Annotated in this window: 32 protein-coding genes, 2 tRNA genes and 1 pseudogene; 9 read left to right on the top strand and 26 right to left on the bottom strand. The window is 69.4% G+C overall.

The window, feature by feature from the left end; all coding sequences use genetic code 11:
- From ACFYXV_RS14130 to ACFYXV_RS14070, 13 genes and pseudogenes are all read right to left on the bottom strand, one after another.
- Positions 1-647 (bottom strand): annotated as a pseudogene (locus ACFYXV_RS14130) (ribonuclease E/G); the annotation flags it as partial.
- A 232-nt stretch (positions 648-879) separates the two neighbouring features.
- Positions 880-1659, bottom strand: coding sequence for a TIGR03936 family radical SAM-associated protein (locus ACFYXV_RS14125; RefSeq protein ID WP_048479428.1), 780 nt, complete (start codon positions 1657-1659; stop codon positions 880-882).
- A gap of 115 nt (positions 1660-1774) precedes the next feature.
- On the bottom strand, positions 1775-2749 hold the full coding sequence (locus ACFYXV_RS14120; RefSeq protein WP_389382996.1) for a hypothetical protein: 975 nt from the start codon (positions 2747-2749) through the stop codon (positions 1775-1777).
- A gap of 121 nt (positions 2750-2870) precedes the next feature.
- Positions 2871-4796 (bottom strand): TIGR03960 family B12-binding radical SAM protein, encoded by a 1926-nt coding sequence (locus ACFYXV_RS14115; protein WP_385476233.1) that lies wholly within the window; start codon positions 4794-4796, stop codon positions 2871-2873.
- 80 nt (positions 4797-4876) lie between these two features.
- Positions 4877-6400 (bottom strand): CHAD domain-containing protein, encoded by a 1524-nt coding sequence (locus ACFYXV_RS14110; RefSeq protein WP_385476231.1) that lies wholly within the window; start codon positions 6398-6400, stop codon positions 4877-4879.
- A gap of 82 nt (positions 6401-6482) precedes the next feature.
- A complete protein-coding gene (gene rodA, locus ACFYXV_RS14105) occupies positions 6483-7682 on the bottom strand; it encodes a rod shape-determining protein RodA (protein WP_385476229.1) in 1200 nt (399 codons plus the stop codon).
- 7 nt (positions 7683-7689) lie between these two features.
- Positions 7690-9864, bottom strand: coding sequence for a penicillin-binding protein 2 (mrdA, locus tag ACFYXV_RS14100; protein ID WP_383344592.1), 2175 nt, complete (start codon positions 9862-9864; stop codon positions 7690-7692).
- Between the two features lie 13 nt (positions 9865-9877).
- Positions 9878-10582, bottom strand: coding sequence for a rod shape-determining protein MreD (gene mreD, locus ACFYXV_RS14095; RefSeq protein WP_366101451.1), 705 nt, complete (start codon positions 10580-10582; stop codon positions 9878-9880).
- A gap of 12 nt (positions 10583-10594) precedes the next feature.
- Positions 10595-11539 (bottom strand): rod shape-determining protein MreC, encoded by a 945-nt coding sequence (gene mreC, locus ACFYXV_RS14090; protein ID WP_383344596.1) that lies wholly within the window; start codon positions 11537-11539, stop codon positions 10595-10597.
- Positions 11540-11664: 125 nt separating this feature from the next.
- The gene (locus ACFYXV_RS14085; RefSeq protein WP_008738981.1) at positions 11665-12684 is read right to left on the bottom strand and encodes a rod shape-determining protein; all 1020 of its coding nucleotides are present in this window, start codon (positions 12682-12684) and stop codon (positions 11665-11667) included.
- A gap of 295 nt (positions 12685-12979) precedes the next feature.
- On the bottom strand, positions 12980-13390 hold the full coding sequence (gene ndk / locus ACFYXV_RS14080) for a nucleoside-diphosphate kinase (RefSeq protein WP_123514492.1): 411 nt from the start codon (positions 13388-13390) through the stop codon (positions 12980-12982).
- A 144-nt stretch (positions 13391-13534) separates the two neighbouring features.
- Positions 13535-13882: a DUF4233 domain-containing protein gene (locus tag ACFYXV_RS14075; protein WP_366101453.1), complete on the bottom strand. Its 348-nt coding sequence runs from the start codon at positions 13880-13882 to the stop codon at positions 13535-13537.
- Between the two features lie 3 nt (positions 13883-13885).
- The gene (locus ACFYXV_RS14070; protein WP_383496647.1) at positions 13886-15415 is read right to left on the bottom strand and encodes a bifunctional folylpolyglutamate synthase/dihydrofolate synthase; all 1530 of its coding nucleotides are present in this window, start codon (positions 15413-15415) and stop codon (positions 13886-13888) included.
- 117 nt (positions 15416-15532) lie between these two features.
- Here ACFYXV_RS14070 and ACFYXV_RS14065 point away from each other — a divergent pair, with 117 nt between their 5' ends.
- On the top strand, positions 15533-16582 hold the full coding sequence (locus ACFYXV_RS14065; protein WP_389382995.1) for a rod shape-determining protein: 1050 nt from the start codon (positions 15533-15535) through the stop codon (positions 16580-16582).
- Between the two features lie 23 nt (positions 16583-16605).
- On the opposite strand, the gene ACFYXV_RS14060 is transcribed toward ACFYXV_RS14065, so the two are convergent.
- The 6 genes from ACFYXV_RS14060 to ACFYXV_RS14035 all read right to left on the bottom strand — a co-directional run bounded on the left by ACFYXV_RS14060 (position 16606) and on the right by ACFYXV_RS14035 (position 25622).
- Positions 16606-17754 carry a sensor histidine kinase gene (locus tag ACFYXV_RS14060; protein WP_385476223.1) on the bottom strand — a complete coding sequence of 383 codons (1149 nt, stop codon included), beginning with the start codon at positions 17752-17754 and terminating at the stop codon, positions 16606-16608.
- 124 nt (positions 17755-17878) lie between these two features.
- Positions 17879-19165 (bottom strand): glycoside hydrolase family 113, encoded by a 1287-nt coding sequence (locus ACFYXV_RS14055; RefSeq protein ID WP_389382994.1) that lies wholly within the window; start codon positions 19163-19165, stop codon positions 17879-17881.
- On the bottom strand, positions 19162-20610 hold the full coding sequence (locus ACFYXV_RS14050) for a glycosyltransferase family 2 protein (RefSeq protein WP_389382993.1): 1449 nt from the start codon (positions 20608-20610) through the stop codon (positions 19162-19164). Before ACFYXV_RS14050 ends, ACFYXV_RS14055 begins: the two co-directional genes overlap by 4 nt.
- 21 nt (positions 20611-20631) lie before the next feature.
- Positions 20632-21426 carry a hypothetical protein gene (locus ACFYXV_RS14045; RefSeq protein WP_389382992.1) on the bottom strand — a complete coding sequence of 265 codons (795 nt, stop codon included), beginning with the start codon at positions 21424-21426 and terminating at the stop codon, positions 20632-20634.
- A gap of 2 nt (positions 21427-21428) precedes the next feature.
- Positions 21429-22814: a glycoside hydrolase family 26 protein gene (locus ACFYXV_RS14040; protein ID WP_389382991.1), complete on the bottom strand. Its 1386-nt coding sequence runs from the start codon at positions 22812-22814 to the stop codon at positions 21429-21431.
- Positions 22815-23000: 186 nt separating this feature from the next.
- The gene (locus ACFYXV_RS14035) at positions 23001-25622 is read right to left on the bottom strand and encodes a valine--tRNA ligase (RefSeq protein ID WP_389382990.1); all 2622 of its coding nucleotides are present in this window, start codon (positions 25620-25622) and stop codon (positions 23001-23003) included.
- A 128-nt stretch (positions 25623-25750) separates the two neighbouring features.
- Between ACFYXV_RS14035 and ACFYXV_RS14030 the strand changes: the two genes are divergently transcribed.
- Positions 25751-26680: a hypothetical protein gene (locus ACFYXV_RS14030; RefSeq protein ID WP_389382989.1), complete on the top strand. Its 930-nt coding sequence runs from the start codon at positions 25751-25753 to the stop codon at positions 26678-26680.
- Positions 26681-26746: 66 nt separating this feature from the next.
- On the opposite strand, the gene clpX is transcribed toward ACFYXV_RS14030, so the two are convergent.
- The 5 genes from clpX to ACFYXV_RS14005 all read right to left on the bottom strand — a co-directional run bounded on the left by clpX (position 26747) and on the right by ACFYXV_RS14005 (position 31475).
- On the bottom strand, positions 26747-28033 hold the full coding sequence (clpX, locus tag ACFYXV_RS14025; RefSeq protein ID WP_385474247.1) for an ATP-dependent Clp protease ATP-binding subunit ClpX: 1287 nt from the start codon (positions 28031-28033) through the stop codon (positions 26747-26749).
- 153 nt (positions 28034-28186) lie between these two features.
- Complete coding sequence (locus ACFYXV_RS14020; RefSeq protein WP_389382988.1) at positions 28187-28858, bottom strand: ATP-dependent Clp protease proteolytic subunit; 672 nt, start codon at positions 28856-28858, stop codon at positions 28187-28189.
- Positions 28859-28944: 86 nt separating this feature from the next.
- Entirely contained in the window at positions 28945-29562 is a 618-nt protein-coding gene (locus ACFYXV_RS14015; RefSeq protein WP_362628393.1) for an ATP-dependent Clp protease proteolytic subunit, read from the bottom strand.
- A gap of 284 nt (positions 29563-29846) precedes the next feature.
- Entirely contained in the window at positions 29847-31235 is a 1389-nt protein-coding gene (gene tig / locus ACFYXV_RS14010) for a trigger factor (protein WP_385474251.1), read from the bottom strand.
- Between the two features lie 163 nt (positions 31236-31398).
- Positions 31399-31475, bottom strand: a tRNA-Pro gene (locus ACFYXV_RS14005).
- Between the two features lie 168 nt (positions 31476-31643).
- Between ACFYXV_RS14005 and ACFYXV_RS14000 the strand changes: the two genes are divergently transcribed.
- Positions 31644-31714 (top strand) — tRNA-Gly (locus ACFYXV_RS14000).
- Between the two features lie 51 nt (positions 31715-31765).
- Here ACFYXV_RS14000 and ACFYXV_RS13995 read toward each other — a convergent pair.
- On the bottom strand, positions 31766-32107 hold the full coding sequence (locus ACFYXV_RS13995) for a hypothetical protein (protein WP_389382987.1): 342 nt from the start codon (positions 32105-32107) through the stop codon (positions 31766-31768).
- A 529-nt stretch (positions 32108-32636) separates the two neighbouring features.
- Between ACFYXV_RS13995 and ACFYXV_RS13990 the strand changes: the two genes are divergently transcribed.
- The 3 genes from ACFYXV_RS13990 to ACFYXV_RS13980 are packed head-to-tail and all read left to right on the top strand — an operon-like array spanning position 32637 to position 39396.
- Positions 32637-36320 carry a DEAD/DEAH box helicase family protein gene (locus ACFYXV_RS13990; RefSeq protein WP_389382986.1) on the top strand — a complete coding sequence of 1228 codons (3684 nt, stop codon included), beginning with the start codon at positions 32637-32639 and terminating at the stop codon, positions 36318-36320.
- Positions 36317-37777 carry a restriction endonuclease subunit S gene (locus tag ACFYXV_RS13985; protein ID WP_389382985.1) on the top strand — a complete coding sequence of 487 codons (1461 nt, stop codon included), beginning with the start codon at positions 36317-36319 and terminating at the stop codon, positions 37775-37777. Before ACFYXV_RS13990 ends, ACFYXV_RS13985 begins: the two co-directional genes overlap by 4 nt.
- A gap of 8 nt (positions 37778-37785) precedes the next feature.
- The gene (locus ACFYXV_RS13980; protein ID WP_389382984.1) at positions 37786-39396 is read left to right on the top strand and encodes an N-6 DNA methylase; all 1611 of its coding nucleotides are present in this window, start codon (positions 37786-37788) and stop codon (positions 39394-39396) included.
- Positions 39397-39796: 400 nt separating this feature from the next.
- On the opposite strand, the gene ACFYXV_RS13975 is transcribed toward ACFYXV_RS13980, so the two are convergent.
- Positions 39797-40279 carry a hypothetical protein gene (locus ACFYXV_RS13975; protein ID WP_389382983.1) on the bottom strand — a complete coding sequence of 161 codons (483 nt, stop codon included), beginning with the start codon at positions 40277-40279 and terminating at the stop codon, positions 39797-39799.
- A gap of 480 nt (positions 40280-40759) precedes the next feature.
- On the opposite strand from ACFYXV_RS13975, the gene ACFYXV_RS13970 reads away from it, so the two are divergent.
- The 3 genes from ACFYXV_RS13970 to ACFYXV_RS13960 all read left to right on the top strand — a co-directional run bounded on the left by ACFYXV_RS13970 (position 40760) and on the right by ACFYXV_RS13960 (position 44768).
- Entirely contained in the window at positions 40760-42268 is a 1509-nt protein-coding gene (locus tag ACFYXV_RS13970; protein ID WP_389382982.1) for an N-6 DNA methylase, read from the top strand.
- A 63-nt stretch (positions 42269-42331) separates the two neighbouring features.
- Positions 42332-44485 (top strand): AIPR family protein, encoded by a 2154-nt coding sequence (locus ACFYXV_RS13965; RefSeq protein WP_389382981.1) that lies wholly within the window; start codon positions 42332-42334, stop codon positions 44483-44485.
- A gap of 154 nt (positions 44486-44639) precedes the next feature.
- A complete protein-coding gene (locus ACFYXV_RS13960; protein WP_385474261.1) occupies positions 44640-44768 on the top strand; it encodes a hypothetical protein in 129 nt (42 codons plus the stop codon).
- Positions 44769-44772: the final 4 nt, after the last annotated feature.

Raw genomic sequence — 44772 nt, 5'->3', positions numbered from 1 at the left:
ACGACGACCTCGGCGGCAGCCGGAACCTCGGGAGCGGCAACCGCACGCGTCGCACGGCGACGGGCACGCGGCGCCGGAGCGGCGGGCTCCTCGACGACCGGCACGGCCGGAGCGGCGGCGACCGGAGCGGCTTCCACGACGACCTCGGCGGCAGCCGGAACCTCGGGAGCGGCAACCGCACGCGTCGCACGGCGACGGGCACGCGGCGCCGGAGCGGCGGGCTCCTCGACAGCCGGAGCGGCGGCCTCGACGGCGGCGGCCGGAGCCTCCGGAGCGGCGACGGCACGGGTGGCACGGCGGCGGGCACGCGGCGCGGGAGCGGCGGGCTCCTCGACGGCGGGAGCGGCCGGGGCGGCGGGAGCGGCGGCCGGGGCGACGGCCTCGGCGGCGGCCGGAGCCTCGGGGGCGGCCACGGCGCGGGTCGCGCGGCGGCGGGTACGGGCCGGAGCGGCGGCCGGAGCGGCCTCTGCGGCGGGGGCGGCCGGAGCCGCCTCGGCCTCGGTCACCGCGGCGGCCGGGGCGGCGGTCCCACCGGGCGGTCCCGCGGGTCGCGACGCGGCGCGGCGACGCCTGCGCGGGGGCAGGTTGTCGCTCGGGCTGCCGCTGTCGGCGCCACCGGTGGTGTTGTTGGTTTCGTTGTTGAGCATGCGGGCGGTTCTCCCGTCACGCTCCCGGGCGCCGCGGCTGACTTCCGGTCCGGCGCGGGTCCGCGCGATCAGCGCGGACCCGGCCTCCGGGGCGCGTTCGCCACACGGGAGCTGTAGTCCATGGCCGCCGGTTCCGTACGTCTTGTCGTACGGCCTGGCGGAAGTCTTCAGGTCTGTGCGCGGCCCGCCCAGGTGGCTCCCGAGTGCCAGGGCTGCGCGACGACGACGATCCCTACGCGGCGGGACCTTCCGGCGCCTTCGCGTCGGCTGCTACGGCGGCCGTGGGTGGGGCGGCCGTGACAGCCTCGCGGTCGGGCGCGAGCGGGTCGGTCACCGTGCCGGACTCCTCGTCGAAGAGCCCCTGCGCCAGCCTGGTCACCGCTGCGGGGACCGGCGGCGCCAGGTCGGCCACAGCTTGGAGACCGGACAGGACGTCGTCGGGTCGAACGGCAGGTGTCAGATGCCGAACAACCAGCCGCAGTATCGCACAGGCACTGTCCGGCGTCCTATCAGCCGGGGCGGGAACCGTCTCAAGGCTCACGACGGCCCCCCGGGTGTCGAAGGTGCGCATGCCGTTCTTGGTGCGGCGCTGCACCTCCACCGCCTCGGCGGCGAGGAAGGCCTCGACCGCGCGCTGGGCGTCGGCACCCTCCACACCCTCCAGCCGCAGCTCCCACACGGAGGCGGTCAGGCGGTCGGCGAGCCCGGAGGTACGGGCCTCGACGGCCTCGGTGATGTCGAGCCCGACCGGCATCGACTCGTCGAGCAGCTCGCGCAGCTTCTCGGGGTCGCGGGGCTCCGCGAGGGCGATCTCCAGGTACTCCGCCTCGCTGCCGGTGCCGGTCGGCGCGGCGTTCGCGTACGACACGCGGGGGTGCGGGGTGAAGCCGGCCGAGTACGCCATGGGCACCTCGGCGCGGCGCAGGGCCCGCTCGAACGCGCGCTGGAAGTCTCGGTGGCTGGTGAACCGGAGGCGGCCGCGCTTGGTGTAGCGCAGTCGGATGCGCTGCACCACCGGTGCGGGGGGCGGGCCTTCGGGCTGTCGCTTGCCCAGTGGTTCTTCTCCTTGTGCGGGGCTCCGCGGCTCGCGCGTCGCCCTGAGGTCTGGTGAGCCGGCGCTCTCCGGCTCACCCTCGCTTGCGCCAGGAGATCTCGGGAGCGGCGGGCGTCTCGCCCACGGCTGTCGTACTACCCAGAGTACGCGCCCGTGACCTCGCCGGTTCCCGGCCGGGGCCCCCGAACAGGGCCCTTCGCACCTCGGCCCGGACTTCGCGGACGGTGTTGCGGACGGTGCGCCACACATCCCGTACGACATGTCCGACCGGAGTCAGCACGTGCCGGTACACCTGCGCCGCGGGCCACCCGACGAGCACCCACCCGACCAGCCGGACTCCGCGCCACACCGCCCGGACCATCCGCCCGGCGACGTGCCAGGCCCAGACGAGCACCTGCCCGAGCGGCGCGAGCAGGTACCGGTACACCCCGAGCCCGGCCGGCCGCAGCAGGTACCGGTAGAACACGGCGCCGAGCCATGCGAGCGCCTGCCCGGCGGGGGTGAGCACGTACCGGTGGAACACCGCGGCCGCCCAGGCCAGTCCCCGCCCGGCGGGAGCGAGCACGTACCGCCACAGCCCCACCCAGGGCCAGACGAACAAGGTCATGCAGAGCGCCCACACGATCCGGGCCACGCCCTTGGCGAGCGGGGCGAGCAGGTACCGCATCCCGCCGCGCCCGACCCAGGCCAGCGCCCGGCCGAGCGGGCGCAGGAGGTACGCGTACAGCCCCCGGCCGGCGGGAGCGAGCAGATGGGCGTACACCGGCCGGAGCACGTACCGCCACAGCCCGACCCACGGCCACACGAACACCAGCTTGAGCAGCACGGTCAGCACCAGGCCGATTCCGCGCAGCACCGGCTCCAGCACGTACTCGGAGAGCGGGCCCAGCACATGCCGGTGAACGGCCTGCCCGAACGCGACGAGCAGATCCCAAACCACCCGTACGGGCAGTACGACGATCAACGCCACGATCTTGACCGGCACCCGGATGACGCCCACCAGGCACCCTTCGCCCCCGGCCGGTACCTGCCGCTTTTCGATGTCCATACCCGTAAGGACACCCGAAACCCCCCGCCCGTTGCGGCCGGGGCACCCGTCAGTCGAATGAACATGCCCCCCACCGTTCCCGGTGAGGGGCATGTTCGAGGCGCGCTCTAGCCGCGGAGGGTCACTTCACGACCGTCAGCGGAAGAAGCTTCTTGCCCGTGGGGCCGATCTGGATGTGCGTGTCCATCTGCGGGCAGACGCCGCAGTCGAAGCACGGGGTCCAGCGGCAGTCGTCGACCTCGGTCTCGTCGAGGGCGTCCTGCCAGTCCTCCCAGAGCCAGTCCTTGTCGAGGCCGGAGTCCAGGTGGTCCCAGGGCAGGACCTCCTCGTACGTGCGCTCACGCGTGGTGTACCAGGCCACGTCCACGCCGTAGGCCGGCAGCGTCTTCTCCGCGGCCTGCATCCAGCGGTCGTACGAGAAGTGCTCGCGCCAGCCGTCGAAGCGGCCGCCCGACTCGTACACGGCGCGGATGACGTCGCCGATGCGGCGGTCGCCGCGCGAGAGGAGGCCCTCGACGATGCCCGGCTTGCCGTCGTGGTAGCGGAAGCCGATGGAGCGGCCGTACTTCTTGTCGGCGCGGATCTTGTCGCGGAGCTTGCCCAGGCGGGCGTCCGTCTCCTCTGCCGACAGCTGCGGCGCCCACTGGAAGGGGGTGTGCGGCTTCGGCACGAACCCGCCGATCGACACCGTGCAGCGGATGTCGTTCTGGCCGGAGACCTCGCGGCCCTTGGCGATGACGTTGACCGCCATGTCGCCGATCTGGAGCACGTCCTCGTCGGTCTCGGTGGGCAGGCCGCACATGAAGTACAGCTTCACCTGGCGCCAGCCGTTGCCGTACGCGGTGGAGACCGTCCGGATCAGGTCCTCTTCCGAGACCATCTTGTTGATGACCTTGCGCATGCGCTCGGAGCCGCCCTCGGGGGCGAAGGTCAGACCGGAGCGGCGGCCGTTGCGGGTCAGCTCGTTCGCCAGGTCCACGTTGAACGCGTCCACGCGGGTCGAGGGCAGGGACAGGCCCACCTTGTCGTCCGTGTAGCGGTCTGCGAGGCCCTTGGCGATCTCGGCGATCTCGGTGTGGTCCGCGGAGGACAGCGAGAGGAGGCCGACCTCCTCGAAGCCCGTCGCCTTGAGGCCCTTCTCCACCATCTCGCCGATGCCGGTGATGCTTCGCTCCCGCACGGGGCGCGTGATCATGCCGGCCTGGCAGAAACGGCAGCCGCGGGTGCAGCCGCGGAAGATCTCGACGGACATCCGCTCGTGGACGGTCTCGGCGAGCGGGACCAGCGGCTGCTTCGGGTACGGCCACTCGTCGAGGTCCATGACCGTGTGCTTGGACACGCGGTACGGGACGCCCGACTTGTTCGGCGCGACGCGCGCGATGCGGCCGTCGGGCAGGTAGTCGACGTCGTAGAAGCCCGGCACGTAGACCTGGCCGGTCCTGGCGAGGCGGAAGAGGACCTCTTCGCGCCCGCCCGGACGGCCCTCGGCCTTCCACGTGCGGATGATCTCGGTCATGTCGAGGACGGCCTGCTCGCCGTCGCCGATGACCGCGCAGTCGATGAACTCCGCGATCGGCTCGGGGTTGAAGGCCGCGTGGCCGCCCGCGAGGACGATGGGGTGGTCGACCGTACGGTTCCTGGCCTCCAGCGGGATGCCCGCCAGGTCCAGCGCCGTCAGCATGTTCGTGTAGCCCAGCTCCGTGGAGAAGGACAGGCCGAACACGTCGAAGGCGCCCACGGGGCGGTGGCTGTCCACGGTGAACTGCGGCACCTTGTGCTCGCGCATCAGTTCTTCGAGGTCCGGCCACACGCTGTACGTGCGCTCCGCGAGCACGCCCTCGCGCTCGTTCAGCACCTCGTACAGGATCATGACGCCCTGGTTGGGCAGCCCGACCTCGTACGCGTCCGGGTACATGAGCGCCCAGCGGACGTCACACGAATCCCACGGCTTGACGGTGGAGTTGAGTTCACCGCCGACGTACTGGATGGGCTTCTGCACATGCGGGAGCAGAGCTTCGAGCTGTGGGAAGACCGACTCGGACATCACGCGACTTTCGTGAAGCTGGCAGGGGGCGACTCTCAAGCGTAACCCGAGGCGCAGCCGCCTCCTGCCGCCGTGATCGTCGCCTAGGCGCCCGGCTCCGCCCGGAGCGCGGGGTCACTGGCTTGCCCCCATACGTCCGGAAGCTCCCGCTCACCCCGTGCGGCCAGAGCTTCTTCGCGGGCGTAGAGCACGCCCCAGGTAAAAGCGGACTCACCCGCTCCGGTCGCTTGCGCGCCGAGGCCGCGCAGAGCCTCGCGGGCGACGACGCTGTCCTGGTGGTCACCGAGCAGGCTCTGGACCGATTTCATGGCCTTGGCCTGCTGCTTCGCCGGTTTGCCGAGCTCGGGGACGGCCGCCTCCGCCGCGTAGCGGGCGCGTTTGGCGGCCTTGCGGGCCTCGTGGAGGGCCAGGTCGCGCTCCTCGCCGGGGTCGAGGCCGAGGGCGGCGGCGACCCGGGTGGCGAGCCGGCCGTAGTCCTTGACGACCGCCTTCGGCAGGGCCTGGGCGGCCGGCTTGTGCGCGCCCGGGAGCAGGGGCGGCTCGGCCAGCAGCGCGTCGAGGGCGTCGAGCAGGGCCGTGTACCGCTTGGCGTCGAGGGCGGCGAGGGCGCGGCGCCGGGTTCCCGAGCGGCGGGAGTTGTTCCACGTCCGCAGGCGGCCGCGGACCGGGCCGATCACGAGGGCGCGGGGGAGTTCGGCGAGGTGGGCCTGGATGCGGTCGTAGAGGACTTCCTGGTCCCGGTCGAGGCCGAGCTCGGCGGCCAGCCAGCGCAGCTCCTCGCCGAGCGGATCGGTGACGGCGCGGTCCAGGACCTTGCGGTACGTCTTGAAGGCGCTGCGCATCCGGCGGCAGGCGACCCGCATCTGGTGGACGGAGTCGGGCAGGTTGCGGCGGACGGCCGGGTCCTGGGCGACGAGCGCGTCGCGCTGTTCGTGCAGGTACGAGAGGACCAGCGCGCCCGCGGTGCCCGCGGCGGCGGCGGGCTCCGGCCGGGCCGGCGGCTCGGTGCCCGTCTCGGCGAGGGCCCGGGCCAGCTTCGAGGGGGCGTCGGAGACCTTGAGGCCGGCCTTGCGGAACCTCTTCTCGACGGCGTCGAGGAGCGCCGGGTCGGCCCCGTCGGCGAGCTCCACCTCGACCTCGGTCCAGGAGGCGGCGGCCTCGTCCCGTTCGGCGCGGACGGCGTCGGTGGAGAGCTCCGCGAGGAGCATGCCCTCGGCGTCGAGGAGGTGGCTCACGCGGCGCGAGGAGACCAGGCGGACCTGGGGTTCCAGGGCGGCGTCCCGGACCCGGGAGCGGACCAGGGCCGCGAGGGCGCGCGGGACGGTGTCGGCGAGGGGAGCGCCGATCTCGTCACGGACGCCCGGTGAGACGGGCAGTTTGAGGTGCCAGCCGGCGTCGGCGCCGCCGGTGCGCCGCCGCAGGGTCAGGCCGTCGGCGGCGAGCCGCTGGTCGGGGGTGTCGTAGTAGACCGCGTCGAGGTCGACGGTGCCCTGGTCGGCGACGGACGCGACCGCGTCCGTGCCGGTCAGGTCCGGGACTCCGCGGCGCGCGGCCTTGCTCGTCGTGAACTCGAATTTGCGCTCGATCTCGCGTTTCGTGTCCGCCATACGTCGAACCTAGTCCTGAACGGATCACGAAGGCAGGGTGAACGGGGGAATCCACGGCCGAACCGGCCGAAGATCGGCCCCGCTAGGCCGACATCGGCCGTTGCACCCTGATCGACTGGAGCAGCCCGACCGCCACCCACACCGCGAACATGGACGAGCCTCCGTAGGAGACGAACGGCAGCGGCAGCCCGGCCACCGGCATGATCCCCAGGGTCATCCCGATGTTCTCGAAGGCCTGGAAGGCGAACCAGGCGATGATCCCGGCGCACACGATCGTCCCGTACAGCTCGGTGGTCTCGCGGGCGATCATGCAGGCCCGCCAGAGGATGATGCCGAGCAGGACCAGGATCAGCCCGGCGCCGAGGAAGCCGAGCTCCTCCCCCGCCACCGTGAAGACGAAGTCGGTCTGCTGCTCGGGCACGAACTGGCCGGTGGTCTGCGAGCCCTTGAAGAGCCCGGAGCCGGTCAGCCCGCCCGAGCCGATCGCGATGCGGGCCTGGTTGGTGTTGTAGCCGACGCCGGCGGGGTCCAGCTCGGGGTTGGCGAAGGCCGCGAAGCGGTTGATCTGGTACTCGTCGAGCACGCCGAGCTGCCAGATCAGGATGGCCCCGGCCGCGCCGGATCCCATCAGGCCGACCACCCAGCGGTTGGAGGCACCGGAGGCGAGCAGCACGCCGAGCACGATGACGACCATGACCATGACGGAGCCGAGGTCGGGCATCAGCATGACGATGCCCATCGGTGCGGCGGCCAGGCACAGCGCCTTGACCACGGTGCGGTGGTCGGGGTGGACGAGGTCGCCCGCGTCCACCCGGGTGGCCAGCAGCATGGCCATGACCAGGATGATCGTGATCTTCACGAACTCGGAGGGCTGGAGCGAGAAGCCGCCGCCGATCACGATCCACGCGTGGGCGCCGTTGATGGTGGCGCCGAGCGGGGTGAGCACGGCGAGGATCAGCACCAGGGAGAGCCCGTACAGGATCGGTACGGCGCCGCGCAGCGTGCGGTGGCCGAGCCAGACGGTGCCGATCATCAGCACGAGGCCGATGCCGGTGTTCAGGGCGTGCCGGATCAGGAAGTAGTACGGGTCGCCCTGGTTGAGCTGGGTGCGGTTGCGGGTCGCCGACCACACCAGCAGGGCGCCGATGAAGGAGAGGGCGAGCGCCGAGAGGAGTATCGGCCAGTCGAGCCGGCGCAGCACGGAGTCGCGCGAGGTCAGCTTGGCCATCGCGCCGCGCTCGGGCGCGTACCGGGATACGGAGAACTTGTTCGCGGTCTGCATCGGGGTCTCAGTCCTGCCGCGCGGCGGGCGGGGCGGGGGGACCGGCGAGCGCGGGCGCCGGTTCCTCCGGGGACGGGGGCACGTAGGGCTTGATGTCGGGGGCGTCGATGGTTCCGTCGGGCCCGATGGTGGGGAGCTTCGCCTCCGGCTTGAGCAGGAAGGCCTTTTCGGTGTCCTGCTTGCCGGCCATGGTCAGACCGTAGATGGCGTTGTAGATGTTGCGGACGGCGGGTCCGGAAGCGCCCGAACCGGTACCGCCCTGGGAGATCGTCATCACGATCGTGAAGTCCTCGGTGTACGTGGCGAACCACGAGGTGGTCTGCTTGCCGTAGACCTCGGCGGTGCCGGTCTTGGCGTGCATGGGGATCTGCTTCTGCGGCCAGCCGCCGAAGCGCCAGGCGGCGGTGCCGCGGGTGGCGACGCCCTCCAGGGCGGCGTTGATCTTGACGCGGGTGGCCTCGGTCATGGGCAGTTTGCCGTGGGACTGCGGCGGGATCGGCTCGGTGTGCTTGCCGTCGGCGCTGATGACGGCCTTGCCGATGGTCGGGTTCCACAGGGTGCCGCCGTTGGAGATGGCCGCGTAGATGGTGGCCATCTGGATCGGGGTGACCAGGGTGTCGCCCTGTCCGATGGAGTAGTTGATGGCGTCACCGGCGCGCATGAGGTTGCCTTCGAGGCAGTTCTCGTAGGAGAGCAGCTCGACGTAGGTGCCGCCCTTCTTACCGGTCTTGCACCACATGTCCTTGTTGAGTTCCCAGAACTTCTGCTTCCACCGGCGGTCGGGGACCCGGCCCTTCTCCTCGCCCGGCAGGTCCACGTGGGTCTCGGCGCCGAGGCCGAACTGGTGGGCGGTCTTGTAGAAGATCTCGGCCGGGGCCTTCTTCGGGTGGAGCCCGCCGTCCTTGATCCACTGCTGGTGGCCGAGGGCGTAGAACACGGTGTCGCAGGAGACTTCGAGGGCCCGGCCGAGGGTGATGTTGCCGTGGCCCTGGGACTCGAAGTTCTTGAAGACCTGGCCGCCGATCGCGTACGAGCTGGGGCAGGGGTAGTCCCCGTCGAAGTCGTAGCCGGCGTTGACGGCGGCCGCGGTCGGGATGACCTTGAAGATGGAGCCCGGGGCGGCCTGGCCCTGGATCGCCCGGTTCATCAGCGGCACGTTGGCCTCTTTGGCGGTCAGCTTGGCGTAGTCCTTGCCGGAGATCCCGCCGACCCAGACGTTCGGGTCGTACGTGGGCATGGAGGCCATGGCCACGACCCGGCCCGTCTTGGACTCCAGGACGACCACGGCGCCGGCGTCGGCCTTGTAGGGGACGCCGGTGTTGCGGTCGATCTGCTTGCGGGCCTCCAGCATGGCCGCGTTCAGCTCGAACTCGGCGACGCCCTGGACGCGGGCGTCGATGCTGGTCACGAGGTGGGCGCCGGCGACCGTGGGGTCGTTCTTGGCCTGGCCCATGACCCGGCCGAGGTTGTCGACCTCGTAGCGGGTGACGCCGGACTTGCCGCGCAGGGTCCGGTCGTACGTGCGCTCCAGGCCGAAGCGGCCGACCTGGTCGGAGCGCAGCAGCGGCGAGTTGGTGTTCTTGGCCTTCTGGATCTCGTCGTCGGTGACCGGGGAGAGGTAGCCGAGCACCTGGCCGGTGTTGGCGCCGCCGGGCGCGGGGTAGCGGCGTACGGCGGTGGGCTCGGCCGTGATGCCGGGGTACTCCTCGGGGCGTTCGCGGATCTGCAGGGCCTGCTGGGTGGTGGCTTCGGTGGTGACGGGGATCGGCTGGTAGGGCGAACCGTTCCAGCAGGGCTTGGGGGTCTGGGAGTCGCAGACGCGGACCTTGTTCATGACGTCCTGCGGCTTCATGTCCAGCACGCCCGAGAGCCTGGTCAGGACGCCCTTGCCCTTGTCCTTCATCTTCATCAGCGCGGTGCGGCTGGCGGAGACGACCAGGCGGGTCTCGTTGTCGGCGAGCGGGACGCCGCGGGCGTCCAGGATCGAGCCGCGGACGGCCGGCTGGACGACCTGCTGGACGTGGTTGCTCTTGGCCTCGTGGTAGTACTCGGCGCCGTTGCGGACCTGGAGGTACCACAGGCGCCCGCCGAGGGTGCAGAGGAAGGAGAGGACGAGCACCTGCATGATCACGAGCCGGATCCGCACGCGGGAGGTCCGGCCGGTCTCGGGGGCGTTGGTCACGGGAGCTCCTCCCTCACAGCTTCTTGACGCTCTTCACACTCTTGATCGCCTTGACGCCCTTTATCCGGCCGGCCTTGTTGGCGCGGCCGCGTGCGAGTCCGCGCCGCAGGCCGCCGCGCTGGCTGCCGATGCGCAGGCCGGTGCCGCCGGCGAGCCAGCCGGAGGACACGTCGGCGGCCGCGGCCTGGCCGCCGCCCGCCTCGACGGCCATCGGGTCGTTCTCGGCGCGGCGGGCCAGCGCCATGATGAACGGCACGGTGAAGGGGGCGAGCAGCAGGTCGTAGAGGGTCGCGGTGAACAGCAGCCCGGTGAGCCCGACGTGGCGGGCGGCCGTGTCGCCGACGAGGGCGCCCACCCCGGCGTAGAGGAGGGTGGAGCCGATCGCGGCGGCGACGACGGTCAGCATCGGGCCCCAGGCGGAGCGGAAGCGCCCGCTGTCGGGCCGGGCCAGGCCGGCGGCGTACCCGATGACGCACAGCACGAGCGCGTACCGCCCGGCGGCGTGGTCGGCGGGCGGGGCCAGGTCGGCGAGGAGTCCGGCGGCGAAGCCGATGAGTGCGCCGCTGAGGTGCCCGTACACGAGGGCGAGCGCGACGACGGTGAGCAGGACCAGGTCGGGTACCGCGCCGGGCAGTTGCAGCCGGCCCAGGACGGAGACCTGTACGACGAGGGCGACCACGACCAGCGTGGCCGAAAGCAGGATCCGGTTGAAGCGCATGACGGTCAGCTCCTACTCGTCGGCCGGCTTGCCGGGCACGCTGGCGGACGGCGACGGCGTGACGGTGACGGTGACCGTCGGGGTGGGCTTCACCTCGGGCTTGGGCGGCAGTACGGCGTCGCGCGGGTCCTCGCGGGGCGGCATGACGACGACGCCGACGATGTCCAGGCGCGAGAAGCCGACGAAGGGACGCACCCAGATGGTGCGGGTCAGATCGCCGCGCGAGGGGTCGACCTTGACGACCTCTCCGATCGGGACGCCGGGCACGAACGGCTTGTTGCCCCGCGAGCCGAAGGTGACGAGCCGGTCGCCGGGGCTGACCTTGGCCTTGCCGTTGAGCATCTGGACGGACAGGGCGCGGTCGCCCTGTCCGGTGGCGAAGCCGAGCTCGCCGGTCTTCTCCAGGCGGGTGCCGACGGTGAAGTCGGGGTCGTTGGCGAGGACGACGGTGGCGGTGTCGGGGCCCACGGTGGCGACCCGTCCGACGAGTCCGTCCCCGTTGAGTACGGTCATGTCGCGCTCGATGCCGTCCTTGCTGCCGGCGTCGATGGTGACGGTCCAGGAGAAGCCCTGGGCCGCTCCTATGGCGATGACCTCGGCGCCCTTGATGCCGTACTGTCCGGCGCCGGCCCGCTTGAGCATCTCGTCGAGCTCGTGGATGCGGCTGCGGGTCTGGTCGTCGCTGCCGAGCTTGGCCTTCAGGGCGGCGTTCTCGCGCTCCAGCGTGGCGATGCGGTTGTGGCGTTCGCCGGAGTCCCGTACGGCTCCTATGGCGTTGGCGACGGGGTCGACCGCGGTCGCGACCCCCTCCTCCACGGGGCCGAAGACCGCTGCGGCGGCCTGCCGGGCGCCGTCGACCGGAGACTCCTCGCCTGCCCTGATGTCCACCGTGATCAACGCGAACGCGATGGCGATCAGAAGCACCAGGAGCAGCCGGCTTTCTCGTGTGTCCCTCACGTGCGGCGGCCGTGCCTTCCTCGTCGGAAACTTACTGGTCTGTATATCAACGATCCGCCGCACGGGCGCGGCAGCACCCGTACGGCGGATCCTTGTGTTCCGCATGGCCCCCGGACGGGGGTGTGTCAGCGCCGGGGCTGGGCGTCCAGAACCTGCTGGAGTGCCTCGAACTCCTCCACGCACTTGCCGGAGCCGAGGGCGACGGAGTCGAGCGGGTCCTCGGCGATGTGGATCGGCATGCCCGTCTCGCGGCGCAGCCGCTCGTCGAGGCCGCGGAGCAGGGCGCCGCCGCCGGTCAGCACGATGCCGCGGTCCATGATGTCGCCGGAGAGCTCGGGCGGGCACTTGTCGAGGGTCGTCTTGACCGCGTCGACGATGGCGTTGACCGGCTCCTCGATGGCCTTGCGGACCTCGGCGGCGGAGATCACGACCGTCTTCGGGAGGCCGGAGACCAGGTCCCGGCCGCGGATCTCGGTGTGCTCGTCCTTGTCGAGGTCGTAGGCCGACCCGATGGTGATCTTGATCTGCTCGGCGGTGCGCTCACCGAGGAGGAGCGAGTACTCCTTCTTGATGTGCTGGATGATCGCGTTGTCCAGCTCGTCGCCGGCGACGCGGATGGATTGTGCCGTGACGATTCCGCCGAGGGAGATGACTGCCACCTCGGTGGTGCCGCCGCCGATGTCCACGACCATGTTGCCGGTGGCCTCGTGGACGGGCAGGCCCGAGCCGATGGCGGCGGCCATGGGCTCCTCGATGATGTGCACCTGGCGGGCGCCGGCCTGCGTGGACGCCTCGATGACGGCGCGGCGCTCCACTCCGGTGATGCCCGAGGGGACGCAGACCACGACGCGCGGACGGGCCAGGTAGCGGCGCTTGTGGATCTTGAGGATGAAGTACCGGAGCATACGCTCCGTGATCTCGAAGTCGGCGATCACGCCGTCCTTGAGGGGCCGTACGGCGACGATGTTGCCGGGCGTCCGGCCGATCATCTTCTTCGCCTCGGAGCCGACCGCCAGGATGCCGCCGGTGTTCGTGTTGATGGCGACCACGGACGGCTCGTTCAGGACGATCCCCCGGCCCCTCACGTACACCAGCGTGTTGGCGGTCCCGAGGTCGATCGCCATGTCACGGCCGATGAACGACATGTTGTTCCCCTTGTTCCCCATGAGGAGCGTCTGGCCTTCCAGTTGATAGCGGCTGCTGTCAGGTCGGCGAGGTGGGTGTGTGGGTGGAGGCCCCATCGTAATGCCGCAAGTACGAACACCGCGCGACGGGACTCCGGCAATCCCGCCGGAACGGAAACCCGCCCCCTAGTGGTGACGACGTGTCCTGCACATGCGTTCCCGCTCGTGCCCGGTAATACCGAAGGGCGACCGAAATTACTTCGGTCGCCCCAGGTCATGAGCGCTATTCGGCTGATGTTACGTCAGGAAGGACTCATCAGAGCGAGGGGAAGAACAGCTTCAGCTCGCGCTCCGCGGACTCCTCGGAATCCGAGGCGTGGATCAGGTTCTCCCGGGTGATGGTGCCGAAGTCCCCCCGGATGGAGCCGGGCGCCGCGGCGATCGGGTCAGTGGGGCCGGCCAGCTGGCGGACACCCTCGATCGCGCGTTCCCCTTCCACCACCAGGACCACGACCGGACCGCTCGCCATGAAGCCCATGAGGGGCTCGTAGAAGGGCTTGCCCTTGTGCTCGCCGTAGTGGGTCTCCAGGGTCTCCTGGTCCAGCGTGCGCAGCTCCATCGCGGGGACGGTCCAGCCGGCCTTCCGCTCGATGCGGCCGATGATCTCGCCGATCAGGCCCCGACGGACGGCGTCGGGCTTGAGGATGACGAGCGTGCGCTGGGTCATGTTGCGGCTCCTTGCGGCATACGGGTGCGGTCCGACGAGGCTACAGGGAGTCAGCGGGGCCCTTGCGCGGGCCCCGGGCCCCGCGGCCCGGGGCTCCGCGGCCCGGGGCTCCGCTGCCCGGACCCCGCTGCCCGGGACGCGGCCTCAGGCCTGGGCCTCGCCCTGCGCCGCCGCCCACCGGGCCTTGATCGCGTCGATCTTGGCGCCGTAGTGCACCGAGCACCACCACAGGCCCGCGAACGCCGCGCCCAGGATGAACATCATCGGGACGACGAACCCGCTCAGGATCAGCCCGATCTGCAGCGCCCAGCCGATCTGGACCGCGCCGGGACGCGAGAGCATCCCGCACAGCAGCACCGACAGCAGCATGGCGATCCCGCAGACCGTCCACACCGTGGCCTGGGTCAGATCCGGGTTCTTCATGGCCACCAGCCCCGCGAAACCGATCACGAAGAACTCGCCGATCAGCGTCGAAGCACACAGCGTGCGCATCCCTCAGCCCCTCTTCAGCAGCAGGCGGGCCTCGCCCACCGTGATCACGGACCCGGTCACCAGGACCCCGGCCCCTCCGTACTCCGCCTCTTCCTCCGCCAGGGTGATCGCCGCCTCCAGGGCGTCGTCCAGCCTCGGCTCCACCTGCACCCGGTCCGGCCCGAAGACCTCGACCGCCACCGCCGCCAGCTCGTCCGCGGACATCGCCCGGTGGCTGGAGTTCTCCGTGACCACGATCTCCGCGAAGATCGGCTCGAAGGCCTCCAGGACCCCCTTGACGTCCTTGCCCTCGCTCGCGGCCATGACCCCGATCAGCCGGCTGAAGCCGAAGGCCTCGGTCACCGCCTCCGCCGTGACCCGCGCGCCGGCCGGGTTGTGGGCCGCGTCCAGGACCACCGTCGGGCTGCGCCGTACGACCTCCATCCGGCCCGGCGAGGTCACCGAGGCGAAGGCCCGGCGCACGGTCTCCAGGTCCAGCTCCCGCGACTGCTGCGCGCCCACTCCGAAGAAGGCCTCGACCGCCGCCAGCGCCACCGCCGCGTTGTGCGCCATGTGGGCCCCGTACAGCGGCAGGAAGATGCCGTCGTACTCGCCGCCCACTCCGCGCAGCGTCAGCATCTGCCCGCCGACCGCCACCTCGCGCGAGACGACGCCGAACTCCATGCCCTCGCGGGCCACGGTCGCGTCCACCTCGACGGCCTTCTTCAGCAGCACCTGCGCCGCGTCCACCGGCTGCTGCGCCAGGATCACGGTGGCGTCCTGCTTGATGACGCCGCCCTTCTCCCCGGCGATCTCCCCGGGCGTGGAGCCGAGCCGGTCCGTGTGGTCCAGGCTGATCGGGGTGATCACAGCGACCGCGCCGTCGATCACGTTGGTCGCGTCCCAGGTGCCGCCCATGCCGACCTCGACGACGGCCGCGTCGACCGGGGCGTCCGCGAAGGCCGCGTACGCCATGCCGGTGAGCACCTCGAAGAAGGACAGCCGGTACTCCTCGGCGGAGTCGACCATCTCCACGTACGGCTTGATGTCGTAGTACGTCTCGATGAAGCGCTCGGCGGTGATCGGGGCCCCGTCGAGGCTGATGCGCTCGGTGACCGACTGCACGTGCGGGCTGGTGTAGCGGCCGGTGCGCAGCTCGAAGGCGTTCAGCAGGGCCTCGATCATGCGGGCGGTGCTGGTCTTGCCGTTGGTGCCGGTGACGTGGATGGAGGGGTACGCGTGCTGCGGTTCGCCCAGGACGTCCATCAGCGCGGCGATCCGCGTCACGGACGGCTCCAGCTTGGTCTCGCCCCAGCGGGTGGAGAGCTCCTGCTCCACCTCCTGGAGCGCCCGCGCCACCTCGGGGTCGAGGGGCTGCGACGGTACCGGGTCGCCCTGGGGCGGTCCGGCCTGGGCGCGCAGGGTGCGGCTGCCGGCCTCGATCACCGCCAGGTCGGGGTCGCGGTCGGACTCTTCGGCCACGATCCGGTCGAAGACCTCGGTGGTCTCGTCGCGGTCGTCGGGTCCGTTGCTCTCGGGCTGCTGCTCACTCACGGGGCCAGTCTACGGACGGGGGGCCCGGGGACTTTCTACCCGGCCGTTTCAGGACCTTCGGCGGCCGCTGCGACCTGATCGTTATGCAAGCCTTGCGGGCAGGAGATAGGGGAACAAATGCCGCAGGCCAGCACCGACAAGTCCGCTTCCAGCCGCGACATAGGGATCGATCTGGGGACCGCGAACACCCTGGTCTACGCCCGGGGGCACGGCATCGTCCTCAATGAGCCGTCCGTGGTGGCGGTCAAGGCGGGCACGACCACGGCCCTGGCCGTGGGGGCCGAGGCCAAGGAGACCATCGGCCGCACCCCCGGCTCCATCACCGCGATCCGCCCCCTGAAGGACGGGGTGATCTGCGACTACGAGGCCGCCGAGGAGATGATCCGGCACTTCGTCCGCAAGGCCGTGCCCGGGCGGCGGCCGCGCACCCGGATGGTGATCTGCGTGCCCTCCGGGGTCACCCCGGTCGAGCGGCGGGCCATCGTCAACGCCTCGACGCGGGCCGGGGCCAGGGCCGTCCACCTGATCGAGGAGCCGATGGCGGCGGCGATCGGCGCGGGCCTGCCGGTGGCCGAGCCGCGCGGCTCGATGGTCGTCGACATCGGCGGCGGCACCACCGAGGTCGCCGTCATCTCGCTCGGCGGGATCGTCACCGCCCGGTCGCTGCGGGTCGGCGGGGACCGGCTGGACGGCGCGATCATGGACCACGTGCGCAAGGAGCACGGGCTGCTCATCGGGGAGCGCACCGCCGAGGACGTCAAGGTGGGCATCGGATCGGCCTGGCCGGTGCCGGACCGGCCGGAGCTGGAGACGCGGACCTTCACGGTGCGCGGCCGGGAGCGGGTCGGCGGGATGCCGAAGACGCTCTCGCTGGGGGCGGCGGACGTACGGGCCGCGCTCGACGAGCCGGTCGAGGCGATCATCGCGGCGGTGCGCGCCACCCTGGAGGAGTGCCCGCCGGAGCTGTCGGGCGATGTGATGGAGCACGGCATCGTGCTGACCGGCGGCGGAGCGCTGCTGCCCGGCCTGGACCTGCGGATGGCCTCGGCCACGGGCATCCCGGTGTTCGTCGCCGACGCCCCGCTGGACTGCGTGGCGCTGGGCTCGGGCCGGTGCGTGGAGGAACTGGACACGCTGAACAGCCTGCTGGTCCCGGCGAAGGCCTGACGGGGCGGGCGGTGGTGGCGCGGTTACGCCCTGGGGAGGGTGGCCACCACCGTGTACGAGTCCTCCGTGCGCGTCGCCGTCAGGGTTCCGCCCAGGCTGCGCACGCGCTCGGACATGCTCGCCGTGCCCGAGCCCGCCGAAACGGGGGCGCGCGTCGGAGTCCGGACGGGAAGGCCGTTGCTGACCGCGATCCGCAGCTGCGGGCCGTCCGCCTCGATCGACACGTCGATCGTCTCGCCGCAGGCGTGCTTGGCCGCGTTGGTCAGGCATTCCTGCACCACCCGGTAGACCGCCGCCTGACGCAGCGGCGACAGTCCGTGCACCTGCGGGTCCAGGACCAGCCGTACGGGCGAGCCGGCCCGGCCGCTCTCCTGCGCGAGGGACGGCAGCCCGTCGACGCCCGGGGTGGAGGCCCGCTCCCCGCGCTGCACGATGATTTCGTTGAGGACCAGGTGGGCCCGGCGCGCGGTGTCGGCGAGCTCCTCGAAGTCCTTCGCGTACGCCGTCTGGCGGGCCCGCGTGGAGAGCACCTCGGAGCGCACGGTCAGCAGGGTCAGCTCGCGGCCGACGAAGTCGTGGACGTCGCGGGCGACCGCGGTGCGCTCCTGCTCGACGGCCTGGAACACCGCCGATTCGGCGCGCCGGGCGGCCAGCTCCCCCACGAGGTCGTGCCGGTAGGCGGCGATGCCGACGGCCGAGGCGAGCACCCCGATGGGCACGACGAGGCTCAGGAACGCGCTGAGCGTCTGGGCGTGCGGTTCGGGCCAGCCCGGGACGCTGAAGACGATCAGCGCGAAGGCGATGTACCCGAGGGTGGCCAGGACGGCCGGCCGGCGCCCCCGGTAGCGCCCGACCGAGTACAGGGCGAACTGAATCAGCGTCAGCTCGTGCAGCCAGCCGATGAAGAGCAGCGCGGTGAGGTACGAGACCCAGGGCATGCGGCGCCGCACCACCAGGGAGCAGCACCCGGCGGCGAGCACGACGGCGGCCATCGGGCCGCTGAGCGAGTTGTCCGCGGCGGCCAGGCCGGGCAGGTCCAGCGCCATGAGGCCCAGGCAGCCGAGTGCGGTGAGCACGTCAAGCGCCCGGGGGGACCCGGCCCAGCTCGCGGCGAGCCGGCGGCCGGCGGCCGCGGCCCGGTGGAGCGCCGAGGCGACGGGCGGGACGTACATGCCTTCCATCATCCGTGCTCGGCGAGGGGTATCGGATCCGCCAACCCGGCCGAAAACGTGATGTATGACACTTCGGACAACTCGGGACACAACAAGGACCGCCCCGGACCGACCCGGCGCCGGCTCAGGGCGCTGGATCGGCGCCCGGACCCGCGTAGTCCGACCCGAAGCAGGAACGGATCTCCCGCTCGGTGTCCGGACGCCCCGCGAAGTTGAGCCGGGACTCCCCCTCCTTCGGGGCGGCCTTGGGGTCGGAGCCGAAGGACACCGACCACCAGTAGACGCCGACCATCTTCCGCTCCCGGACGACCTGGCAGACCGCCTTGTACCAGGTGGCCTGCACCGCGGGATTCAGCTTGCGCTTCGTATAGAAGTCACCGGGCGCGTGGAAGGCGCCGTCCATCGCGCTGATGCCCGCCTCGGCGAGCACGATCCGCGGCAGCGGCCCCTTGGCCTTCTTGTCCAGCCAGGTGTTCCAGCCGTCGACGAGCTGCTCGACGGGTGCGTCGTCGTCGACCTTGACGGGGAAGTACGCGTCGACGCCGAGCCGACTGACGGGCACGTCGATGTGCCCTCCCACGTAGTTGTCCCAGTTGGCGTCGTAGGACACCTCGCCCTTGAACCGCTTCTCGGCCGCCGCGATCAGAGCCTTCCAGCCCGGGTTGCCCTCCATGGAGTTCAGCTCCGTACCGATGACGAACGTCGCCGCCCGCTGCCGCTGGGCCGCGTCGAGGTACGGGCCGAGCAGCGCCTCGTACGAGGCGAACCAGGCGCCCTTGTCGACGGGCTTGATGTTGCCGCGCCAGCCCTCGGGCGGCACGAGCGCCACCTCGTCCAAGGTCGGGCGTACGGTGGTGCGCAGCCCCGCTTCGCGGAAGACGCGCAGCACCTTTTCGAGGTGTTCCGGCGTCGGAGTGCCCTTGCCGGCCGCGAGCTTCGTCGAGGTGCGGCCCTCCGTGTAGAACGGGAAGGAGACCGAGACCGCGTTGGCCTTCAGCCCGACCAGGTAGGCGGCCTGCACCTGCGCCTGCCGTTCGACGTACGCGTCGCTGCGGTCCTTCTCGTCGTCCCAGAAGATCTGGACGCCCCACTCGGGCATGCCGGGCTTCCAGGGCTTGTCCACCGTGGGCACGGGCCCGACGGGCCGGACCTCCTCCGCCGCGTCCGCCCCCTTGTCGGCGGGGGCCGCGGGAGCGTCCCGACCCTTGTCGGGGGCCGTGTCGTGCAGGACCAGGACCGGCTTGACGGAGCCCGGCCTCCAGCGCAGGGGGTGGTCTCCGACCACGAACGGCAGGCCGATGACCAGGGAGATCACGGTCACCGGCAGGATCGCGAGCAGGGGGACCCTGGACCGCACGGCCTGCTTCTCGTTCTTCTCGTCGTTCTCCACGCGGGGCTCTCGGTCGCTCATGCCGGCTTGGCGATCACGACGAACTTGTTCTCTTCGCGCTTGATGAACTTGAACAGCCCGCGCAGGCCGCCGAGCCCTTCCAGCACGGAGAACAGCGGGATGAGGGCGACCACGACGACCGGCTCCCACCAGCGCCGCCTGCCGTTCGCCGAGACCAGGGCGTTGAGCCTCAGCCCCTCCCAGTACGTCCAGATGACGTAGGCGAAGTTGAGCGCCCACATGATCACGACGGTCTGCGCCACGGGCGAGGTGTTGAAGTCACCGATCAGCCAGGCCACGAAGAGCACGGTCGCGACGTGCTGGAGCGGGCCGAAGACCCAGGTGGCCACGCAGAGCAGGAGGAACCAGCGGTACCGGAAGGGCACCGTGCGGTTGAAGCAGAGCGCCACCAGTCCCCAGGCCCAGCGCTCGCGCTGCTTGACGAAGTCCCGGGTGGTGGCCGGCGAAGCTCCGTAGCAGCGGCCGTTGAACCAGTCGCTGCGGCCCGGATACATGCGGCAGAAGCTCAGCGCGAGCTGTGCGTCCTCGACGATGGCCTTCGGTCCGAAGTCCCAGCCGATCGTCGCCTCGATGGAAGCGCGGAGCAGCAGCAGTTCCCCGTGCACGCCGGCGACCGGGGTTCCGAGACCGGTGAGGGCCCGGAAGCGGGCTATGTCGTCGGCCGGACGGACCGCGTCGGCCAGCCACGTGAAGCGGTTCACGGCGTTCTCGCGCGGGTAGGCGAGGATGCCCTGCGCCATGTGCTTGCCCCCGTCGCCGGCCCGCCGCTGGCGGTTGACGAACTGGGCCACGGACGCGGCGGTGTCGGGGCCGACCCCGGTGTCGTCGTCCATGTGCAGCACCCACACGTCGTCGAGGGCCTCTCCCTCGTCGATGCGCAGCTCGTGTGCGTAGTGGTTGGCGCGGGCCTTGAACCGCGTCCCGTTCTCCGTCTCGTACGCCTTGGGCACCGTGACCACGCGGATCAGCGGGTGCATGGCGGCCAGGCCGTCGATCTGCCCGGCCGCCTCGCAGCCCTCCTCCGTGAGGACGTCGACCCGCAGGTGCGGGAAGTACGCGGGCAGGTGGTCCACGTAGCTGAGCACCGAGCGCTCCAGCGCCGGGTAGGTGTCGTGACGGCCGATGGTCGGCACGAGCACGATGAGGAAGTCCTCCTCCACCGGCGCCGGAGGGATCATCTCGTGCGCCTTGCGCAGCCGGCGGCGTATGAGCACGGCGCCCTGGAGTCCGACCAGGACGCCTACACCGGGCAGCGACCAGACGACGGACAGCGTCCATCCCAGCGGGCTCGGATTCGGCTCGAACGCCCACAGGCCGAAGCAGGCGAGGAGCAGGAAGGGCAGCAGGAAGGCCGCGACGCCGGGCTTCCAGTCGGCATGGCGCTGGACCAGTTTCGCATCGCGCCGGGAGCCGGGCGCGATCTCTTGTACGGGGGCGAGGGTCATGGGACAGGTCCTTCGAAGTTCCTACTGCTGTTGCGGCGGAGACTGCTGGGGCTGCTGCGGCTGCTGAGGCTGGGGCGGCTGGGGCCAGCCGGGCTGGGCACCGTACGGACCGGGCCCGTAACCGGGCCGGGGCTGCGGCGGCTGGGGCTGGGGCTGGGCATAGCCGGTCTGCGGCTGCTGGGGCTGGGGCTGGGCGTAGCCCGTCTGCGGTATCCGGGGCCCCGGCTGCGCCGGCGCCGGGTAGGACTGCGCGGGCCCGAAACCGTGCGCCGGCTGCGGCGGTTGTTGCTGCTGCTGCTGCTGCTGGAACTGTGCCTGGCCGGCCTGTTCCCGGGCCTGCGCGGTCCAGGGGTTCACCGGCGGCTGCCACGCTTCGTACACGGCGAAGTCCCTCAGCAGCAGCACGATGAGGCTGCTCGTCACCAGGGCGCCGACGGCGAAGGTCGCCAGCTTCAACCCGCCCTGGGCGGTCGAGTGGAAGTACTCGGCCTGCTTCGGGTCGAACAGCGCGCCGGTCAGGCTGCGCACCCGGTTGTAGCCCTCGATGGCGGCGCCGCCGATGATGACGCCCCGGCCGAGGGTGTTCCCGCGCAGGACCAGCAGGGCGCCCGCCACGTAGACGACGCCCCAGTTGAGGTTGAACGTCTCCGCGGTGCCGGAGCCGTCGCCCGTCCCGTAGTAGACGATGCCCTGGAGGAAGTCGGCTGCGCCGACCTGCCAGAAGCAGTTGTACAGGGCCCACAGGAGCAGGACCCCGGCCCATCCCATGGCCACGAAGGCGGCCACGCGGTGGGGGCGTGGCGTTGACGCGCTCAACTTCACTCCTCTTCGAATGTTCCGTCGTGCAGGGCGGGCCATTGCACGCCCGCCGGCCCCGGTTCCCGGCCGCCGGTGATCGTCTTGGGGTCGTCGTACGTCCTCCGCACGTCGGCGTCGGAATTCTTCGCGGTCAGCCCGTCCCCCCACACGGTCCACAGCACCCAGGGCGCCTGGTCGAGGGTCTGTGGCTGCGCGGCCCCGAGCGGGACGTGGAATGACTCCGCGAGGATCCGCGGTTTGCCGTAGTCCTCCAGGCCGCGGTGCCACGTCGACGTCCAGGCAGCGGCGTCGAAGGGCCGGTCCGGCGTCCCGCTGTAGTCGTCGACCCCGACGACGTCCACGTACTCCTCGCCGGGATAGAAGTCCCACGGATCGCTGCCGTGGACGCCGTCCCAGGCGGTGGGGGCCCAGACGAAGATCAGGTTGTGCAGCCCCCGGGAGCCCACCAGGTAGTGGTAGAGCAACTCCCACAGCGCCGTGTACTGCGGGGGCTTCAGCCCCGCCCACCAGAAGCTCTGTTCCCCGCCGAGCGAGTTCATCTCGTGGTACGGGCGCAGCAGCACGGGCACGCCGTACGCGGCCAGGTAGCCGAGGTGGTCCGCGAGGAAGGACAGGTCGAGCAGGAGGGCGGCGTGCTCGGGTGTACCGGGCGTGAGCACCCGGTCGATCCAGCCGGGGTCCTTCGCCGAAGGGGCGCTGCGCCGCAGCGTCTGTTCGTAGCTCTTGACGGGACTGCCGGGCCAGGGCTGGTGGAACGACATTCCGACCAGGCCGGCGGGTGCTCCCCCGTTGGCCGGCAGCACGGTCTCGGTGCCGTTCCAGAGCCGTTCGGTGCCGGTCGGGTTGTAGGAGCCGTCGTCCTTGCGGGGCAGTCCGTGCCAGACCCCCATGGCGAGGTCCACGACGTCGTTCGTGTAGGTCCAGAACTCGCGGCGGGCGGGCCAGGCGGCGCGCGAGTAGTCCCGTGGCTCTCCCACGCCCCAGCTGTCCTGCTGGTAGCCGGGGCCGAGGTCCAGTTCGAGGAAGGCCGGCAGCTTGCCGGTGATGTCCCGGGGTTTGCGGTAGTAGTAGCCGGGCGGTTTGGGACCTCCGTGGTCCCCGTACGCCGGGTTGTACCGCTCGTTGTGGACCTCGGCGTGCTGGCCCAAGAGGGTGCCGCGGCGGCGGCCGGCCCGCGCGTCCGCCTCCAGCCCGGCCAGCAGCCGGTACACGGACCGGGCGGCCCCGGAGGCTTTCGGGTCCCGCGACACCAGGTCCTTCTGGAGGCCCGCGGCGGGTGCGCGCGAGGTGCTGAAGGCGGCCATTCCAGCGAGGGCGCCGCCCGTGGCAGCGGTCGCGGCCGCGCCCAGGAGGAGATTGCGGCGCTTCAGGCCGCGGCCTAACACCGCACGACCCGGCACGTCACGACCCGACACTCCGAGACCCCCCTCGGTCGACAGCTGGCCGACAGCCTCCCCGGCCGGCCGCACGCAACCGTTGGGGCGGGTGTCACCCTACGCGTCGGCCCCCGAGCTGTGTGCTCGGGGGCCGATGGTTCACCGTTTGTACGTGTCGTTCACCGTTTGTACGTCTTACACGGCGGGCAGGGTGTCCAGTTGGGCCTGGATCCGGGTGATGTCCGCCTCTGCCTTGGCGAGCCGGCCCTTGATCTTGTCAACGACGTTGTCGGGGGCCTTGGCCAGGAAGGCCTCGTTCCCCAGCTTCGCCTCGGCCTGCTGCTTCTCCTTCTGCGCGGCCGCGAGGTCCTTGGAGAGGCGCCCGCGCTCGGCGGCCACGTCGATCGTGCCCGACAGGTCGAGCGCGACCGTGGCGCCGGCGACCGGGAGGGTCGCGGTGGCGCTGAAGGAGTCACCCTCGGGCTGGAGGCGCAGCAGCTGCCGGATGGCCGCCTCGTGCGCGCCCAGCGCGGTGGCGCCCAGCTCCAGACGGGCCGGGACCTTCTGGCCGTCCTGCAGACCCTGCTCCTTGCGGAACCGGCGGACCTCGGTGACCAGGGACTGGACGGTCGCGATCTCCGACTCGGCGGCCTCGTCGCGGAAGCCGCTGTCCTTGGGCCAGTCGGCGATGACGAGGGACTCGCCCCCGGTCAGCGTCGTCCACAGCGTCTCGGTGACGAACGGGACCACCGGGTGCAGCAGGCGCAGCATGACGTCGATGACCTCGCCCAGGACCCGGCCGGAGACCTTGGCCTGCTCGCCGCCCGCGAAGAACGTCGTCTTCGACAGCTCGACGTACCAGTCGAAGACCTCGTCCCACGCGAAGTGGTAGAGCGCCTCGCTGAGCTTCGAGAACTGGAAGTCCTCGTAGTACGCGTCGACCTGAGCGACCGTCTTGTTCAGACGGGACAGGATCCAGCGGTCGGTCGCCGAGAGCTGCTCGACCGCGGGCAGGTCGCCCTCGATCGTGGCACCGTTCATCAGCGCGAAGCGCGTGGCGTTCCAGATCTTGTTGGCGAACTTGCTGGAGGCCTGGACCCAGTCCTCGCCGATCGGGACGTCGGTGCCGGGGTTGGCGCCCTTGGCCAGGGTGAAGCGGACGGCGTCGGAGCCGTACTTGTCCATCCAGTCCAGCGGGTCGACGACGTTGCCGAAGGACTTCGACATCTTCTTGCCGCGCTCGTCGCGGACCAGGCCGGTCAGCGCGATCGTCTTGAACGGCACCTCGCCGTCCATGGCGTACAGGCCGAACATCATCATCCGGGCGACCCAGAAGAAGATGATGTCGTGGCCGGTGACCAGGACGTCGGTGGAGTAGAACTTCGCCAGGTCCGGGGTCTTCTCCGGCCAGCCGAGCGTGGAGAACGGCCACAGGCCGGAGGAGAACCAGGTGTCGAGGACGTCGGTGTCCTGGTGCCAGCCCTCGCCGGCGGGCGCCTCGTCGTCCGGGCCGACGCAGACGATCTCGCCGTCCGGGCCGTACCAGACCGGGATCCGGTGGCCCCACCACAGCTGGCGCGAGATGCACCAGTCGTTGAGGTTGTCGACCCAGTCGAAGTAGCGCTTCTCCATCTCCTTCGGGTGGATCGTGACCCGGTCGTCGCGGACCGCGTCACCGGCGGCCTTGGCGAGGGTCTCGACCTTGACCCACCACTGCAGCGACAGGCGCGGCTCGACGGTGGTGGAGCAGCGGGAGCAGTGCCCGACGGAGTGCAGGTACGGGCGCTTCTCGGCCACGATCCGGCCCTGCTCGCGCAGCGCGCCGACGACCGCGGAGCGGGCCTCGAAGCGGTCCAGGCCGAGGAAGGGGCCGTGGACGGTGATGTTGCCGTGCTCGTCCATGATCGTCATGTTGGGCAGGCCGTGGCGCTGCCCGATGGCGAAGTCGTTCGGGTCGTGCGCCGGGGTCACCTTGACGCAGCCGGTGCCGAACTCCGGGTCGACGTGCGTGTCCGCGACGACCGGGATGGAGCGGTCGGTCAGCGGCAGCTTGATGAGCTTGCCGACCAGGTGCTTGTAGCGCTCGTCGTCCGGGTGGACGGCGATGGCCGTGTCACCGAGCATCGTCTCGGCGCGCGTGGTGGCGACGACGAGGGTGTCCTCGCCCTCGCCGTACTTGATCGAGACGAGCTCGCCCGCATCCTCCTGGTACTCCACCTCGATGTCGGAGATGGCCGTGAGGCAGCGGGGGCACCAGTTGATGATGCGCTCGGCGCGGTAGATCAGCTCGTCGTCGTAGAGCTTCTTGAAGATCGTCTGGACGGCCTTGGAGAGGCCCTCGTCCATGGTGAAGCGCTCGCGCGACCAGTCGACGCCGTCGCCGAGGCGGCGCATCTGGCCGAGGATCTTGCCGCCGTACTCTTCCTTCCACTGCCAGACGCGCTCGACGAACTCCTCGCGGCCCAGGTCGTGGCGGGACTTGCCCTCCTCGGCGAGCTGCTGCTCGACCTTGTTCTGGGTGGCGATGCCGGCGTGGTCCATGCCGGGCAGCCACAGCGACTCGTAACCCTGCATCCGCTTGCGGCGGGTCAGGGCGTCCATGAGCGTGTGCTGGAAGGCGTGCCCCAGGTGCAGGGATCCGGTGACGTTCGGCGGGGGGATGACGATGGTGTACGCGGGCTTCTCGCTCGCGGCGTCCGCCGTGAAGTACCCACGCTCTACCCAGCGCTCGTAGAGCTTCCCCTCTACCTCGGCCGGAGCGTACGCGGTCGGCAGTTCGGAGTGGGGGCTGCTGGGTGTCTGCGTGTTCTCGGTCACGAGGCACAGTTTAGAGCCGTAACAGTCCAGCTATGAAACCGGTAATCCGGGGGCCCGGCGGCCTGTGCGCGATCCGCTTCCGACAGGATGTCTGAATCGCATAAGGATTCCTGAAGGGGGATGCGGGCATGAGCTACAACCAGCCGGGGCCGTACGGAGGCCAGCCGCCGCAGCAGCCGGGACCGTACGGGGGCCAGCCGCCGCAGCAGCCGGGACCGTACGGCCAGCCCGCGCCGCAGCCCGGCTACGGCTACCCGCAGCAGCCCCCGCCGCCGGGCATCCCCCCGCAGGGCTACGCCCAGCAGCCCCAGCAGCCCCAGCCGGGCTACGGCTACCCGCAGCAGCAGCCGCCGTACGGCATGCAGCCGCAGCCGCCGAAGAAGTCCAAGGCGGGCGTGGTCATCGCCGTGGTCGTCGCGGTAGCCGTGATCGCGGGCGCGGGCTGGTACTTCACGAAGGGCGGCGGCGCCTCGGGCTCGGTGTCCGCGGACACCAAGGGCTACAAGCTGGTCGCCCCGGAGACGGTGGACGACTTCAAGAAGGACCCGAACCACAAGGACAAGTCCAGCGACACGGACAAGAAGGAAGCCGAGGGGGTGGGCGTCAAGAACCCCACCCACGTGGGCATGGAATACCAGTCCGGCGACCCGAAGAACCCGCTGGCCGGCAAGCTCCTCAACTTCTCGGGCTTCTACGGCGAGATCGCGGACCCGGAGAAGTCCGTGGACGCGTACTTCGCCCTGGCCAAGCTGGAAGCCACCAAGGACGACAGCAAGCGCAGCGTCGAGCTCGTCGGGACTCCCAAGACGATGAGCCCGGCCGGTTTCAAGGGCGCCGTGATGAAGTGCCAGGAAGCCAAGTTCGTCTCGAAGGACACGACGACCAAGGGGCCCAAGGAGTTCACGCTCCCGATCTGCATCTGGGGTGACTACAGCACCCTGGGCACGGTCACGTCGATGGAGATGGCCTCCCTGCTCTCCGGCAAGTCGGGCTACACCCTGGAGCAGTCCGCCGACCTGGCGGCGAAGCTCTACAACACCGCCCGCGTCAAGAAGTAACCGCGGGCCGCACGCGAAGGGGCGCCCGGCCGGTGGCCGGGCGCCCCTTCGCGTGCGTCGTGTCGGCTACGCCGACTTCTCCTGCGGGCCCTGGTCCTTCGGGACGATGCGCGGGACCAGCGTCGGGTTCACGTTCGAGCGGACGACGTCCGCGGTGATGACCACGCGGGCCACGTCCTTGCGGGACGGCACCTCGTACATCACCGACATGAGGACCTCTTCCATGATGGCGCGCAGGCCGCGCGCGCCGGTCTGGCGCAGGATCGCCTGGTCCGCGATGGCCTCCAGCGCCTCGCGCTCGAAGTCCAGCTCGACGCCGTCGAGTTCGAAGAGGCGCTGGTACTGCTTCACCAGCGCGTTCCGCGGCTCCACCAGGATCTGCAGCAGCGCCTCGCGGTCCAGGTTGTGCACCGAGGTGATGACGGGCAGACGGCCGATGAACTCGGGGATCATCCCGAACTTCACCAGGTCCTCCGGCATGACCTCCTGGAACTGGTCGCTCGCCTCGATCTCGCGCTTCGAGCGGATCGTCGCCCCGAAGCCGATGCCCTTGGCGCCGGCCCGCGACTCGATGATCTTCTCCAGGCCCGCGAAGGCGCCGCCCACGATGAACAGCACGTTCGTCGTGTCGATCTGGATGAACTCCTGGTGCGGGTGCTTGCGGCCGCCCTGCGGCGGTACCGAAGCGGTCGTGCCTTCCAGGATCTTCAGCAGGGCCTGCTGCACGCCCTCGCCGCTCACGTCGCGCGTGATCGACGGGTTCTCGCTCTTGCGGGCGACCTTGTCGATCTCGTCGATGTAGATGATCCCGGTCTCGGCCTTCTTGACGTCGTAGTCAGCGGCCTGGATCAGCTTGAGCAGGATGTTCTCGACGTCCTCGCCGACGTACCCGGCCTCCGTCAGCGCCGTCGCGTCGGCGATGGCGAACGGGACGTTGAGCATGCGGGCGAGCGTCTGGGCCAGCAGCGTCTTGCCGGAGCCCGTGGGGCCCAGCAGCAGGATGTTGGACTTCGCGAGCTCGATCGCGTCGTCCCGGCCCGTCCCGCCGCCGTTCTCGCCGGCCTGGACGCGCTTGTAGTGGTTGTACACCGCCACCGAGAGGGCCTTCTTCGCCGGCTCCTGGCCGACGACGTAGCTCTCCAGGAACTCGTAGATCTCACGAGGCTTGGGGAGCTCCTCCCACCGGACCTCGGAGGTCTCGGCGAGCTCCTCCTCGATGATCTCGTTGCAGAGGTCGATGCACTCGTCGCAGATGTACACACCGGGTCCTGCGATGAGCTTCTTCACCTGCTTCTGGCTCTTTCCGCAGAACGAGCACTTGAGCAGGTCGCCGCCGTCACCGATGCGTGCCACGAGGTGCTTCCCCTTCGCCTGGGAGACGCCTGGTTCAGCGCTCCTGGTGCCTCATATCCGACGGTACCTTGCCGGGGGCCCCGTACGGGGCCCCCTTGACGTGGTTCACATCGCCGAATGTGACGACGTGCCCACGCCAACTGGCGGCAAGGATCAGTGGGAGTTCTTTCGGGTCGAGACGATCTGGTCGACCAGGCCGTACGCGAGCGCGTCCTCGGCCGTCAGGATCTTGTCGCGCTCGATGTCCTCGCGGATCTTCTCGATCGGCGTGGTCGAGTGCTTGGCCAGCATGGTCTCCAGCTGGTCACGCATGCGCAGGATCTCCTTGGCCGCGATCTCCAGGTCGGAGAGCTGCTCGCGGCCGGTGCCGCCCGACGGCTGGTGGATCAGCACGCGGGCGTTCGGCAGTGCCATGCGCTTGCCGGGGGTGCCGGCGGCCAGCAGGACGGCGGCGGCGGAGGCCGCCTGGCCCATGCAGACCGTCTGGATGTCCGGCTTCACGAACTGCATCGTGTCGTAGATGGCCGTCAGCGCGGTGAAGGAGCCGCCGGGGCTGTTGATGTAGATCGAGATGTCGCGGTCGGGGTCCATCGACTCCAGGCACAGCAGCTGCGCCATGACGTCGTTGGCGGAGGCGTCGTCGATCTGCACGCCGAGGAAGATCACGCGCTCCTCGAAGAGCTTCGCGTACGGGTCGTACTCGCGCACGCCCTGCGAGGTGCGCTCGACGAAGCGCGGGACGACGTAGCGGTTGTCCACCGGCATGCCGGTGTGGAGGCCGCTCGCGGGAGAGAGGTTGTTCATGTGCATCTGGGTGTTCACCATCCTGGTGGCGTTCTGCGGGCTGGGGCTTGCCGGGTGCGGGCGGGCGTACGGGGCCTCGTACGAGGTCCCGCGCGCCGGGGCCGGGATCAGGCCCCGGTGCCGCCGCCGCCCGGGACCAGCGACGCGGCGGAGATGATCTCGTCGATGAGGCCGTACCCCTTGGCCTCCTCCGCGGTGAACCAGCGGTCGCGGTCGCCGTCGCGGATGATCGCCTCCACGGTCTGGCCGGAGTGGTGGGCGGTGATCTCGGCCATGCGCTGCTTCGTGCGCAGCAGGTACTCGGCCTGGATCTTGATGTCGGAGGCGGTGCCGCCGATGCCGGCGGAACCCTGGTGCATCAGGATGTCCGTGTTCGGGAGCGCGAAGCGCTTGCCCTGGGCGCCGCCGGTGAGCAGGAACTGGCCCATGGAGGCCGCCATGCCCATGCCGATGGTGACGACGTCGTTCGGGATGTACTGCATGGTGTCGTAGACCGCCATGCCCGCCGTCACCGAGCCGCCGGGGCTGTTGATGTACAGGTAGATGTCCTTCTCCGGCTCGGCGGCCAGGAGGAGGAGCTGCGCCGTGATCTTGTTCGCGATGTCGTCGTCGACCTGCTGGCCGAGGAAGATGATGCGCTCGCCGAGCAGCCGGTTGTAGACATGGTCGCCGAGGCCGCCACCGATGGACGGCTCACCCGCGGCGTAAGGCTTCAGATTCGTCACGTATCCACCTGCTCGTCTCCGACGGCCACTTGCCGTCTCAGCGTCTCGTTCTGGGGCGCGGACCGTTGGGGCGGCGTGGCCGCCTGCGTCCGGTTACTCCCGTGCCCTCGTATTCATGGACCCTAACGCGCAGGTCGGACAACGCCATCCCGCTTCCCGAACTGTTCGCTCGGAGCGCAAGCTCCGCGGGCCCGGGGACGGTATGCGGAAAGGCCCGCACACGGCTGTGTGCGGGCCTTTCCGATGCTGCTCGGCGGGCGGTGCTCAGGGCGCCGCCCAGGGTGTTACTTGGCCTCTTCGGCGTCGCCCTCGGCGTCACCGTCGACGGCGGCCTCGACGGTCTCGACGGCCGTCTCCTCGTCCTCGTCGGACAGGTCCACGACCTCACCGTTGGTGTCGACGACCTTGGAGGCCTCGACGACGACGGCGAGCGCCTTGCCGCGGGCGACCTCGCCGACGAGCATCGGCACCTGGCCACCCTCGACGACGGCCTGGGCGAACTGGTCGGGGGACATGCCGGAGGAGGCCGCGCGGCGCATGAGGTGCTCGGTGAGCTCCTCCTGGTCGACGCCCAGCTTCTCCTTGTTGACCAGCGCGTCGAGGACGAACTGGGTCTTGATGCCCTTGACGGCCTGGTCCTTGGTCTCGGCGTCGAACTCCTCGACCGTCTTGCCCTGGAACTCCAGGTACTTCTCGATGGTCAGGCCCATCTGGCCGAGCTGGTGGTGCTCCAGGTTGTGCTTGCGGGTGTTGACCTCGTCCTCGAGCAGCTTCTCGGGGATCGGCACCTCGACGAGCTCCAGCAGCTTCTCCAGGACGCGCTCCTGGGCCTGCGTGGCCTGGTCGTACTGCTTCATGTTCTCGAGGCGCTTGCGGCTGTCCGCCTTGAGGTCCTCAAGGGTGTCGAACTCGCTCGCCATCTGCGCGAACTCGTCGTCCAGCTCCGGGAGCTCCTTGGCGGAGACCTTGGTGACCTTGACGGTGACCTCGGCGTCCTTGCCCTCGGCGGAGCCGCCCTTCAGCTGGGAGGTGAAGGTGGTCTCGCCACCGGCCTCCAGGCCCTTGACGGCCTCGTCGATGCCGTCGAGGAGCTCGCCCGAGCCGATGGTGTACGAGACGTCGGAGGCGACGCCGTCGGGCAGCACCTCGCCGTCGACCTTGGCCTCCAGGTCGATGGTGACGACGTCACCATCGGCGGCGGCGCGCTCGACGTCCTTCGTGGAGGCGAAGCGGCCGCGCAGCTGCTCGACCGACTTCTCGACGTCCTCGTCGGAAACCTCGACCGCGTCGACCTCGACCTCGATGCCGGAGTAGTCCGGGATCTCGATCTCGGGGCGGACGTCGACCTCGGCGGTGAAGGCCAGCAGCTCGCCGTCCTTCAGCTCCGTGATGTCGACCTCAGGCTGGCCCAGCGGGTTCAGGTCGGCCTCGTTGACCGCCTCGGTGTAGAACTTCGGGAGGGCGTCGTTGACGGCCTCCTCCAGCACCGCACCGCGACCGAAGCGCTGGTCGATGACCCGGGCGGGGATCTTGCCCTTGCGGAAGCCCTTCACCGTGACCTGCTGGTTGATCTTCTTGTACGCCGCGTCGAGGCTGTCCTTGAGCTCCTCGAAGGGCACCTCAACAGTGAGCCGAACCCGAGTCGGGTTCAGGGTCTCCACGGCGCTCTTCACGGTTCGGTCTCCTTGTGGCTGACTGCTTGGGGTTCTGCGTCCGCGCTGCGATTCAGCGGTTCGGCGGATTCGGCCCGGTACATCAGACACACGGGCACGCAGCTTGCATAGTAACCGCAAGCGGCAATCAGCCCACAACGCGATCTTGTGATGGCGGTGGTGGTGGTCGGGGTGGCCGGATTCGAACCGACGACCTTCCGCTCCCAAAGCGGACGCGCTACCAAGCTGCGCCACACCCCGTCGGTGCGACACGTAGGGTACATGGCCGGAGACCCTCTGATGCGCGTGGTTTTGAGCGAACGATTCCGGACGCCCCGCCACGCCCCCGCAATGGGGTGTGCGCTCCCCCGGCCCGACCCGCTAGGATGCTGTCCGTGCCGCGGTCCCCGGACCTGCGGCGCACGTGTTGCGGGCGTAGCTCAATGGTAGAGCCCTAGTCTTCCAAACTAGCTACGCGGGTTCGATTCCCGTCGCCCGCTCTGAAGCACGAAGGGCCAGGTCAGAGGATGTTTCCTCGACCTGGCCCTTGGTCATTTCCGGGGTCCGTGATCAGTCCTGCGTGCCCCTTGGCCTTGCCCGTGTTCCTTCCGCGTGCCCTTCGTGCCCTGCACGAGCTTGCTCAGCGCGTCGGCGAGAAACCGGTCCCGGTCGGCGCCGGCATCCTGATAGATCAGCGCGGCGCGGGCGGTGCTGTGGCCCATCCGCGCCATCAACCCCCGCGTACTCGCGCCGGTTGACCCGGCCAGGGTGTTGCCCGTGTGCCGCAGATCATGGAAATGCAGCCCCCTGTTCCCGGCCTTCCGGCACGCCTTGTGCCGCAGCAGGTTGAAGTGGTTCCGCCGGGTAGCCGCCCTCTTGGCCCTGATGAACACACGCCCGGCGGCCCCGCACTCGGCGAATGTCTCCAGGAGCTGCCGGGCCCCCGGAAGATCACCCCAAAAATGGAAACGGTCCGCTTCCCTGCCGCACACTTGGGCGCCTTGAGGAGCACCAGGGCCTCGCGATTCCCGACGCGTCGGTCGAGCGTGCCGGTGTTCTCGGCAGCCCTGGTCGCGCACTTCGCGACGTGCAGGGCCATGGCCTGTTCGGTGATGTCGGAGTCGTCCCGAACGTCTTGATCGGCCGGACGTAGAGCTGCGTACCCCAACCGGATGGTCCGGGCGGGCTGGTCTTCGACCGCCGGAACGCTGGCCAGCAGTTCCGTCGTGACCCAGGCAGTCGGCGGACTATCCGGCCCGTCGATCCACACGACGGCGTGGAAGTGGGAATCAAGTCAGGCCAGCTGAAACTGTAGTGCCGAAGACCAGCGCAGAAGACCGGCCGCTAGTTAGGCTCAACGGACGATCACGCTGCACAAAGCATCGGCGACCTTTGCACTCCCGGAGAGGCGGTACCACCCCCATGAGCAGCGCAGGCGGGGCGTCCCAGACACCAGACCCCCGACTCGTACGCCTGGCCGAGCGGTCCCGCAACTTCGGGTTCCTACTGCCGCACCTTCCGCTGCTCGTCGCGTACGGAACCGCAGCCGAGAGCCATGTCTTCAGCGACCCGAACACGTCACTGATCAAATTCCGCCAGTTCGGCGAAGCCATGGCCGCCGACCTGGTCAGCCGGGGACGCGTCCGCGTGGAGGGCGGCACCCAGTTCGACCGGCTGCGGGCACTGGACCGGGAGGGGTACCTCCACGGCGATGTAGGCACTGCCTTTCACGAGGTGCGCGCCCTCGGTGACGACGCGAACCACTCGGGACTCGACAGCGCCACTGACGCCTTCCGGGCCCTGCGCACTTGCTTCCGTCTCGGGGTCTGGTACCACCGCCTGCTCACCGGCTCGCGCGAGCAGCTGCCGTTCGTGCCGCCCGGTCTCGACCGAACCCCGGCCGCCGAGAACCAGCGCCTGCTTCAGGACGTTGCCCAGGCCCGCAAGGAACTCGAAGACGCCCGCCTCAGCTACCACGACCAGGCATCCCAGGCCCAGGCCGAACAGGCCGCACGAAGCGCCGTCGAGCGCGAGCTGGCTCAGGCGCAGACCGATCGCGAGGAGCTGGCCCGCGCCGTCGCGGCCATGCAGGACCAACTCAAGGAGTTCCAAGCCGCCGCCGAGGTCACGCGGATCGACCGCAGCCGCGCCGACCGCACCGACCGGGCCGCCGCGTCGGCCGCCGTCGCCGAGCGCGCCCGTCTCCTCGACAACGCGGAGCAGGCCTCGCGCGAACCCCTCACCGAGGTGCAGGTCCGCGAGCGGCTGGACGCGATGCTCAGGGCGGCCGGATGGGACGTCCAGAACGGCGGCGCGAACCTCAATCTCCACGTCCTGGGCGACCGGCGGGGCAACGGCGTCGCCGTTCGCGAGGTCACCACGGCCAAGGGCCGAGCCGACTACGCCCTCTACGTCGACCGTAAACTGGTCGGCGTCATCGAGGCCAAGCGCGAGGGCGCCGACCTGTCCGCCGCGGAGACACAGGCCGACCGTTACGCCGACCATCTCACCGACGCCCAGCAGCGCCTCAACGCCTGGCGCGCCCCGCTTCCCTTCCGGTACGTGAGCGACGGCGGCGAGACCCGCTACCGGTCCATCCTCGACCCGGACTCCCGTACCCGCCGCATCTTCTCCTTCCACCAGCCGCGCACCCTCGCCCGCTGGGTCCGGCAGGCCGAGGAGGACGAGCAGGCCCCCAGCTACCGGGCCCGGCTGCGGTGGCGCATGCCCGACCTCGACGAACGCCCGCTACGCCCGGCGCAGATCAAGGCGGTGCGCGGCATGGAGGACTCGGTGGCGCTCGGCAAGGGCCAGCACGGGATGGGGCAGTCCCGTTCCCTCGTCCAGATGGCCACCGGCGCCGGCAAGACGTTCACGGCCGTGACGTTCTCCTACCGGATGCTCAAGTACGCCCGCGCCGAGCGCGTACTGTTCCTCGTCGACCGCAACAACCTCGGTGTCCAGGCCTTCGCCGAGTTCGAAAACTTCAAGACTCCCGACACCGACCGCAAGTTCGCCGACCTCTACAACGTCCAGCGCCTCGGCGCAGAGGGCATGTTCGCCTCCTCCAAGGTCGTCATCTCCACCGTCCAGCGCCTCTACATGGAGCTGACCGGCGCGAGCCTGCCGGGCAGAGACCGCGGCGACGGCGAGATCGACTACGACGTCGACGTGCCGGGCGGCATCCAGGTCGGCTACAACGCCGGCATCCCTCCGGAAGCTTTCGACCTGGTCATCGTCGATGAGTGCCACCGCTCCATCTACGGCAAATGGCGCTCCGTCCTCGAATACTTCGACGCCCCCATCGTCGGCCTCACCGCGACCCCCGTCGCCCAGACCTTCGGCTACTTCAATGGCAACCTGGTCAGCGAGTATTCCTACCAGGAGGCGGTGGCCGACCGCGTCAACGTCGACTTCTCCGTCTACGAGATCGAGACGCGGATAACGGCCAAGGGCGGTGTCATCGCACACGGCACCATCCCGGTCCGCGACCGCCGCACCCGCCGTCAGCGCTATGAGGACATCGACGAGGACATCGAGTACGGCGCCAACCAGGTCGGTGTCGGAGTCATCAGCAAGGACCAGCTGCGTACGGTCGTCCAGACGTTCCACGACCGACTGTTCACGGAAGTCTTTCCCGAGCGGGCCAAACACGACCCGGTCACGGGCGCGCTGCGGTGGGACGAGATGTACGTGCCCAAGACGCTGGTCTTCGCCAAGAACGACAACCACGCGGAGGAGATCGTCGAGGTCGTCCGTGACGTCTTCGGCAAGGGCAATGACTTCTGCGCGAAGATCACCAGCGCCGCCCGCAACGCCTCCGAGCGCCTCGCGGCCTTCCGCAACCTCCCGGAGCTGCGCATCGCGGTCACCGTCGACATGATCGCCACGGGCACGGACGTCAAGCCGCTGGAATGCCTGCTGTTCCTCAGGGACGTCAAGAGTTGGGCGTACTTCGAGCAGATGAAGGGCCGCGGCGCCCGGACCCTCTCCCTCACCGACTTCGAGAAGGTCACCCCCGGCGTCGGCCCCAAGACGCGCTTCGTGATCGTCGACGCGGTCGGCGTGACGAAGAAGCCGAAGGTCGACGCAGCACCACTGGAACGCCACACCGAGAAGCAGATCAGCCTGGAGAAGCTGCTCCGCAAGACCGCCGCGAACACCATCGAGGAGGAAGAGGTCTCCACCCTCGCCGCCCGCCTCGCCAAGCTCGACCTCCAGATGACGGCCGAGGAGCGCACCGAGATCCAGCGGCTCAGCGGCGGACTGGAACTGAAGAAGATCGTTCACGGGATGGTCGAAGCCGTCTCGGCTGACCGGCAGCTGGAAGTCCGAGAGGCCGCCGAACGCGCCGGCCGCGATCCCGAGCGCGCGGTGCGCGACCTCATCGAGCAGTCCGTCCGCCCTCTTGCCGCGACACCGCCGCTGCGCGCCCGCCTGCTGGAGATGCGGCGCGCGAAGGACATCCTCTACGACGAGAACGGCACCGACGAGCTGCTTCGCGCGGGGGCCGTCGCCGACGACGAAGAGGCGGCGACGGAGACGGTCTGCGGGTGGCGCCGGTACATCGCGGAGAACCGTGACGAGATCGCGGCGATATCCGTCGCGTTCAGCGCTGGCTCCGGCGTGCCGCCCGGCGTCGCCATGGAGCGGCTCAAGGACGTGGCCCGCAGCATCGCCCGCCCGCCGCGCGCGTGGACTCCGGACAGACTGTGGAAGGCGTACGAGAAGGTCGGCGAGGCGGTGGCAGACGGAGCCCAGCGCAAGCACACGGCCTCCGATCTACTCGCCCTACTCCGCTACGAACTCGAGGGCGGCGCCGCAGAGGGCGCCCCGGCACCCCGCCCGCATGAGGAGCTCGTGCGCGAGCGCTATCAGGCCTGGATCACCCGCCAGGAACAGACGGGCGCGCGTTTCACCGAACGGCAGCGCTGGTGGCTCGACCGCATCGCCGCGGCAACAGCCGAGCGTGTACGCTTCGACACCGCCGACCTGGATTACGCCCCTTTCACCTCGCGCAACGGCACGGACGGATTCCTCGCGGAATTCGGGGGAGCACGGGCGGAACGCATCATCAATGAGCTGGACAGGGAGCTGAGCGCGTGACGACCGACTCGGGTGTGGAGCCGGGGGGTTCGGGCTCCGGGGGCGATGTCGCGGACGCAGAGGGGCTGCCTGCGGGGTGGGTTCGGGTGACCATCGGGGAGTTGTGCGATGTGAATCCCCGGGGGTTTGACGAGGAACCCGGAGATGACGAACTCATCTCACAGGTTCCTATGGCTTCCGTCGAAGCGGAAACGGGACGCATTGATGCGTCGACTCAGGTTCGATATGGCGATTTCAAGAAGAAGTCGCTGACCAGTTTCCAGGAAGACGACGTACTCTTCGCGAAGATCACGCCCTGCATGGAGAACGGGAAGATCGCAAAGGCGCGAGGGCTGGCGGGCGGCCGAGCTCTGGGAAGTACCGAGTTCCATGTGCTGCGAAGCCGAGGAGCTGTTCTCCCTGAATACCTGATGCACTTCTTGTTGCAACGGCATGTTCGTCGTGCGGCGGAACATCACATGACCGGCGCTGTAGGCCAACGCCGTGTGCCACGCCCCTATCTGGCTGAGCTGGAAATCCCGGTACCGCCCCTCGCCGAGCAGCACCGCATCATTGCCAAGCTGGACGAGCAGTTGGCGAACATCGAGACCGGAGAAGTTTCTCTAGCGGATGCTAGCTCGCGAGTTGTCGACTTCGTTACATCCTTGCTTGCCAAGGCTACTGATTCGAGTGCAGAGGCATCGAATTGGGAGACTAAAACCATCGCTGAGATGGCCACCGTTTCTTCTGGCGCTACCCCGCTCAAGGGCAGGTCAGACTACTACGACGGCGGGACAGTGCCATGGATCACCAGCTCCCTCCTTAACGCCCCATTTGTAGATCGAGCCGAGAAGTTCATTACCGACAGGGCTGTGACGGAGACGGCCGTCAAGGAATACCCGCCAGGCACACTCTTGCTTGCCATGTACGGCGAGGGTAGGACCAGAGGGAAGTGCTCTGAGCTTCGAATTCGCGCAACCACTAATCAGGCATGCGCGGGTATCCAACTTGCAGCAGATTACCAGTGCCGTAAGGACTGGGTGAAGCTCGTCTTGGAATCCCGATACGAAGAAAATAGAGCCTTGGCTTCTGGTGGCGTCCAACCGAACTTGAGCCTCGGCCTTATCAAAAAGATTCAGATTCCCCTCCCGCCGCTTACGCGTCAAAAAGAGATCCTGGAGCAGGTGGCGCAGCGTCGCACCGATGCGGGCAAGATGTCCGATGTGATTGAGTCTGTGAAAATACAGGCCACAGAATTGCGCAATGCCCTCCTCCATGCTGCATTCACGGGTGCCCTGATTTCTCAAGACCCCGTGGACGAGCCCGCCTCCGTCCTCCTCGACCGGATCCGCGCCGAGCAGACTGCTGCTGTCAAGCAGACGAAGCGCAAGCGCGTATCCCGTACGACCTCCCCGGCCGCCCCCCAGACCTCCGGCCGCCCGGTCCCGTCCGGCAGCCAAGAAGCACTTCCCCTGTGAGTACCGTCATGAGCAGCAGCACCGACACGTCGGCTCCCGAGGATCCCACCGAGGCGGCCTCTTCAACACCCGGCACCTTTCCCGCCCCCCCCGCGGCGGAACCGAGGACCAAGGCCGCCCCCGCAGCCCCGGCCTCCACCTCTACCCTCGTCAACCGTCTCTGGTCGTACTGCGAACTGCTGCGCCACTCCGGCGTCTCCACGCTCGACTACGTCGAGCAGCTCACTTACCTCCTCTTCCTGAAGATGGCCGACGAGCGCGCCAACCGCCCGGCGGCCTTCCGGCGCAACGCCCCCGAGAAGCCTCTCGTTCCCGAGGGCAGGGACTGGAAGAGCCTGACCACCCGGTCAGCCGAGGCGCTGCTAGACCACTACGAGTTCATCCTCAAGGACCTCGGCCAGCGCGGCGGTACCATGCTCGGCGAGGTCTTCATCAAGGCACAGAACAAGATCCACGAGCCAGCCGTCCTCGACCGCCTGATCAAGGACTTGATCGACCCCTACACCTGGACTACCGAGAACCAGGACCTCAAGGGCGACGCTTACGAAGGCCTTCTCCAGCGCGGTGCCGAGGACCGTAAGACCGGCGCGGGCCAGTACTTCACGCCCCGCCCGCTCATCGACGCCATGGTCGACTGTGTCCAGCCGAGGCCCGGTGAGACCATCACCGACCCGGCCTGCGGCACCGGAGGCTTCTTGATCGCAGCGCACGCCCACCTCGTCCAGAAGTACGAGGACGAGCTGTACGGTGACAAGGGCCGCGCCCTACAGAACGGCGCGATCACCGGCCACGAACTCGTCCGCGAGACCGGCCGCCTCGCCCTGATGAACATGCTGCTGCACGGCATCGGAAGCTCCGAGGCCAAGCCGCTCATCACCATCCAGGACTCCCTGGCCCGCCCCCCAAAGCGGCACTACGACATCGTCCTCGCCAACCCGCCCTTCGGCGTCGGTTCGGTGACCGGCGAGTCCTACACCTCCCGCACCGACTTCTGGGCACCGACGACGAATAAGCAGCTCAACTTCGTCCAACACATCTACAACCTGCTGAAGACCAACGGTCGAGCCGCCCTCGTTCTCCCCGACAACGTCCTCTTCGAAAGCGGTGCCGGCGAGACCATCCGCCGGAACCTCCTCAACCTCTGCGACGTCCACACCCTGCTGCGCCTGCCCACCGGCATCTTCTACGCCAACGGCGTCAAGGCAAACGTTCTGTTCCTCGACAAGACCGGCCAACGCACCGGAGGCCGCCCCGGCACGCGCCAGCTCTGGGTCTACGACTTCCGTACGGACCAGCGCTTCACGCTCAAGCGGCAACAACTGGGGCGCCAGCACCTCGACGACTTCGTCGCCGCGTACCACTCCGGCGGCACGGATCTCAGCAAGCGCACCCCGAGTGACCGTTTCCGCGCGTACGACTACGACGAGCTGATCGCCCGGGACAAGGTCAACCTCGACCTCACGGTGCTCAAGTCCGATGGCGCGGTGACCACGGAGTACGCGTCACCGGACGTAATCGCCCAGGAGATCGTCGACGAACTCGAAGTAGCGCTGGCCCAGTTCACGGCCGTAGCCCGCGCACTGAAGAAGGACGTGCTGCCCTCGTCCGACAAGGACTAGAGCCGGCAAACGGGCCGGCGGTTCACTGAGTGAACCGCCCACCCGCCTGCGGTTCGCCTGTCTCTGTGCTCAGAGCTCGCCCTCGACCATCTCCGCACCACCCGCACCCCCATCACCAAGTAACTCGATGGCGCTGGGGTAGGCGAAGTCCGCGGACAATCGGCCCAGTTGGTGATGCCCGACCTGTGTGGGAACTCGGTCCGCGTGTCGTGACTTCGTTCCGCTCATCGCCATCTGCTCACCTACCGGAACGGGCTGCCGCTGTCGCCTGGTATCTCCGGTGCGAACATGCATGACCGTCAAGGTCTTGAACCGCTCGTGCGGGGCATCCCGCCGATCCGCTCACGCCGCAGCCCTTATCTGCCACCGCAGACTCGTTCGCGCGGACGAGTAGGAGCAGTCAGCGTGAGGCCCCGACACTGGCGACCCAGACACCGAACGGCACGATCTCCGGCTCGGTCCCGGTCTTCACCGAGGCGCTCTGCACGTCGTCCAGATCCGACCAGGCTATGGGGTTTGACTGGCAGTCGGCCAGAAAGCTCTCGACGACCGGACCGAGGTCGTCGGAAGCCACATAGGCGCCGCTGAACGGCAGCGCATCCGGGGGCACAGAACCGGTTGAGCACCGAAGCTGCCCGCCCTGTTCGTCGTGCCACACGTAGAACGTCGCCACGCCGGGAAAGCCCGGGTCGCGAATGCGTTCCCGGATGGCGGCAGCAGTCCGCTCGAAGGCGGCCACCACTGCGGCGACGGACAACGACCTCCTGTCCTCGTCCGCCGTACTCAGCGACCAGGTGTTGGTCTCCCACTCCACCCGCCGGTCAGCCGGCTCCAGGACCAGAGGCTCGGCCGCCACCTCAGCAATCCACGTCAACAGCACCACAGCAGAATCCTGCACAGCTCGGCCCGCGAGGCACCAAAAGAAACGACGTCTAAGTCACGACCCGGGGACCGGTGAGGACGCGGGGCGGGGCGTCCGGGTCAGGGCTGCACGACCCCTAGCGCCGGATGCTGCCCGTGCGGGGCGGCGTACGGCTCGGCGGCCCCTGGGCGGAGTCGGGGGAAATGCCGTTGGTCAGTCTGCTCGCACCAGGATGACGGGGCACGGACACGCCGGTCGGCAAGCAGGTGCGCTGTCGATTTCCAGCTCTGTAGGAGCGAAGGGTCTGGCAGGCCGAAAAAAGTACTGCTCGGGGCCCTGGACGCCGTCCTTGCGCCTACCCTGGAGGGGAGTTGATCGCCTACGGCCCGATCGGCCGGTTCCGATGTGTTCTCGGAGTGCTTCGTCACCGGGTCCGGCGCTGCCGGGGACTTGCCCGTCGGCGTATCCACTCGGACAGGGACGTTCGAGAACGGGTGGGGCATGGCGACGGAGCGTGAGAACATCGGGGTGAGTGGGCCGGAGGGTCGCTGGACGGCAGACGGTATCTTCCGGCGCTGGCAGCGGTTCTTCGAACAGAAGCCGAGCCTCAAAGGGCTGACCCGGCTGGAGTTCACCGAGCACATCGCGTATTTGCTCTTCCTCAAGCTCGACTACGAGCGCGCCCAGCGGACGGGGGTGTTCGCGAGCCCGCCGATTGTGCCGGCGGGCGGCTGGCCGAGCCTCGTACTCCTCGGCGGTGAGGACCTGCACCGTGCCCTGACCGAGCTGATGGCCGAACTCGGCAAGCCGAACCCGCAGGATCCACGCCGGGCCATCGCGAGTGTTCTCTTCCACGACTCCCGCTCCTGGCCGGCCGACAAGATGGCGGATCTCGGACGGCTGATCGTCGAGGAGTTCGACCCGTACCGCTGGTCGGACGTGCGCCGGGAGGAGCTCGGTTCCGCCTTTTCTCTGTTGATAGCCGACTGCCGGGACGACATCCGGGCCAAGCGGGAGACGGGCCAGTTCCTCACCCCGCCCCACCTGCTCACCGTGATAGCCAAGGCGCTCGCCCTCACCCCACGGGACCGGTTTGTCGACGCGGCGGTCGGGGTCGGCACCAGTCTCATCGCCGCCCACCGCGAGATGGCCGCACACGGGGACCGGGTGGACGCCGCCGCCATCGCGGGCGCCGACATCGACGTACAGATGTGCCGCCTGGCGACGATGAACGTCCTCCTCAACACCGGGCGTCAGTTCCACGACGTGCCACCGATATTGCGCGCGGACTCGCTCGACACGAAGGAACGCCTGGTGCGTCGGTACGAGCGGGACGTGGCCGCCACCGTCACCATCTGCAACCCGCCGTTCAAGAGCAATGTCGAGGCGAACACCGAGCGGCGGGACGACTTCTGGGCACAGAACGCCGTGCTCCCCGCCAACTTCCTCCAGCATCTGGCCATCACCCTGCCGCAGGGGGCCAGGGCCGCCGTATTCGTCCCCGACGGTGTGCTGTCCCGAGGTGGGGCGGCGGCCGCCATCCGCAGGGCGCTTCTGAGGAACTGCGGCGTGCACACCCTGCTGCGGCTGCCGACCGGCATGTTCCACGACACCGGCTCCAAGTCGAACGTGCTGTTCTTCACCAAGTCCGTCCTGCGCCCGAACGGCGATCCGGCCACCGACGAGCTGTGGGTGTACGACGCCCGCGACCTGCACCACACCGACACCGAGAACCCGCTGACGGAGGAGGACTTCGCGGAGTTCCTGGAGGCGTACCGGCCCGGAGAGGAGAGGCGCGCGGGGCGCATCGAATCATTGCGCTTCAAGCGATACGACCGTGACGCCGTGCGCAAGATACTGGACAGCCGCGATGCCAGCCTCCTCCTGAATGCGGATCCCACCGTCCCGCCGATCGACTTCGGCAACCCACGCGAGATCGCCCAGTCGATCGTGAACCACCTCGGCGACGCGCAGAGGACCTTCCAGGTCGTGCTCGACTCGCTCAGCTGACGTTTCTTCCCCGCGCCGCCCTCATTCGCCGCTCTCGCTCCCCGTCGGCCGTACAGGAAAACCATGAACGCGACTCCCCAGCAGCCCGCCGTGCCCGCCCCGGTCCGCCAAACCGCGCGTGCCTTCGACATGACGTACCTCAACCTCATCGACGTGAGCGACTTCGGCAACCGGCCGCCGGACAAGACCCAGCCCGCGTTCCGCTCTCGCGCCCTGGCCGCGCACGCCGTGCGCATCATGACCGGCTGGACCCCTGAGCAGGCGGCCGACTGCGTCATCGACGGCGGCCAGGACCAAGGGATCGACGCCATCGCTATCGACGAGGCGAACGCGCACATCTACCTCGTGCAGGCCAAATGGAGCCCCGAGGGGACGGCCAAGGCTGACGAGACTGCAGTGCACAAGCTCTTCGCGGGGCTCACCCTCATCGACTCCGGCGAGGCGGCCCAGTTCAACCCCCGCGGCCAGATACTCGCCAAACGGGCACACGACCTGATCGGTGAGAAGAGCACCCGGATCACCCAGGTGATCGCCCTCATGGGCACCAAGCCGCCTTCGCCGGGTGTGCTACTGGTCATCAAGAACGGCGAGAGAGAATTCAACTCCCACGGTGAGTACGTCGACCACCACTTCCTGCACGCTCCTGACATCCATGCGCTGGTACTGAAGGACCAGCAAAGCGAGCCTGTCACGCTGACGGCGACGCTCCACCCCTGGTTCAGCGTGCCCTCGCCCTACCTCTCCTACGAGGGCGTCATACAGGCCGAAGAGGTCGCGACCTGGGCCGAGCACGGCAACGAGCTGTTCGTCCGCAACATCCGCGACCCGCTGGGGCTCACCCCCATCAACAAGGAGCTGCTGGACACGCTTACCGGCGAGCCGTCCCACTTCTGGTACTTCAACAACGGCGTCACCGTCCTGTGCGACTCCCTGGAAGCGGTGCCCGGATCGCAGAAGTTCCCCGAGCGCCATCCCGTCCGCATCACCGCCAAGGGCGCCAGTGTCGTGAACGGTGCACAGACGGTGCGTTCCGTAATCGACGCCGCCGAGCAGTCCGACGAAGCGGGACTCGCCCAGGTCACTGTCCGGTTCATCGTCACCGGCGGCGACACCGATTTCGCCAAGCGCACCACCCAGGCCACCAACCGGCAGAACCACATCACCGAGCGCGACCGGATCGCCCTCGAACCCGTCCAAGCGGTGCTCATCAAGGAGTTCCGTGCCGAACTGGGCCTCGTGTACAGCGTGCGCCGCAGCGAACTCGAACCCCAGGACGACGAGGGCTGCTCCGTGGTGGAAGCCGCGTGCGCGCTCGCCTGCGCACACAGCGGCAGCCGGTTCGCGGCCCGGCTCGTCGCGTCCGGCACAACTGACGTGCTGTGGGAACGGGGCGGCAGCGGTATTTACGACCCCCTCTTCCGGTCCGTGCCCAGCGTGTATGAGACCTGGAACGCCGTGAACGTCCTGCGTGCGGTGCGTACGGCTCTCCGTGCGGAACGCGAACAGTACGCCGGGCGCGCGGCCGCCGTCATCGACGACGGCACGTTTCTCATCACCCACCTGGTGTTCCGGCAACTCCTCGCGCAGGACGCCGGCATGGGCGAGCCGGATCAGTCGCTCACATGGGCCGCCGAAGCCAAGGAACAGGTGCCCGACCTGGTCACGCGCATCGTCCCGGCGCTCGTACAGGCTCTGGATGGAGTGGGAGCTCGGTCGAGCCTACAACGCGTGTGCGCCGATGCGGGGCAGGCCGCCGACCTCGTGACCGCGGTCCTGGCGGCGCTCGAAGGCGGCGGGACCGCGGACGCCGCCGCGCAGTACCGGCGCGAGGAGAGCAAGCCCCGCAAGCGCCGCAGGCCCAACGCGGTGCACGTCATCGTCGACAAAGCCGCCCTGGAGGAAGGGGCACCGCTGCACCTGGCCCTGTACCTGCAGCCGGAGAAGGACGCGCTCGCCGCATGGCTCAACGCGAACCCGCGCCGGGCACTCGCGAAGTGGACCAACACCAATCGGGCACGCCCGATCGTCTGGGCTGCCGACGGCAACGCGTATTCACCCAGTGGGCTCATCGCACGGATGTGGGAGCTGGCCGAATGGGAAGGACGGCCCGTCTCGAACCAGGGAACCGCCCGCTGGGCCACCCAGGACGGAGAAACGCTCGCCATCCTCGCCCGGAGACTCCTTGACGGTATGGAGGAAGAGAGGGACGCCGAGTAGCCGCCGAGCAGGTCGGACGGAAGGCGTTCGCCGGCTTTGAAGTGGCCTGACGAGATCTGGCTCCGGAGATCGTCGGCGATGGCGTGACGACGGGAAGGCATGGACCGGCTCACCACTTCCTCATCATTCGGAGGGCAATGAGTCGGCTCCTCGCGTGCATCGTCGGCACCTCTCCCGACTCGAATACCAGCCGCTCAGCGCCGTCGCGGAGTTGGCCGAGTTCGGCCACGCGGCACGGTTGGCCGCCGATCTGGATGACGTCGCCTGGCTGGACGCTGTCTGAGGTG

It is taken from the genome of Streptomyces sp. NPDC002181 (genome assembly GCF_042890485.1).
GTDB lineage: Bacteria > Actinomycetota > Actinomycetes > Streptomycetales > Streptomycetaceae > Streptomyces.
Note: the sequence above shows the minus strand (reverse complement) of the source record. Positions and strands in the feature narration are given on the sequence as shown.

Bases quoted from the DNA above. Each gene is read 5' to 3' on its own strand.
- ACFYXV_RS14120 (WP_389382996.1), bottom strand. From the start codon at position 2,749: ATGGACATCGAAAAGCGGCAGGTACCGGCCGGGGGCGAAGGGTGCCTG.
- ACFYXV_RS14055 (WP_389382994.1), bottom strand. From the start codon at position 19,165: ATGAGCGACCGAGAGCCCCGCGTGGAGAACGACGAGAAGAACGAGAAG.
- ACFYXV_RS14110 (WP_385476231.1), bottom strand. From the start codon at position 6,400: ATGGCGGACACGAAACGCGAGATCGAGCGCAAATTCGAGTTCACGACG.
- rodA (WP_385476229.1), bottom strand. From the start codon at position 7,682: ATGCAGACCGCGAACAAGTTCTCCGTATCCCGGTACGCGCCCGAGCGC.
- ACFYXV_RS14050 (WP_389382993.1), bottom strand. From the start codon at position 20,610: ATGACCCTCGCCCCCGTACAAGAGATCGCGCCCGGCTCCCGGCGCGAT.
- ACFYXV_RS13980 (WP_389382984.1), top strand. From the start codon at position 37,786: ATGAGCAGCAGCACCGACACGTCGGCTCCCGAGGATCCCACCGAGGCG.
- mreD (WP_366101451.1), bottom strand. From the start codon at position 10,582: ATGCGCTTCAACCGGATCCTGCTTTCGGCCACGCTGGTCGTGGTCGCC.
- ACFYXV_RS13965 (WP_389382981.1), top strand. From the start codon at position 42,332: ATGAACGCGACTCCCCAGCAGCCCGCCGTGCCCGCCCCGGTCCGCCAA.
- ACFYXV_RS14075 (WP_366101453.1), bottom strand. From the start codon at position 13,882: ATGCGCACGCTGTGTGCTTCGACGCTGATCGGCGAGTTCTTCGTGATC.
- ACFYXV_RS14065 (WP_389382995.1), top strand. From the start codon at position 15,533: ATGCCGCAGGCCAGCACCGACAAGTCCGCTTCCAGCCGCGACATAGGG.
- ACFYXV_RS14060 (WP_385476223.1), bottom strand. From the start codon at position 17,754: ATGTACGTCCCGCCCGTCGCCTCGGCGCTCCACCGGGCCGCGGCCGCC.
- ndk (WP_123514492.1), bottom strand. From the start codon at position 13,390: ATGACCCAGCGCACGCTCGTCATCCTCAAGCCCGACGCCGTCCGTCGG.
- ACFYXV_RS13990 (WP_389382986.1), top strand. From the start codon at position 32,637: ATGAGCAGCGCAGGCGGGGCGTCCCAGACACCAGACCCCCGACTCGTA.
- ACFYXV_RS13970 (WP_389382982.1), top strand. From the start codon at position 40,760: ATGGCGACGGAGCGTGAGAACATCGGGGTGAGTGGGCCGGAGGGTCGC.
- ACFYXV_RS14020 (WP_389382988.1), bottom strand. From the start codon at position 28,858: ATGGTGAACACCCAGATGCACATGAACAACCTCTCTCCCGCGAGCGGC.
- ACFYXV_RS14030 (WP_389382989.1), top strand. From the start codon at position 25,751: ATGAGCTACAACCAGCCGGGGCCGTACGGAGGCCAGCCGCCGCAGCAG.
- ACFYXV_RS14085 (WP_008738981.1), bottom strand. From the start codon at position 12,684: ATGTCGTTCATCGGCCGTGACATGGCGATCGACCTCGGGACCGCCAAC.